Raw genomic sequence first — 45721 nt, 5'->3', positions numbered from 1 at the left:
AGGAAGACGGAAATCCTGTGGATTTTCTTTGGAATACATACGGCAAATGCCGTACTGATGATAGACAAGATCAGGAACAGGACGGTGAAAGCGGCATGATATGATTTTACAGGCAGAGGCAGAAGATGTCTTCAGACTTCTTCCCGAGCGTCATGTCTTGTAGGGTAAGATTGTGTGAGAAATTACAGGAATAGGACTATAAAAATGGCATATGAAGTGAGTATGCTCTATCATCTTCATATGCCATCTTGATTTTTAGGGACATTTACTGAATATCCCTATTTAGACCGTTGCCTGGGCTATTTAACAGCCTTTGTGTATGAAAACCTTGAAAAGAAGCGTTATCGTGCCATCGAGGACATGTGTATAGCATGTGAGGACAGTATCATAGAACGTCAAGCAAATGGTAACGATGAATGGCTGAAGGAGTTTATTCATCTGTACTTCAACTCTAAGTATGCGCGAACCGGCTATGAAGTTAATGGAAAGCCTTATTCCCTGAAGGATGATACAGATATAGAAGGAAAAGATGGATTCGATGTCGTTAAGAAGTATATTGAAATAATTGACCCTGTTAATGATAACTCTGGCAGTGAAGTGGATAATGTCAAACATCTGTATGGCGCGACCTTACTTTGTCTGAGAGCACATCCTGATAATGCTGCTTTGCAGCTTTTGCTCGCTTATTGCATTACTTTTTTAGGCGCAGGGAATAACCAGACACTGAAAAATAATGCTTACAACAATTATATCGAAGGCTTTATGACTTTGTATAATAGGGATAATAAGCAGGTTTGGAGTGACATTGACACTTTTACATCTTATCTAAAAGCCAAAGTTCGTAAAGATGATAAGTTTATCAAGCAGAACTTGGTTGACGATGGTAAGAAAACGATAACACTGTTTGTCCATGAGGATAAGTTAAATGAAATAACAAAGAAATATCTAAAATAATTATATCAAAATGACATACGATATTAACGCTACTTTGGAAAGGTTAGAACAGAACCTAAAGCAACTTGATTCTGCAAGAAAACAAGTTGAAAACACTGTTCAAGCAAGTGAAGGACTGCAAAATGCCGTTGCTGGTTATGTCGCTTCAATCAATTCTCTTGTTAAAGAAATCAAAGAGTGGGAGAAACAATTAGAAGGAGCACAGGTTGGAATTTCAGAAGAAGTGCAGAAGTCAGTGGGTAAAATGACCTCTGCTTGCGAGAATATTACGTCTAGTTTCACATCTTCAGTCGATGCTTCTTTGCAAGAATTTACCGAGCAGAATAACTTGCTATCTGAAAGGGTCGAAGAACTTAGCGCTCTTCGTGAAGAGATAAAATCAACCACAAAAGAGATTCAAACCATTAAAAAGTTTCTTTTTGACATTTCCAAAGATTTGAAAGAATCTCAAAAGGGGCAAGATAATGCCATTGCATCAATCAGTCAAAATGTTGATGACCTTCCCTCAAATATTAAGGAACATGCTGATAGCATTACTACGAAGTTGAATCAATGGAATCAGGAGCTGAAAAAGTTAATAGATGATATTTCTCCAAAGATAAAATCTATTGAAACAAAAGTTGATGCAATTACCAATATAATTAATTGTATACAGACTTCATGCAATACCATTAAAAGTTCAACTGATAATATAATTAACGAGACTAAGAATTTGCAAAATGAATTAGCGACTTCTTCTGAAGCTACGACGAAAGCAATTAACATCAATCGTTGGATTATTATTGCTGGTATCATTATTATTGCTGCTTTGCATTTCATTCGTTAAATAGTAAGCTGTAATTGTATGCACAATCGTCCTATAGCTAAACTCATTAAATGGTTTGTCAAACGTGAGAAAGGCAAATTAGTTGATGCACGTATCCGAAATACAACGACGTTTTGCTTATCTTGATATGAATGACCAAAAGAAAATCCTTTTATTGTTCCTATTTTCCGGTAAATTAAAAAGAACCAAAACAACTAAAATCTAAAATATTTATGAACTCACGTAAAAAATCAATTTTAATCTATTTAGGTGGTATCATAACGGGTATCATTCTTACTTTTGCATTCTTTTTCTTCGTAGCATTAGGAAATACAAACGGAACATCATCTGACAATAATATCGTGATGTTTGAAAAGCCACAGCAAGAAATTAATGTCCATTCCTTTGAGATTATGCAAGTACTTCCAGATGGGAGTGCATTGGCAACGGTAGAAGATATTTCTAATATAGGAATGATTGTTTTATTCCTTGCTGATAAAGAAATTTCATATTATGATAATCAAAAAATAGATGTTCCATCAGACAAACGTGTAATGCAAGTAGGTACTTACAAATACATCTCGCGTAGTGAAATGGAGAAAACTGTTCCGATTGTAGAAATTATGGATAAGTAAAAACTCTTACCATATAAGGTGATATTTAGTAAAAGAACTACCTGTTTCCATAGAGAATACGTGCTGGTGAAATCACCTATATACAAATTTATCCACTTGTTTTAGAACTTCGAATAACGAAGCCTAATACAAGTGGATTTTTTGAAAATACGAGAGGGAAAGATAAGAGAATATTCCATTATCTTCCTCGATGAAAGTGAGTCTCTTCTTGTGCGACAGTTTCCATTTTCTGTTCCTGTTTTTCAGCAATGGACTTGACATCAGCAGTGGCGTTATCAGGCAATCCGTAACGGGTGATGTTCTGTCTGACTTCTTCAGCAGTGACTTTACGCATCACATCATAGGTTCCTCCAACAGACGGGTTATATACCACGGCATAGTGTTCGTTCTCCACCAACAGGTCATCTCCACGGTATTTTGTAGGAGACAGGTAAGTGTTGGACAGGTCTATGGCATCACCGGCATCGTACTCAATGGCTTCCTTCAATAGTGCCTCATAATCGCCCTTTTCTTGTAGCTTGTCAAGTCTGTCTGTGTCTTCACCCATTTGAAGGTAGGCTACAGAAGCATAGTACACAGGCTCTTGGCTATTACTTTGGACTACTTCTATGTTTTGTTCCTGGTCAATTTTCTGTTGCATGGCATCAATACATTTTGTAATCATACTTGATGCCTTTTTCACATCTGTCAGTGTAGTTTTGATGAATTCCGGAGATTCATTCAAGCTGTCAAGCCAGCTTTTGAGGTAACTGGCACTGTCTTCTTTCAGATGCTTGGTCATACCATAGCGTTGTGCAACGAGGGCTGCACTTAGCTCGGCCACAAGCTCTTCCCGGGCATACTCCTTACTACCAAAGGATGTCGGCTGTAGTCTTCCCAACTGATTTTCTGCTCCTGTGGAATGGGCCATTTCATGACCCAGGTTGGTATAGAATGATTCACCATCCTTGAACTGCTTTTTCTCAGGAACGACAATCTCATTCTTCGAAATGCTGTAGTAGGCACTGTCTCCGTAAGTTGGCTTGATGGGGCAGATCCATCCGTTATCCTTTATTATCCGGTCGATAGGAGCAAAGGAAAATTCTTCACCTTCAGATTGTGGACTTATCTGTTTTCCTGCATCAGCAAGTTTCTTATATAAATCAGGACGAGCTTCCTGAAGATTGGTCTGGGCCACATTGAACACGTTATATACCTGAAGCTTCGGATAGACGTTGTAACCTTTCTTTTCCTCCTCACTCAGCTGTTTATAGTCATCGTATTTAATTTTCTCTTTTGTCTCTTTATCGACAACAGTGAATGTCGTGATGAACAGTAGGCTCGGCAAGAGGCGCCTTGCCATCTTACGATGGTAGGTTTCCACAAGCCTGCCCCCGAACCGTACGTACATGTCTCCATGTATACGGCTCTCCATTAGTAACATCAATCTATTTACCATAGCTTTGTATAAGTTTGTTACAATTTTCACATACGGCTAATGTCTTACGATTTTTCGCAAGCATTATTTTGTTCCATTTCGTGTCAGCTTTAATCTTTCTTAAGTTTCTGACATGATGCATAACTAGTTTACCTTGACATCCGCATAGTTCACATGTGTTACTCATAAGTCTATCAATAAGACTTGGTTGAGGAACCCATAACGTCTCTACTTCATTGTCAATGTCGGCGTATGTACTTGCCACTTTTCTCTTATAGCCTTCATTGTATAGAACTATGAACTTCTCTTTGCCTTTAGCATCTTTATAGGGAACTACAAAATCTTTTCCTCTGCGGAATTGTTTGCAGACTTTTCTAATAGAGCTATTAAGCTTTTGAGCCATTGTTTTATAGAAACTATACTTCATGACATAGCCAAAAGAACCTATCATTTGCGATGCATTATGTGCAAACGCATAATAGTTGTAGAAACCTCTTATCTCGGAGTTGAATTGGGCAATAATCACTTCTTTATTCTTACCAATCAAATGTCCTCTGGAAATTGGCCACCATATTTCTCTGCCATCTATGTTTTTAAATTCAACGGCTTTGTAGAGTTGTAGTCTTTTTTTGACCGCTTCTACTGGGACTTTGAATACAACTGAACCAGTGTGTAATCTTGCTTTGTCTCCATTTCCATTGGTTTTTAGGAGGTCGGATTTTTGCACATGAATTTCATACCCAAGGAATTTAGCATTTTTGCTAGAATGGGTAATGAGCGTTTTCTCTTGAGACATTTCAAGTTTAAGTTTTGATGCCATAAACTCTGTAATGTCTGCTTTGATACGTTCGCATTCTGCTTTGCTACCGATTACACCAATTAGGAAATCATCGGCATACCTTACGTATTTCATTCTTTTGTACTTTTCATCCATTCCCAAACCAAATGGGATTTTGAGCATTTCGGCTCTTGTGGCTTTTAGTTCTGCAATAAGTTCGTCTCTTTTTGCTTCACTTATGTCTGCTTTGAGATAGCGTTGTAACAAACTCATGTGATTTCTATACTTGTTATAGGCTGGATTTGTACGTCTTTTGACTCCCTTGTCAAAGCTTTCTATGTACTTCTTTATGTACTTGTCAAACTTATCGAGGTATATATTTGCAAGAATAGGACTAATAATGCCGCCTTGTGGAGTACCCGACAAGGTTTTATTGAATCTCCATTCTTCCATATATCCCGCGTTCAGAAACTTTCTAATCAGCCTTAAAAAACGCTCATCTGATATTCTTTCTTTAAGAATGCCTATCAAGATGTTATGGTCTATATTGTCAAAGAAGCCTTTTATATCTCCTTCGATGAACCATTTAGCACCTTTGAAGTTGATTTGAATGTCCTTTAGTGCGGTATGGCAACTCTTGAATGGCCGGAAGCCATGAGAAGTGCGCTCGAAAGAACCTTCATATATGGCTTCAAGTAGCATACGTACCACCTCTTGAACCAATTTGTCTTCAAACGAAGGAATGCCCAATGGTCTTTTACCACCGTTTTTCTTCGGGATGTAAACTCTTTTGGCTGGAAATGGTTTGTATGTTTCATCCTTGATTTTGTCAATAAGACTGCTTATTCTTTGAATGCTCATTTGGTCTATGGTCTGACCATCAGTGCCCGGTGTCATATTGCCTTGCTTAGCATAAATGCGCTGATAGGCAACATAAAACATCTGTTCATTGAATAAGTTACGATACAGCCGTTCAAACTTGTAGCTTGAAATCTTGCTGTGTTGTGATAGATTGTTTAATACTTGCTCTGGACTTCTCATAATGTCTCTCACATTTTCCTTTGTTTGTATTAAGTTACTAACTGCCTCCCTTCCCCATGTGCAAGTCATTATCTTGCTCGGAGTACTACGGAGGCTCCGTTGCCATATTGAATATTCAGAGCCTATAGCTCATAGCCATAATGGCGTTTCAACTTAGGCAATCCCCATTTGTTTACATGTTAACTATTAGCGCGATAGATTATCGGATACGACTTACGTTCTTTTATCCGCTTACTGCGGTTGTGCTGAGATAAATTCCTTGCTCTTGTCCCTCCCAGTTTAGGAAAGAGTATCTCAGTATGACGCTTATAACTGCCTTGCGTCACCACCAGAATCTTATGTCACTGAACTATCGTTCAACCAATCAGGCTTTATCCTTATATCTATCTTTCTTCCTTGCGGTACTAATACAACATGGCAGTTAGTTGCTTTGCCGCGTCTCCGACATGCTACAGTCTCCCTTGAGTTTCCTCTTAGGTTAAGTCGGCTGGAAGTAGGTCATCGGAATCAGACCTAATCTCTTGCCAAAGAGATATTTAACATGCAACCTTTATGGGCGCACCCGGGAAACTCTTTTCTCCTTTCAGAATGGAAACCTTTGGCAATTCCTGCCCATTGTTATCCTTTATCTGCTGACGGACTCCCTGCTTGTCTTTGGTATAGTTCAGACCGGCTACACGGTCAAAAGTACAAAATACAGGTAGTTTATATCCCTGTTTCTCACAGTGCATCATGAGTAAGAGTGCATTCATTCCGTTGTATTCGCGGCCAGAAAGATTTCTCGGCCAGGAGATGGATTTATCTGTAAACCAAGGCTTCTTCCAGTCATTCTGCAATCTCTTGATTTTCTCAATCATCATCTCTGCGAATTTGTTCAAGGCCTTATCTTCACTGCTACGGCCATCTGAATTATAAATCTTTTTACCTGTCATAATCATTAGTGTTGGTAAGAGTTAGAGCTTTTCTCCCAAAGAGAGCATTCGCTTATGCGGCATGTAAGGTCAAGTCTGTTATTGTACACACCTAATTCCAAATCCCCCTTAGTATTGATTCCGGCTTTGGGTTGCATCCATGCTTCTTTTCTTTTGTTGAATTGCATAAAGCGTACCCAAGTATAGGTGTAATTATCTCCATCCTTTTCGCTACTATAAGCGGAAAACACCGTAAAGGACTTACCACTTTTAGTTGTCTTGTCCTCAATTTGTTTGCCTAAAGTACCTCTGAACTCCATTGTACCGTTAATGCCGTCGTTATTGCCTGCATTGAATGTGTTAATGCCAGTTGCAGACAGGTTAAGGTATAATGTTTCTCCCTTTTTGTGAAACATTAGAATGCCGGCTACTTCAATGCGAGTCCCAACTTGAATTGTTGGTAACTCAGATAGGTTGTTGCAGGTCTTGGCCACACTGATTTCAACTGTCTTGTTAATTCCTGATTTTGCCGGAATAACGATATTGATACCGAATGATACGAACTGCGTACCTTCTTTGTTAGCACGCATTTGTGCCTGGCGAGAAACGGTGCCGCACACGGTTACATTACATTTAATCATAATAAAACGAATTGATTGTTATAATTAAAAAGCAAATTATTTCAATTGTACAGACTCCTGTCTGCTTTGTTGGTTCTCCAGATTATTTTGGTAGTTTTGTGACATCTGCAGCGTGACCACGGCAGAGTTGATAACAGAGGCGATGCTTCGTCGTTTCTCGTCATCGTTCATCATGGTACTGCCAAGCGTCTGTTGGATCTTGGTAATTTCTGCATTATTCAGTTCTCTGTTGAGCTGTACAACTCCATTGTCTGCGTACAGATTGGGTTTACCATCCTGCAGGCTTATGGTGCAGGTCTTATAGGATGGGAGGATAGGAGTAAGGTCTATGCTTTTACTGACAGCTGCATCAGTGGCCTTCTGCATCTTTTCCTCCTCACTTGACTTGTCTATCTGGAGGGCAAGAGCCATGAGTGAGGTGAACATAGTCATGGCTATCTCTATTACAGGATCTGCTATAGGCATATTTACCCCACTGTCTTCAGAGGACAGAATTTTCTTCATCCACTCATCCGGACTCATGGCTGTATCTGGCTGCACATTGGCATCGGATTTACTCGCACTCTTGTATTGCGCAGTCAGATCTTTTCCGTTACTGAGAACCTGTAATGAGATGTTCCCTTTTTGTGCGATCTCAGCAAGATATGCAGCCGGGTCAATATCTCTTTTTGTTCCATCTGTGGATATAGATTTTACTCCAAAATGAAGATGTTCGCCGGTAGTCCGATACCCGGTGTTTCCTGAAATGCCAAGCTTCTGTCCGGCAGCAACTTCATCACCGACCTTGACGGATATACTGTCCAGATGCATGTAGGTACATTGATATATGCTGCCATCGTTTCTGTTGTACTCAACAGTCACAGATCGTCCTCCGTTTGTATTGGCATTGCTGTTCACATTGACAACTTTTCCCTTATCTTCAGTAGCAAGAACGGCCTCATGATTTGTCTGGATGTCAATCCCTTTATGCAACTGGGACTTACTTGCGTCCAAAGGATCCTTTCTTGTACCAAAGGGAGAAGTAACCAGTATAAATTCATCTCTTTTTAACGGGAAGGAATATTTCTTTTCTTCAGTATCCTGCACGGAAACATCATCTGATGTGGCTTGACGGGGATTATCAGTTGTTCCAAAGGATTTACCCTCTGCCTTCATCTCCTGCATTACCATCTGGTCATATTTTTGCAATCCGTTCTTCTCGATAATATTCTGAAGGGTTGCTGCGTATTGTTTGCTTGACGCATATCCTGCATCCTGTAATCCGTTTGTCCATCCTTTGTAGTCATCAGGAGAGAGTTGGAACAGCTCTGCGTATCTTCCGTTCCTTTTCAGGAACTGAGAATGATGCTCATAGGAATCTCCAACATTCGCATACTGGCAAAACTTTTCGTTTGGACGGTCATCGGTATATACAAGATATTTGCCTCCATTCTCAATCCAGCTGGAGGTGGCTTTGATCCCAAAATGGTTGTTTCCCTTACGGGACAGTTCACTCTGGCCACTGGCACTTTCGCAGATACCCTGTGCAAGCGTGACAGAGGCAGGTATGCCATATCTGCGCATCTGTTCCATGGCATACTCTGCATATTGTTGGATATATTCTTGATTCTTTGACATTGCGGTTACATGTTATCTGTGCATTCTTGAAACCTTGCTCTCTTCCTGATTGTCGGGTTCATTTTTCTGTTTTTCAGTAACGTCTTTTTCTTGCCTGGGAGTTTCCAATTGGTCACAGATGGCAATTCGTTCACCGGCACGGATCAGTTTAGGTAGGTAAACATCGAGCGCATGGTGAGGAAACCCTGCTATCATAAGAGGTTTTCCTTCAGCATCTTTTGTGTGATTGCTTTTGCTGAGCGTGATTCCAAGTATTTTGGCTGCTTTCTCTGCATCGTTGCTGTAAGTTTCATAGAAGTCTCCACATCTGAAGAGCAAAATTGCATCAGGATGCTTCGATTTTAATTCATAGAATTGCTTCAGCATCGGAGAGAGTTCGGTGGTTACCTTTGTTTCTGTCTTGTGACTTTCATCCTTGCTCTTATTGCCCTTAGATTCGGATGGCCCATGAGATTCACTCTGTCTGCTCTTCTCTTCGGTCTGTTCCTCATATACTTCCGTTTGCTGATTGGGACTCTTTGACTGAGCCTCCTGTTCTGATTTATCCGTACCTACTGCAACAGCATCTGTACGGTCCTTACGGAGCACATCGGCAAAAAGACTTGCTGCAAGATGTTTCTTGTAATCTTGCATATCTTCTGCCAGCCACATACGTTGCCATTGTTGTGGACTAATTTCACGAGCCTTCAATTTTTCACCGTTGACTGTGGGCATACACAATATCACACTGGGTTGGCTCTCCGAACCCTTAGTTTTAAAGATGTTCACACGTTCTATCCTTGCGAGTTCTTCTGCTGTCGCATCGCTTTTGAAGAGGTCAACTTTAATGTCCGGATTGTTTTGGGCAGCCATATAGTATTTCTGGGCCATATCCTGACGTACTTTTTCTGAAGCTTCTTCGTCACCTTGCTTTATAGTGGTAAAGAAAAGGTTCAGATCTGCCTTCTCGGGGTAAACGCTGAAGCTCTTTTCATTTTCGGGCTTCAGATAGAATGCCCATTTCCCTTCGTCATTACGCAACATGAGTATCTTTTCAAAGTCTATTGCGCCAGAACGTCTGATGGCATCAGACACATCAAGTAGTGTAAGGGTCTCCAGATTCCACTTATTCATGCGGTTTACGGACACCTCCTTACCGTCAAAAAAACTGTCATCGGGACGATACCTCATAGAACCATCTATGTTGTAGAATGTAACCGTTTCATATCCCTCTTTTTGAAGTGCATGTTCGATACGGCCTTTGTTCATTCCAGGAATCTCATTCTCGACTCCTAATGAAGCTCCAGAAGGGAGAACCACATCAGCCATCTTCTGTTCCGGCTCTTTTACAACCACGAACTCTTTTGTATCTATGTTGGGCAATGTCTTGATTTCATCGGCTACATAATAGTGTTTGGGAAGAATGTGCTTAATATCTGCTATCTGATTCTGTAGGACTCTGTTGTTGAGCTCTACTTTCTCACCACGTTCAGCCTTGTGAATCATATCTATAGCGTTGTTTACATCCCTTTCCAGAATATCCGGTAAATGCGGGTCTTCTTTCAGCTCTCTGATCCAATAATCGGTCATCTTCATGCTGTCAGGAGACAGTTTAGCAGAGATACCCAATTCCTGCAGCTTAACAGCTGAAGCGACTTCAACTACCAGTCTTTCCTGTTTCATGGCATCCTCTGAAATCTTTCCGTTCTTGACTACCATGCCTTCACGTGCCAGTCTCTGTTGGTGTCCTGTTGCAGATATAAGCATGGATACTGCATCTCGGGCATAGTCTTCATAATATTCATAAGATGAAGCAGGTGGCAGGAAGACAATATCCTTCTTGCTGTCGTAATGCGCTACACCTGTAGTATCAGTGCGTATATCAACCAGATTTTTTCGTGACTGTTCCAGAAGATTTTCGACACCCTGACGGATTTCATTCGAAGCTGACTCTATATCTGTACGGTCTTTCAGAGGACCGGTCTCTTTTACTACTGTATCAAATGTAGTTTTATCAACCATAGGGAGTGTGGTCTGCTCGATATTGAAAAGTGAGCGGACTTCACGGTTCCTGATTCCTTTATAATCCTCCTGCTTGTCAGCTGGCAGTGCTTGATAGTCTGAGCGGCTGATTTTCTCTTCAGGATTATGTTTGTTTACATACTCATTCCAATTATACCAGAGAAAAGGTACTCCCTTTTCTTTGGTCTGGACAGATTCACCGCGTTTCTTTGCTTCAGAAAAAAGCGTATATTGATTTGTTTTGTATCCATTCTGGTCGCTGTGCATTCCCAATATGATAGCATTGAAAGCAGAAATCTGCAAAGGCTTCAGATATAGTTTCGGTGCTTTGCGACCATCGTTGTCAAGCCACATTCCTCCATTTTCTTTGGCTTTATTGAAAGCATTCTCAAACAGCTCAACCTGACGTACTATTGCCATTTTCTCTTGTTGGTTCTTCTCTTCCATAAGTCTGATTATTATATTGTTATCCTTTTATCTTTGTGCAAGTGGTCTTGCTACTGTTTGCAGTTCGCTTGCTTCGTAGTTTTCAGAAGCAATCTTACGCATCTGGTCATTCTTGGCCAGTATTGCATTTGCAAGTGTGTTGAGAGGTAAAGCTCCCTGCTGATAAGCATCCACAACTTTATCCGGCAAAGTGATGCTGCAAGGAACCTTGTCTATTGTAGTAATCAGACAGTTGGACCTAATCTGAGGATTGACAATCCGTGGATTGAGCGGTTCATCAGGATAAACCCGATAATTCACTGGGCTGTTTCCTGCTTCAGGGTGCTGATGTGCTTTGAAATCATCCAAAGTCTCATGCCCGGCCTTGTTCAGCAGATTGAGTCCTCCCATACCGATAAGTATCATTTTCAGGATTGGATTCTTGACGAACATGCCTGTAACGATACTGGCAATAGGCATCATATTGTCCTTCAGATTGATTGACTTTGTTTTTCCCGTGAAGAGTCCTACAAGCATATCAGGCAGCATAGCCAGTACATATCCGATATTGTGTCCAATGTCGCTAATGCCATTAAGTCCGAAAGAGGTCAGCAACTCTTGCCATCCGTCCATATTGGTCTGTTCCGGCTTCGGGGAGGTCTGTTCTTCTGTTGGTTGTTCCTCTTCGACCGCTTCTTCTTGTTCCGGTGCAGTCTCTGCTGATGAAGTCTTAGTCTGTGGCTTTTCTTCTGACTGCTTTTTCATTTTCTCTTGGTCTTGTCTGTACTGTTCCTCACATCCCAGTCGCACTATTGAAGGTATGTCTGAACGGTCTTCCTGTTTGTCAGAGAATTTAGATAACAGAAAGTCACCGCCGACCCATGTGGCCGCTGTTTTCCAACCGCTACCTGCTCCACCCATACATGCGAGATCGGTTACGGATCCGAGAATTATACCTGTGTTCTTTTCCCATTCAGATGGGTTGTATCTCTTTTCGGCTTCTGTATCCATATGATGTTCTAATGGTGATTTTGCAACTTCCTGGGGGAGATAAAAGATGGTGTTAGTTGCTGCCTTCTTTAAGATATATTCAATGGATGAGCGTGGAATCTTATCCTGAATCATCTTGTCTATCATCTTTTTCTCCATGGCGGAATCAACGGTGATGTGCTGGCGTTGAAGTTCTTTCTTGACCATTTTAATATAATCTTCTGCTGTTTTCGAATTCCATTCACCTGTGTAACGCAAAGACTGCATCTGTGCCTGTCTGGCAGACATTCCACCATCAGGACCAATGGTACTGGCCATCAATCCTGCAAATGATGAGGTGTGCTCTTTAAGCTCTGCTGCCATCTTATCTTGCAGTTCATTCCGGACCTTGTTCATGATTGGAATGACCTTTGTCTTGAATATTCTATCTTGTTCTGACTCTGCCATGAGTTGCTGTTTTATATGATTGATAATTTATATGCCCTTTATAGATTTATCTGGTTGAGTAATTGTTCGCGTGTCTGTTCTATGGCATTGTGGTATACTTCCATCTGTTTCGGGAAATATTCTTCCAGCCATTCATCCTTTTCAATGTTTTCATTGATAAACTTGATTGCCAGCTCACGTTCAATCTCTATCGCAGCTTCTCCTTTCTCACTACCATTGAACCATGCTTTTGTCCACCATCTGATACCGGACTTATCCGGATACACGCTCACCATACGGGGAATATCGAAGCTTTGAACATCAATATCGAGCTCTGCCAATGGATCAATAAGTCCACTGGTTGCTATGGCCAGTTCATGTGCTTTTTTTTTTCGTGATCACTTAAACTGGAAAGGAATATCTGATGACGCAGGGCAAGATAGTTCAGGAAATCACCGATAAGCAGATTCTGTACCCGTTCTGCAATCGGTATACTTCGTGCGCTCATACCCAATGGATTGGCCATACTAGGGATGGTTTCATAGAAGTAATTTTTTGTAGCCGACAGTGAGAGAATATTTCTCAAAGTGAACTGTGTATGTTCCGGCAACGTGTAGGCTCCAAGACTGATGTCTTTCATGTAGTCCGGAAAAAAACGCATCATCAGATTCTCTATCTCCTTGCTGTCTTTGTCATACATGGTTCTGACATCCATATCCAGTGTCACAAATTGTGGTACCGCACCTGGTTGCCCATTTTGTTCCATGACTTTCAAGTTACTGTATATCATGGTCAGGAACTCCAGAGGATTGAGCTCTTCTCCTTTATACTTGACCTCCATGTGGAGTATTTCCCCACTTACGGCAATAACCTGACCGGCCTTGACTTCACTTCCGTAGTTGCTAAAAACGTTCGAGAGGTGTGCGTATTTTACCTCGTAGTCTCCATAGCGTGTCACCTGATAGATACCATGTACGGCATCATTCCCAAGTCCAGTGATCTTTCCTGTTGCAACTGCTGAAAGAAGATAATGGTTGGCCTTGAAATCCACACCATGATGAAAAAAAGGTTCCCCTGTATGCGGATGTTTCTGTTTACCGTAGCCAAGACTCATCTGTACGTCACGGCCTTTTTCTTCGTAGGGCATACAGTATCCACTGTCCGAATGAAGAATCATTTCCTGTGTATATTGCATATTATATCTGTTTATAAATTTTACTATTATCTTCGTCTGCCGCCACCAGTGCCTTGAGCAACCTCCGACTGTTGACTTTCGTCTTGACTTTGTGCAGCAGGTCGTTTCTTCTCACTGGCTAGTGCCTCGTTCATATTTACATTGTTTCCTATCATCATCATGGCAAGCACAGCTCCAGCTATCTTACCCATCCATCCGAATCTTCCGAAAACAAGTAGTGCAGCCACTACAAGTCCGATGAGACTCAGACCGGAGACATTCCCTTTGCCTACATTGCTGAAAAAGTTCCCCATCATGTTTCCACCGTTCCCGGAGAAAATACCTTGTAGGAACTTGCTCATACCGCTCCATTTGCTGTCTGCACTGGTGATGGCATCATTGAAATTTTCAGTGAGACCAGTTACAGAGTCTTTCACCTCTTTCATACCTTCACCTATATTCGAAACTGTATCTCCAATCTTTTGTGTCGTTTCTTCGCCAATGACAGCATCGCTGACAATACCCACTACGCTTTTGTCTGTAGTCAGTTTTTCCCAACCGATGTAGCCCAGGCTTCCACCTATGGCCGCAGACTTGGTGGCACTTCCTAATCCTTTTAGCGTTTGCTGTGGATGTACTACTGCACCCCCTGCCGATTTAGCTATAGCTTTTATAGCTCTTCCTCCTAAGCTGACTGCTGCTTTCAATAATGCTCCCCAACCCATACTTAAAGTTTGATTGTTAAATTGTTATCCTGAATTATCTTTATACCTGAATACTTACTTTGGCTTTGCGTTCCTCTTCCATCTTTCCTTGCATTTCTGTACAATATTGGGCTTGTCCACCTCACTTCTGCCATTGTAATCTATCTCAGTCCATATATCTGATAGTGAAGTGTATTTGACTGCTCTCGTAAGCCTTTTGAGCTTTTGATTCATGAATTTAAGTTTCGGACGGATGGAAAAGAGAATCTCCAGTCGTTCCTTCTCTGTCATCTTGGTATCGGAGAGGCACAGTTGCCGGATGTCATTGACTATATCAACACTATTCATGATAAGTTCTCTATAGATTTTATTTCTGTTCGAAGACAATGCTACTGCCAAGGCATTTCCGGCCTGGTGCTGGAGCTGGTCATTAAAAGTTCCCAAGTGTTTCACGAGTCGGTCTATTTCATGATAGAATCCATATATCTGTGCCGCATAACTGATGATGCTATGAAAGTTATCCAAATAATAGTTGAACTCCTTTTGCAGGTCAGTTACTCCTTTTGCTTCTTCCTTTATCCACAGATGACCTGTAGATTCCAGAAGCATCATTTGTTCCTGCTGCTTCAGTTCTTTTTCTGCCTTATTTGTGTATGCCAGAATCATTCCAGCCAAAACAGGGTCGTTGCCCTGAGCCCGGAGAAAACTCCCACCCAGCCTTTCAAAAGGGAGGGTGAGAGAAATAAGCATGGCAAAAAACAGCAATAAGCGTTTCATTGTGTTATCCTGATAATCTTTTATGGTGTTACTATTCGTGCGCATCTATGCCACCTGTCCAAAGCTTGACCGGCAATCTCAGCGGTGTTCCTGTCTATCATTCCTGCAGTGGCTCTGTTCCATACATCGGCCATTGTGTAATAACGGATGCTGATGGAGAGCTGTGAAAGTCTTTTGTTGAATTGTGCCAGACGGTCATTCAACTCCCAAAGAATCTTACTGCGTTCCGCACCCGTAAGCATATTGCTTGCTCCACCTTTGGCTACGGCATCTTTCAGGATGCTGTATACAGTGATGAGTTCAATCGCTGTTTCGATATAAAGGTTATTCATACTCATTGTGGCCATTATCCCTTGCGGGTTTTGTGATATGGCTTTCTTCAAATCACAAAGACTGATGAATATCCTTACACCGTCGTCATAGAGATGACTGCATGCTTTAAGTGTGGAGGCATAGCCAGACACGGTTTTCAGGTAGCTGTTGTACTTTCTCTCCCATTGCCTTATCTGAGTAAATTCTGCTGCTATGGTATTTTGTAGTAGTGCCGTCTTCTGCTGATCTTCAATCTGATTCTTGATCTGACTGTTGATAAGCTCATTACCTTCGGCTAAGGCCACATATTCCATCGGATTGCTGGAAACCAATTGGGCACGACCTTCAAGACAGAATAGAAACAAGGTCAGAGCAATGACCGAGATAATCATCCATCTGCTGTCGTAAGCAATACCTTTGGAAGTCTTGGCTTCTGATGATATATTATCTGTTCGTGATTTCATAGATACCTTTCCTTTGTTTGTTATACTCAACCCGTTCACGGATAATTCCTACAACATCAATCCGCTCCCTGATTCCAAATATGTCAAGTTTGGGATTGGAACGATCTCCGCTGAAAATCGAGACAGTCTTCAATCCGAACAGCTGTTCCACGATACCACGGTTTTCACTGAAGTCAACCACCCTGTAGAGTTCAATGTAGTCACTCTTTCTGATGAGTACACCATGTTGGATAATCAGTTGTTCGGATGTGATGATATAGCTCAGTTTGTGTAGATAAAGACAACCGTAGAGCATGATGCACGTCATAATTGCCCCCAGTACCACAAAAGGCATCTTATAGGTGATGCTTTCGTGACCGGCTGCCAAGAACAGGGCACAACTGATAAGAAATGCCATGCCTTGTGAGATAATGTATTGCGCCCAGTGAGGGTGCAATGTGATTATGCTGAACCGTCTGTTTGAGTCTGTCATATCATTTATCGTTTTAGTCCGCTCTTTTTGGTTTCTTCATTTTCTTCTTCTCTCTCTTCAGTGAGAGAAACACCATTTTCGTCAAAGGCTGTCTCAACGACATCGGTCATTGAGTATTGTTTCTTTTCCAACAGTTCATCATTAAAATCCTTATAGCCTTCAGACGGCAGTTCACGTACTATTCCTATTGGATTCAGGTCTTGTCCGTCCTGAACATGGAGCTTTTGAAACAGGGCCTCTTTAAACTCCTGATAGGTTTTGTTCATTCTGTCAGCCGCTTCCTGCTTGTCTTCCTTGCACAGAAAGGGAGAATAATGGTATTCCCATGCCTCATTTCTTGCTGTGTCATAAGCGAGGTAAAGCTTCTGCAGTCCTTCAGGGAGTTCTGCATATCTGTCATCGTCAATGTCAAGCAGCTCTTTGGTAGATGTGATACCTTCCTTGAAACTTTCAATGAAGCCTTTCATGTCCGATGAGACTGATTCAGGGTGCAACGGATTCATCTTTTGTACGATTGATTCAAAGTTGAAGACGAACTGTTTTCCCGCCAGGTCATTGTCAAAGCCAAGATGGAACGTCGCACCGGGGGCAGCCTTGACCACTCCCAGTATCTGTCCGTAGCTGGGATTTCCTCCGGTAGAGACAAATACGGCTGACTTCAGATTCTGTCTTGCATTGTAATCCAGTCCGGAGTCTTTCTTCATTCTCAACTGGTAGAATGCCATGGCATCGTAAGCACTCTCAAACACATATACATCTTTCGCGTCCTTCAGTTCTGTGTCTTTCGGACTTGCCATCCACAGGCCTTCACTTGCATTTGTCCCGGCTGCCATACCTTTTCGTGCAGAGCCGTCCTTACGTGGATAGCCTCTTTCTTCCAAACCGACACATTTCTCAGGATGCCCCGGTATATACATGGGAAAAGAGAGGTTCTTATAACTTGCTCCATTGTCTGCGGCCTTGGAAGCAAGAAAGAAGTTGCGGTGAAAAGCACAACGTGTAGCAAAATCGATTCCTCTTGACTTGAAGAAAGCGTAAAAAGGTTTCTGAGAGTCAGCTTCATCAGGATGAAAACGCTCAACCTTATAATCTTTGATATTGAAAAGCTTTGCATCACGGGTAGGAGCAAGCACATTCTGGTTACGTCGCTCCACAGGAATATTCAATAGCCGCTGACAGACTTTGTGAACAAGAGCAGACTCTTTCATTCCTTGATTGTATTCAGGAAAGAGATTTGGATGTTCCCAAATGAAGGATGTGACAGAATACAGTTTTATCGTTGGAGGTTGGAAACAACAGTTCTTATTGGGCATGACAATAAATTTGTCACCCCTGATTCTGCGTCCATCATTATCCAGACGCACATAGGCAGGATAGCGCAAGCCGTCCCGCTTGTGAAGCGTATAACCTGCATCCGTCAATACGTCTCTGATATTAAGACGGTTTCGATAGTCTTCAAATTTCTGCTCTTCGTTCATTGTGTAGATGGTTATTTAATATTATCTGCCATGTCCTAAGCCGACTCCATGCTCAGCTGCATTGAGTCCGGCATCAAATGCTCTTGAAGCAAGATCCTGTGGTGAATCAACACCTCCTTTGAAATAGACGTGCGGGCCAGGTGCATGATGGTGCTCAACGAACACAGCCGGAGCATAACGGTCTCTTCCGAGTTCTCGCATGACAGTAAAGCCTGCAAGTAAGGCACCTCCAATCATGGCACCTATATTTTTCCCATGACCTGGTGCATTCTTCATGTCCACTTCGTCAAAGATTTTAGAGAAGAGTTTCATGCGATGATAGTCATCTACGGCCATGAACTTGTCATATTGCTTTTGGGTTATCTCGTGACTGATGCTTTCACCATTGATGACAGCGGTCATACGGAACATAGCATTGCCTTTTTCGTCTTGCTGGATTTCTCCTTGCTCGTTTCGTACAGGCTCAACTCTGATGTCGTCCACCTGTACCTCACGTCCGTTTCTTCCTTCCCGAAACCAACCTTTATCTTGGTTTATGTCATAAAGGCTGTTGCCATCCACATGGGCTACGCTTCGGTCTTCCTGCTCCGCAATGACATATTCATTTCCCTGAGTAAGAGGAAACGCATGTTCTGCCACTACTTCTTGTCTGGCATTCAGTTCTGCTTCCACTTCAGGAGTAAGATTCAGGGCTATCTGCTCTCTTGAATTGAGCATGTCTATCGTCAATCTATCTGATAAATCATTTTTGATGACGTTGTTGATGATGTCCAGACGGTTCTGTACAGGCACATTCTTGATAGAATTGTCTGTAAGCCGGGTAACTTCTTCATCCGTCAGGTCGTAAACAAGATCATGCTGGGTAGTAGCCGACTGAATGGTCAGGGTCTTGCTGTTGGCATCAATAATGACTCCATGAGAAGACAGACATTTCTGCCACTTTTCGTTGCTGAAGTATACGTCTGAGGTGATAAGTTCCTTGTATGTTTTTGCTGGTTCCTGTGGACGGGTAGGTATTTCAACAGGTGGAATCACTGCTTCCAATCCTGCGAGCACATCCTCTGAAGGTTGTTGTACCATGTTTTGCTGTCCTCCTTTATAATAGAAACCATAGCCTCCATTGAGTAATTCACCTGGTTTGATTCTGCAATCAGGACGTTCCGGAACCATAGGGACTCCCTGCAGGAACATGGCACCACCGACACGGCGCATGTGGAAGCCTTCCTGATTGCGCAGTGTCCATCCTAAGAATCGTCCATGAAACGGGTCCATCATCATAAAGGCACGTTGTCTGTCCCACGGCAGTCTGCCGTATTCGCCAACACCAATCCGGTAGCCGTGAAGTCCCATCGCCACACGACCGTTGGCATTACGGGCATGGACAAAGTCTCTTGGCATATAGAAGTCTTTCTTCACTAAATCAGCAAAGGTGTTATAGGCTTTTTTGTTAGCCGAGTTTGTACCCCAATCTGCCAAGTCTCTTATCTGTCTGGCACTGATATGATAGGTTAGGAGAGGTGAGTCATGCCCTTGAACCGCCAGAAGATAGTTTTCACCTTGTCGGATGATATGTGCTTGCATACCATTGCGACGGAGGATATCCTGTAGTTCAGGTGATAAATCTCTACCTACTGGTAGTGCATTGGATCTGATTGACATATTGTGATTGATTTTAAATGTTTATTATTCGCCTGTTTCAATCAATTCGCCTTTCCATTCGATAAAATCTTCGGCAGATTCTTCATTGACTACAAGGTTCCTTTCATTACAGAATTCGGTGTACTCTTCCTGCCATTCAGGTGAGTGGTGATTGATGTAATCGAGCCAACCGTATTCTCCACTCTGTACTTTCTGCACAAGCTCGTCTTCTGGATAGTATTTGATATTTGCCATATTGAATTTGTTATTGATGGTTGTTATTTTGGTTTATCGCTGCATCATACGCATACCTTGTTTCTTCTGCTCATTCCAGATTTCTTCAGAGTAGTCCTCCTCATGGATATAGTCAAGATTACCATTTTCGTCCATGGTCCAACAACCGAAAATGCCGAAGTTGTATTTGTCCCATTCCCGTTTGGCTTCTCTGCGCCAGACCTGTTCATTACCTGCAGCGAGACGGATACCCGTATTTGAATTCAAATCGATACCGATGGAAATCTCTTCATCGTCTTCAATGATTGAGAGAATTTCTCCGTTCTGTAGTTTCTGCATCTCAGTACTCGTAAGATGATAGCGGTCGGTAAGGTATTGAATGTTCCTGCCTATGACTGGTGTCGGCACGCTCAGTACCTGTTTGCTATCCTGGTCAAGTTGGAAGAAACATTTGGTGCCGAGTTCGTGGCCTGTTTCGTTACTTTCCAAATGTCCGATGATGGGTTTGCCAGCAAGAAGACTTTGCTTCTGCTGCTCATTGAAGACTTTGAAATCATACTCGTCAAGCTTCGGAAAGAAGAGAACATCTACATTGCCTTCTGGCGTTCTCACAAGGCAGAATCGAGTTCGTGCCTTTACTTCTTCACCATCATCTGCAATGATGTGTACAGGTAAGACTGGAGAATGCCGGCCATTGAGAATATTCTGCAAAACATCAGTCGGCAGATCCTCAATCATCTCCTGTGTGAGTCCAAAACGTTCGAGAGTGCCGTAGGGTATTTCTTTCTCATCAAAGTTGTAAATCATTTGTTACCTTTTTTAATGCGTTATTATTTTTGCTATAACAGTATTTCATTTTCTTATGAAGTACTTTATTAATAGTTAATTCAGAAACAAAAATAAAAGGTGTGATTAGAGAATCAGAAGAATGGGTATATCATACCTTAAGTTTTATATATCATTATGAAAGAAGTATGATTTATCGATTAAAATCATACTATTAGCATAAATAAAGTTAGAAAAATTACTTGCAGTATATGAGTTTCAACTCATGGTAATGGAGATATGTAATTTTGCCTCATGAATATTAGAAATATACTCATGATGGTGCTTCTGTCGTTGATGTCAGGTACCACAATAAAAGCTCAGTTTAATACGGTTGGACGTTTGTATAATCACCCAGCAAACAAAACAAAAAATCCGCAAGAGATAAATCCTTCTCTTGTGGACAGTTTGATATTGAATGATTCTTTGAAGAATGATTCTATAAAAGAACTGAAAGCACGTTTTATGAGCGTTAGCTATCCGTTGTCGAACATAAAAATCAATTCATCATACGGCTACCGGAAAGACCCTTTTTCTGGGAAACGTAAATTCCATAATGGCTTGGATCTTCATGCAAGGAGGTCAAGAGTTTTTGCAATGTTGGCCGGTGAAGTGGTGAAGGTCGGGCTGGATAGGGTCTCAGGTAAATATGTAACACTCAAGCACGGTAGCTTTACAGTAAGCTACTGCCACCTTTCACGCACCTTTGCTTATCAAGGCCAGACAGTCAAGGCAGGGGATACAGTTGGAATTACAGGAAGTACTGGTCGCAGTACAGGAGAACATCTTCATATAACCTGTAAACTCTATGGAAATAGCATAGATCCAATGATAGTTTTCAAGTATATAGAAGTCACTCAACAAAATTGTGTTGCAGCTTTGAATGAATTATAAGCAAGTGGAGTACTGGTATCAAAAGCAATAGATATCTTTATACCATTGTACCCATTTTTGTAAGTCATATTCTTGCGTAGTTACAGCGTTCAACACGTCATAGTTGGTGAAAGAACTGAACATTTGGTCTCCGCAGGTCAATGCCTTATATCTATTGATTGACTTGTCCAACATCGTGTTTTTTGCATGATGGCATACCGAGAAAGTTACTGCGTGATATGCCCCAGTTCCCTGCAACGCAAATGCAAGCATCTGATTACGCCATAGTTGGTTTAGACCATCTTTGAATGGACAACCTGTAAAATCTATTGAGCCTTGGAATCTATTCAGATTCATTTTTAAGATATTCCAGTATTTATATCCGATTATGTGGTAATGGCATTTCTTAGGACTATTGGCAATGTCTACGAGTGTACATTGAGTGCAATTCTCCTTGTATGAGTTTGCTTCACTTGTGTACGCTCCGCATTTTGTAAATTCTTTTTCGCTAAGTTTGTGTTCGATAAGCCATAAGCATAATTTGTCTTCCATGTTATAGTAAGCAATGGCCACATCTGCGTCAGTTCCGGCACCTCTGGAATGGTCATTCAATACCCCACTACCTGATTTTATGTCTTGGCCCCAATATTCAAAACAGAACCCGTGGAACAACTTGTTCCTTGCTATTTTATTGAAATCTGAAGGACATCCAGGAATCTTCTGTAGTATACGATTAGCATCTTCGGATAGTAGTAATGGCATGAAGAGGTTGATACATGCAGTTTGAGAACTTATGGCATGGTAGGCAAACTTATGGAGCTTGTAAGCGAAGTCACTCTGTTGCATTTTCTCTAACAATGGTATTATCGGTTTATACATCATTGCTGGAAAAGCGGTTTCAACAGGAAGAATTGCATCGTATTCATGCCCTCTGTATAAACCTCTTTGTGTGGTTATGTTTTTACGTTTCCAGTCTATGATGTGGATATAAATATCTGTTTGTTCCAAATTTAGATTGCTGGGGAGATAGTACTTTACTCCGTTGATTGTCTTTTCCATTTGCAAATTATCCGATTACTTTTGTTAATTCTATAGTCATACAAGTACGCCCATTAAGTCCAAGCAGACCCTTTGACACCAAATCCATTACAAGTTCTTTTGCATCATCAATACTTACAGCAGTTAGGTTAAGAGTCTCACGTTCGCCAAGTTCTGTGATTACTACAGCATGGTAGTGATGTATAGTATAAATATTCTTATATTCTAAGGCTTTTTCAATCATTCTTGAACTCCAGTTAATTGTAGAGGCAGGTGCTTTACGAACGTTTTTAAGCATCTTTACTTTAATTATTGCATCTGTTCCATCCTCATTTATTTTTCTGAAACGTTTACAACCGCACGCACAGCACCAAATAGGTGGGCGACGAGGAATATTGTCGCCGCCCATAATTGCGCTTTTACGATATTTGAGCATGAATTCGCTTTCTGTCATTTCTCCTGTGCCATATATAATATCTATAATCTCACTGCCACACACAGGACATTTTGAGGGCTTACGTGTCACATTTATAATACGTGGTCTGAAATCTTCGAGCATACTCATATCGTTGCTTTTAAATAGTTTAATTTATATTTTCAAGCAAACCGCATGGTTCACCATAACCAACCATATAGACGAGTTGTCTTGCTCTCGTTATTGCTACATATAATAATGAACGTTTAGATGAAAGAAACTCTTTTTTCTCAAGTACATCCATTCCATTAAAAGGATAGCTGTCTGTCGCCTTTGATGGAATATTCCGTTCATTTACTCCCATTAAAATAACAACTTTAAACTCAAGTCCTTTAAGTGAATGGAATGTACAAAGTGAAATGCCATTGTTAGATCCAACTTTCGATGTCCCTTTTAAGACCTTATATGCAATACCATTAACATGCAAGTGTGATTGTAAGTCCTTCATCAATCCCATGCTTGGAGAAGCGATACATATGTCTTTTAAAAGAATATCATTCTGAGTACATTGGTTCACCCATTCTACAATTTGCATGACTTCATCGTTTGCATTGTCAACAATTTTATATAATGGTGTTTCTCCTCCATGGATGAGAGAGACATATCCTTTTATTGACTCTGTTCCGCCGTCCATATCATCATATACTTGGCCTTTTATCACTCCTACAGCGACACGTTTTATAGGTTCTGTAGTTCTATAATTAATCTTAAGTCTTCGGCTTCTGACACCTCTCACGTTAATACCGGCTGCACTGAAATTGATCTTTCGTCCACTGTATATTCGTTGCATAGGATCACCTGTAAGGAAAAGGTCATTTTTTCCTTCTGCTACCAATGAACGTAAGAATTTAAGTTCTGGATTTGAGAAATCCTGGAACTCATCTGCAATAATATTCGTATAAGGACGAATATTATTGTCGTTAAGATATTTCGTAGTTTCATTAAACAACTCAAGTCTGTCAACTACTTTTCTTTCATTTTTTAGTGCCACATACTTTTCAACCAATTTCCAAATATCAATTCTTTGTTTACGACTTAATGCTTTAGTACGTCCTACACGCTGTTGCATCATATACGACTTAGCATCAGTATTTCCAAAATAGATAATAACGTCTATATACTCATCATACAAGAATTGTTCATCAAATTCTGTCACTTCTGTTTCAAGAACCTCACGCCATAATTTTATGGATTCTTCATTACCGGAATAATCCAGAACCTTATATCCGTCCTTTATTTTGTATTGTTTGGCTATTTCAATTAATACCTGGTCAATATTACTCAATGTACATCTGTTTTGATTGATGTCCATCTTTTTTATCAGGTCCTCAAGGTTTTCTTTAAGTGTTCTTGTATAAGTAGTAAAAAGGATTTTTGCATTAGGATTGGCACTCAAAAATTTAAGTCGATGCAATGCAGCAACGGTTTTTCCTGTTCCTGCACCACCGCTAACTTTTATAGTTCCTTTATAATCAGCATTCACCAACTTCTGTTGACTTGGGTGTAGGAAAATTTGCCATTTTTCCATATCATTATCAAGAATACGTTGAAGGGCTTCATCATCAGTGAGTTCAACAAATCTACGTTTGTTATTATTGCTGAGGAGTTGGTCTTCGTTCTCTTTGACCTGGCCTTCCTCTATTTCAGCTATTATGTCATTAATGGATACCCCATCCAGCAAATTAAAGATATTCTCGTATGCATCAGATGGTAAACAATCCTCCAATGGGTCCAAATCATCAAGAGAGGTAATCTTCATTACCGTAGGAATTAAATCCTCTGGAACTCCAATTTTTAATATTTGTTCTTTCGAAATATCTTTAAATACAGAATCTGAAGACGTCATAGATTCTGTCTCAGTCTTTTCTGCAATAGGTTCAGTTGTTTGCTGAACTGAAACCAATTGACAGGCTTGAGTATGATCATTCCATACCAGACGTTTTCTAATGCCCCAATTGTAGGCAACTTCATGCGTACCAACAAACAATAGATATGCATTATTATCAATAATTCCAATCACAGCACGGTAATTGTCATCAATACGAGCTGTTCGCATCGAGCTGTCATTAAACTGTGCTATTGGCTCTAAGTGCATACCATTGGAAGTTGTGCATTCACGGAATTTTTTCTGGAAATTGACCACCTTTGTCTGTATTCTTTTAGGCAAATCAAAAAGTGATTCATAACAAGTGTCTGATAAAAACAGTCTCATAATTTTATATGTTTTTTATTTCATTAATATCAAAATTCTCTGCTGTAAATATTTTAAAACCAGCAGCTTCAAAGATCGATTCAGAGTTGTCATCAACGGGGTCAATTACAACCTTTAAATCACGGATAATCATTCCGGCCGAAGCTAAAACAATTCCGTCAGAATCGGTTAAATCCACATCACCGTCTGATCCGAATGGAATATTATGGTCTAATAGAACATCTACTATATGTTCCAGTCCAGGATAGTACATCTTTATCTCATCCCGGTCGACAGCAACCATATCCGTGTCTGTAATAGATTCAGCCTTTGTTGTATTAGAGAAGAATTGCAGTAAATTATATCGTCTCCAAAATCCGATCCATTCATCTTTATCAATATCCGGATAAATCTGTTGCAGATTCCAGTTATATGATATACCCTTATCAATTTCTTCAGCAACTTCCTCGTCTGTTGAGAAATCGGTAAGTTCGTCATAGCAACTTTCATCTATCGTTATTTCACCTTGATAAAGTGCACCTCCATGTCCCATAAAGTTTTCTGCATCGGCGATACATCCAAAAGCGGTTTCTCTGATATATCCCATCTGAGGATTTTTTAAGAACTCAATTAAACGGGTAATTGAATTAAGTCCCAAAGAATCCTCCTTGTCATTTTCAAATAGCTGAATATCTTCCCATGTCATCGTCCATGAAAATATCCTATGCGTTTTAGAATCACGTATTCCATCGCGTTTTTCTTTATCGCCATAGAATCTCATGTTCGGAGCCTGAGCATGATAGGTGTAACCATCAAGAAATATAGCCCACATAGGCAATTTATCAATCTCCTTAAAATCATTACCGTTAATTCTTGCAGACATGCAAATAATCTGAAAATCTGCAACGGTATAATGTTTTACTCCATAGTGACCACCAAGTGCAAACTGAGGAATGATATAATATCGAATATCATTTTCTCCATCCATAATTCTTAATTCATAGCGATAAGAGTCAGCGTCTGGTACTTTCTCAAAATTCCATTTATTGGTGCGGGCTACAGTCTTAATGGAATCAATAAATTTCAATTCCAATTCACTGTCTTCCGCCACGCCTGTCTGTGATATGGTTCCTACATAACCCGGCAGCGTTTCCCATGATTTTGTATGTTCTATGAGTTTTTCAAACAAAGCTTCAGCCTGTTCTCTGCTGAACAACTCTCTATTGTATTGGTTTCCGTATGTAAGAATACAATGATAGCAACCGTCTTTGCCTTCATATTGGCATTGACAATCGTGAATTTTATCGTATGCATACTGCAACAATTTGGAAAATTCTTCTGTATTATAAAGTGTTGAAAGGTAACCGGTACCACCGGGTATTGTGTCATACATTACCAGATAGTAATCCTTCTTCATGGTAGCCAGATTCATTTCTGAATATGAATCTATCCTGATATGTTCAGGCGACGATTTATAATAAGCTTTCAACCCTAATTGAATACCTGACTTAAACATCTCTACAGCCGATGATGCATCCATTATCTGGATAGGTAGCAGAATCTTGATGGCCTCAGTTTGCATGTGACGATAAAGATAAAGAGTTTCAAAAACCTCGTTTTTTGTATCATCGGCAAAAGAAATGTCTTTATGCGTACAGAATCTATAATGTTGCTCATCATTTGACGTCCCACTAATCAATGGCGTAGATTTACCACAGTACCGGCAAGTTATAAAGCCATTTTGAGAGACATTGGCATCATTATTGACTTCCACTTTACTTCCCGATTGCATCTTCATTCCATAATTCACTTCATAGAGTTCCATATTATTGCAGAACTCAATACCAAATCCAACTCCTTTAATAGCGTAGGAGGTGGTAGCTCCCAAATGATGGAATATATAATGACGCTTTATAATGTAGTTTTCACTTTCTCTTTCTTCCTTCGAATCATCCAATGCCGCATCATTGCTATACATTACACTTCGTGCGCCGGTAAATTTCAATATATTATGTTTGTTTATACCCCACGAAGGATCACCGCACTTAGGACAGGTGGCCTGATTAAATCCGTCTTCTCCTTTCAGTGAAATACAGTCACACTTGGAACAGAATTTTATTTCAGTCAAAGAATCCTTCCAATCAAATGTATTGAGGCCACTGACATTCAAATTAAATCTTTGAGTATAAAAATGATTACCAGGCGCTAATTCTTTAATTCCTTGAGATGCAGACCGGGTCAGTTCAAAAGTCCTTGGCTCAGTTATATTTCCTTCTTTATCACATTTCTCCCTTGAAGCATATACGCTTGCATGTAACTTAACCCCAGTTTCAGGAAAAGCATAATTGGGCAGAAGGCCGATATTTGTCATGAATTCAATGACACTATCACTCATTATCTGGCGATATTGTATTCTTGAAGCCTTAATTAATTCCTCTATCTGCTTTGATGCAGGATCATTTGTAGCTATATGTTTTTTCTGTTCATTGTATTGTTCAAGTTCTTTTCCAAGGAAATGAAGCTTGTTTGACAACATAGCAAAATCCGAAATGATACGATTATAGAAAGTACCATCATCCAATGTCTCAAACAAATTCTTAAGTGCGTCCTGAGTTTTATCTTCATATTGAATATTGAATTCAGAACGTAATGTGGTCTTATGGTTTTTAATAAATTCTATGATTCTATTGATAACAAATGTAGGGTCATTGAATATGTTATCATTCAGTAAATGAAGTTCACGAATCTTTTCTGGCAATGTATTGTTCACATCTGCTGAAGTCCACGTATCAATGCAGTATGCTAAGAAATGTCTTCTAAGAATATCTTTTGCTTCGAGGAAACATCCAGGCGTACTAATTTCTCCTTGCATCATCTCCAATGGATAGGTATAATAATACATATCATGTGGTTCGGATGCATGACAATAATTCAATACTAATGCAGCTCCTTCCTTACGTCCGGCTCGGCCGATACGTTGTAAAAAATTACTTGGTTTAGGTGGCACGTTCGTATTGCCCACTACATTCAAATCACCAATATCTATACCCATCTCAAGTGTGGATGTTGCAGAAAGGACATTTACCGAATTACTGTGCGGATGTTCTTTGAAATCCTTTTCTAAAGCCTCTCTGTCATGTCGGTCAAGCAATCCCGTATGTTCGTGTGCATGAACACGTGGTGAAATATTTCTATTATAGACCTGCTGATAATAGTTCAATTCAGGTTTGATCTCCTCAGAATATGTTCCCTTGCATTTATAATCCAGACAATGTGTCCCTTCTGCCCATTCATCCTCAGCAGCGACGCATAGTCTGGACTGACACAGGTCGCATTGTATATGTTTCACATTTTTACTGACCCATATATGCTCCGGATTTATAGCATAATTACCTCCACCTTGTTCCTCTTTGTTAAGCAAACCAACTTCAGTCATGACATCAAACAATCTGCGCATAAAATCATTGAATAGAGAGGAGTTTTTTGCTATCCATGGATCATTAAAGACTTCGAAAGAATAATTGCTGTACCAGGTATTTTTGTTGTCAGAACGCATTACTGCCATGTCAAGCATCTCGTGGTTCTTGCCTGTATGCACAACTCCAACGAGTTTCGGAAATTGCATACTTCCACCGAGAGTCTTGTTCAGGAAATGACGGTTATCCCGATTCCAGTTCAAGGCCCATTGTGTAAGGTTTTCCTTGCGGTATTTTTCAAGGAAAGGATGGTCAACTGCACCATGAGTCCTCATTCTCTGCAATATGCCATATACAAAATGGATGAATCCGGATTCATTGCTCCAGATATTTTCCATGTTATTATCCTTTAACCAATGCTCCATAGCCTGATAGACATGTCGCAAAATCTCAGTTTTGAAATAGGTAGCAGAAGCTCCTGTTTTTTCAAGCGTTCTACCCAATTGAGCAGTCAATCCAAACTCACTAAGAATCTCCCAGTCCACACGCAAATCAAACTCTTTTTTGAAGCTATCCATAAAATAGCTACCTTCTCCTCCAGTTCTATAATTCTTCCGAAGGTCTATATGTTTAGCCAAATCAGCCGGTAAGAAACGATTGTAATACTCGTCATCTGTTAATCGGGCATGCCAATACGATTTAAAACCTTTTTGTAACTCAATCAAATTTACAGGCTTTTCGAGCGTATTAATATATTTCTGCATAGACTGCCGGAACAGAAAACGGTAAGTACGTGCTTCATAGAAACCAGCCTGGTATGCTGCATCCTGTACACTATTGGTAAATACCAATATTTTACGTTCTTGGGCATTTGCATTATCAAAATCACTTGACAAAACTTGACTTATTGCCACACTGGACAGGGTTGATGTTCTACCACCTATTTGACAGATCGTATCACTGCCATTACATTCGGGGCAATTTCGGGTGAATTTTTGATTCCCGTTTTTGTTGGATGTGGTCTTGCTGCATACTCTTAACCGTATGGTGTCACTGTCGCTGAGACTTACTTCAGTAAGATCTTTTAGTTTAACATATTTTGTAATATTAACTGCATTCTCACTAATATAGTCATCCACAGCCTCATGTCTTTTCATCTCAGTATTGAGCAGATAAACCTCTTTTTCCCGTTCTGCAAAAGCCGTATTGACGGTTTTTACATCAGAGCAATATCTGTCATCGGTAGCAAGCCTGCGACTTATCCAGCCACTTGCACCACAATCTCTGCAAAAATACATTGGAAGAGCAATCCTCTCATCATCTTTATTCAAATTTCCCCTCCAGACGAACTCCGGTTCTTTTTGTACATAGCGCAGTATTCCACTTAATTCACGTTGCCATAACTGGACTTGAAGATACATTAAGGGTATAGTTTTCCCATTAGCCAACAGACGTTTAGAATAGGCAATTAAAGCCAAAAGATTTTCTATCGCTATTTTACAGGTCTTTTCATTATGTTGCTGTCTAAGTCTGCGAAACTCAGTATTATCTTCAAGTTTATTTTGAATTTCATCAATAGACAGAATTCCATCTTTAAGAACAAAAAGAAGATCCCTTACTATACCCATTCTGCGAAGAGATATACCAGCCTCAATAGGAGAGGCTTCACTATTCTTCAACCAGTATTTACATATACGCCTGATATAAGTGTCGACCGTATCATCGTTTTGGAATACGCATTCTTTTATCAGTTTTCCGTCTGGAATGCCATTTGAAACAACATCTACATAATCATCCACGGCAATACGATGTTCCTCAATTACATTTTCTTCAAGGAATGTTTCTCCAAACACATTCATAGCGTACTCGCATAAACATGCCTTGCTGTCGGAACCACTGCCGATTGTTGCAGATGTACCGATGGGGCATAATAAGCCTTTAGGAATATGGAGCTTTAATTTCAATCTTCTTATCAGATTCGCCACATCAGTACCTTGTGCTCCATCATATGTATGTAGTTCATCGAGCACAATGAATCGGAGAGCCTTCTGTTCCGTTTCGATATTCCCTTTCCATAACGACATGAATTTTTGTCGCATAAGTCCGTAATCCAACATTTTGAAGTTAGTGAGAAGAATATCCGGAACCGTATCGAGGATAGCATCCCGATTTTCAATAATATGGTCAGAACCCATTGTGCGTGGATATTCTTTCGCATCAATTCCTTCACCCACAAAAAGACCGGCAGTTACTTTATCCTTGAGGCGAGGGTCATTCCATATTGTCTCGGCCAAACGTTTGGCCTGATCGCTGGCAAGTGCATTCATCGGATACATGATAATAACCTTTACACCTATTTGGCGTTCATACTGATTACAATGGTAACAGTAATCCAGAATAGGATACAAGAAGCACTCTGTCTTACCAGAGCCCGTACCTGTTGTAAGAAGTGTGGGTTCCGGCCTATGACCGTTCTTCATGCTAAGTTGCCGAAAAGCCTGTAACTGATGCTTATAAGGAGGGAATGAAGGAGTTATATCTAATGGAATATTGGCACATTCCTCTTCTGTAGCCGACACAAAAGGAGGTTTCAAAGAGACGAAAGGCCCTTTGAACAATCCATCATTCTTATCCTCTATAAAGCGATAGAACGCATCGCTTACATCCTTTTCTTTGAATTGGTATGTAGCTTTTATATATTCGATGACTGAGTCACGTACTTCGCGTGCTTGTTGTAGTGGTAACATATTTTATAACTCTAATGTAGATTCTTTTTTATAGCTCATTGCAAAATTGAAACACTTCTGCATTGTCGTAAATCCAATCCCTTGATACTCTATTAAAGCAATCATGGATTTTATATTGTCCTCATGGATTGCTTTATCTATGATTTCAATCTGCTTTGAAGAACGACTACCTAATATCTTGATTTTCTCTGAATGCGAAATATCAATCCATTTAAGCATAAAATCCTCAAACATATCATCCGGTGCTAACGGGTCATATTCATATATTTCAATAGGAATATCACATTGTTCGAGATATTTATGCATAAGGTCAAGGACTTCAATTTTATCAAGTCCGCCATTGTGGGTTCCGAGAAGGGGAAAGGCAATCGAAGTGATACCTTTCTCCTTGTAAGAATCTACGAACTTTTGCAATCCTGCTTCAAGATATTCCATTTTGCTGGGATATTTCCAATGGAATTTTGTAGGGAAATTCAATACCCATTGTGGCGTATTTTCTGACTTATACAGCCACAATTTTCCTATGCCAATCATCTTTGATTGACAAAACTCCTTATATTTTTCAAACATTTCAGGGTATCTGAGTTTGAAAACGAGCGCGATACCCTTGCCCATAACACCAACGCAGTTTATTGTATTTACAATCGTCTGCGTCTTGCTGTTAAAGATATTACCTTTATGAAATGTTATATTATTCATTAATAGACTCTTTAAGATTTACATACCTATCTGCATATTCCTCTGACATGGCTATGATGCCGTTTTCCTCATCAAATGCTTTTTCTCCGTTTTCATACACAAACATGTGTTCCAGATATTTTAATCCACCTGCATCTTTTGTATAAGAAGCTATGTCACATTGATATAATATCATTTTATATTGGAGAAGAATTGATGGAGACATTTTTAGCTCTGTCGCATTAGCAACAATTTCTTCCTTCAAATCTGACAATTCATATTTGTTTTGGAAGTACGAGCCTAAATGATCATCTCTCAGCAGTACTTCTACAAGATTGAATTCATGCTCGGTAAAAGGAGTGTTTTCCCATAGTTCACGAACCAATGAAAGAGTATGTTCATGCTGAGTTGAACGGTCTATAGCCTTGCCTATATCGTGTATTGCCAGTACAAGACGCATAAGATCCATGTTCATACATTTATTGTCAAAGGCGAAGGCGTACTTCTCAAATTGTTCGCATACTAATAGGGTATGCTTCTTGACCACATAATGCCTAACACGAGTATTATAGAGCTCTTCCAGTTTTGGCATTATAAGTTCAAGTGCAGTAATCATTTCCTTTGGTGAATAGTCATCATCAAGGCTAATACCCAAAAAGTTTTCGATAACAGTTGAGTCTGTGTTTTTGATTTCAGCTTTATTTGGAGAATATTTGTAAACCAGCCATCGCGGTGAACGAGCACGCGGACTCATATTAACATAGTAAACCTCAAATTCAGTATCGCCACATTCTACAGATACGTTGTCTCGTATCTGCATCACATGGCTTTTTACCGCTTTTATTTGAGACGCAGGATTGAACACCCTGATTTTGTTAATCTGAGCGCTTTCAATCTGGAACATATAGTCACCGTTGTAGCTTGTTGTTATCTTAAGACGTTCATCTGACTTTTCAAATTTCAATGGCGGGTTCTCATGCTCGAATACATCTTCAGAGTCATAGATGCTATATATATGTTCACAGATTGGGTCGTCGCAGAATAAAGACTTTAGTATTTCCGTTTCTTCATGGTCATAGCAGATAATTTGATAATCCTTAAGTTCAGAAAAATCAAACTCATTTTTTATAAGAAATTCTTGTTGCTTCTTTTCTTGGACTTCTCTACTCCATTGACTACTGTACAGGTGGACGGCATCTATATTATGAGGGTCATCTATCACCTTATATATTCGAGCCCAATTAGTCTGCAAGTTTCCAGTACTGTAATAACATAAATTAGAATGTTTTGCCAATACTTCCTGAAGGTCGAACTTAAAGAATACTGGCATCGGACACATAGGCAAACCATTATCCTCTGCACGTCCGTAGTACTTGGAACCTTTCTGTTTTCCCAAACATTCATTGTAGAACTGTGTTTGAGTTCCAGTTCTAAAATAGAATCGAGCATATGGATGTGCTTTAGCAGACCTATGAACAACTGAGCCTGCAGCATCATATTTTAGTAGACCAAGTTCTGTTGCTCTGTTACGACTGAGTATTTTTCGAGATCTAATCACTTCTATCGCATTGAACATGTGCGTAAAGTGATATATGAATGGCCTTCTATAACCCGTCGATTTAAGAGTATTATAGAACTCCATCAAATTCAATTCACTCTTATATGATTTATCAACGCCAGAGGTTCTGAATGCAGGATTCTCAGCCAAAGCAACCCAGTCCCAACGACCTTTGAATCTATCAATCAGACTTTGAGTAAAGGCGATGGTACTACTTTGAGAGATTCTCTTCCAATCGATTTTATCCTCAAATAAAGATAATGTCATTTCGTCAACAACAAAATCTGACCTTTTGCATATAATGGTCCAATTAACATTATCTTTGAATTTTTGCAAATTCTCGTTTGTTGGATTAAAATCAGGAGAGTGCGATATTACATCCCAGTCAAGATATTCTTTGAATGTTTCAAGGGTTTTGGGATTGGATTTATCAATATGAGTACTATTGGTGAGAATTGACCAGTTTAATTTATGCTTGTAGAACAGAATTACATTATACTGTAATTCCATTCTTCGTGAAATGTCAGTCCAATCGAGATCTTTATCCTTTAGGATGTTCAAAGTGTTCATAGTCGGGAAGAAGTCTTTTCTACGGCTGAACTCTTTCCAGTCTAAATCAATATGGGCCAACTTAGAAATATGCTCTTCCGTAAATTCAATGTCTTTTCTGCGTAAGATTTCCTTCCAGTCCCATTCTTTATCTATCAGAGAAATTACAATATCGGCATTAAGATTGAGGTCGTTCCTTCTTGAAAGAGCAGACCAGTCCCAGTTTCTGTTTTTATGTTCTTTGATATATTCTATGGTAAATTGGCAGTCTCTTCTTGATGTCAATTTATACCAATCCCACGAAAGGTTATCATGTTCGGTGACGAACTCAGCAGATAATTCAAATCCTCTATTAGAAGATATTTCTTTCCAATCCCATTTCTCCTCAATCAATGATGTAAGCATTCGTAGTGTCAGCTTGACATCATGTCGTTTTGAGAGAATGGCAAAATCAAGATATGCAGAGAATTTCTCAATGTGCTTTAGTATCTCATTTGGCTTCTTACTATTATAACTAAAACATTTGCTGTTTTCTGAAAGATAATTCCAGTCCCATTCTTCACTGCGTACTCTAAGAATATTATCGCACCAGTTAATTGATGAGAGGGTAGATAGATACTGGAAATTCCAATGGAAATCCTCGTTACCTAGGATTTCAAGTACCACATTCTCCCATACGAAAAAATCTTTGATAACTTTCTTGTTCCAAAAAAGAATTTTATTCAAAGATTTGGAGGCAGAAAGAGCATCCCAGTCTACAGGAATACCAAATTCTTGATATGACTTTAAATATCCATCAATATCAAAATCACTTCTGTTATATAAATCAGAATAATCCCATTCATAAGAAACTTGTTTATTTATCAGCAGGGAATTATTTCTGTTTATTTCCAGAATATCATTTGTTGAATATCGAGCTGTAAGCTTGCTCCAAATAGAAGCTCTAACTTCTTTTTCGAGCATTGACAGAATGATTGCAATCTGTATTCTTAATTCAGATTTTGCAAGGTCTTCTTCAGTAAGAACAGATTCTATTATATATTCCCAATCCCAAAGTAGGTAGTATTCAGGAAGGTTCTCTACAATAAAATCATGATCAAGACGAGTGGTTAATGTAGCCCATTTCCATTTGTCTTCGTAATTATCAAGATTCTTCTTGATTTTATCAATATCTGCATTCTTTGAGATGTAATCCCAATCAAGACGATCTAAAACATTCAGTTTAGAGAGAGCCGCAAAATTAAGCGTATCACAGAAATTCTGAGTTATAATACTCCAGTCCCAATTTGAGTCGCTTATATTTTGCAGAATGGTTTTCTTCTCAATATGAGCTGTTAATTTATTCCAAGCACCCTGTTCTGTAACTAACTGTTTGAATTCATCTATTGCATACAGCTGAGATAGGTTTTCTGCTGCTATTAACGGAATAGCCTTAGAGTAAGTGATGAAAGCTAAATGCTGCTTGATAAATTCAATGTCAGAAACAACGATGTCACGCGCAGAGAGAATAGACCAGACCCATTTGAAATCAGGATAAATGTCAATTATCCTTACCTCTGTAATAGATGATGTGATATGGTTTAAACCTTTTACAGAGAACTCCTTATCGTGATATTTTTCAAATATCGTACTATTCCAAACGACTCCTTTATTGCATTCAAATCCATCAGAATTGTTAACCGACTTCCATGAAATAAAGCCTAGTTTCTCATGCCAATCAATAACTTTAATTGTCCAAATGTAATCAGCAGAATTTGCATTATACCTATTCTGCAACCATTCTTTTTTTTCAATTACAGCAAAAGCAAATTCGCTTGAGTTGCAATATGCTTCTGCCCATTCCACAGAGGTAAATGCCCTTGACATAATTACGTCCAGATGAATATCTTTTGCAAACGCATTGATATTCTGTAATACATAGTCAAGACCAGCATTTGTGGAAATATATTCCCAGTTCCATTTTCTCTCAGGGAATTTTGCTATTATCGAATTATACTTAGATATGTATTTCTCTGTTACAGAGTACATATCGTATGGAATAAAATTTATGGTTTCAAGTACAAACTCATCATCAAGTCTTTCCAAAATAGATTCCCAATCCCAGTCTACACCTTCATGGAGCTTAGGGATGACAATGAGACGCTTGACGAAATCAATACTTCTGTTTGCCGACAGACTTTCAAAATCCCAAGGATATCTAGTAGCAGTCTCAACGATGAAATCATCATCATAGCGTGATGACAGAGCTATCCAGTCCAAGGAATCTTTATAATTCTCCAGATACAGTTTAAGGGCATCTGTTGGGGAAACAACAGATATGGTATTCCAATGGGAACCATTTGCCAGTTTCGCAATTTCAGCAAATAGTTCTTGGTCTTTCCAGTTCAGATGCTCGCATTCAAGGAAGTCATTAAGATTCCATACGTCTATGTATGGCATCATTGAAACATAGTTCAATTCTTTATGACTTTCTCTAACAAGATGCAAATATTCACCGATATGGATTTTCTGGTTAATGTAATCATTATTGCATTCTTGATGCATAAGAAGATTAGTCGCTTCAGAAAATTCATTGTTGTAGAAAACAAACGGATATTTAGCATTCTCATATTCATACAGTCTAAAATCAACATGAATCTCACTCATTCGAGACTCTATTAATTCTTCTGCACGGCAGATATTTACGTCGGCACTGCATTGAAGTGAAAGACGTGCTATGAGCTCAGAGGAGGTATCATAGAGTTCTTCCTCAATACCATCATGGTTAAAATCGTCGTATGGGAGGTCAGATTTTCCCTGTATGGAGGATGTTACTCCAAGTGCATCACGGAATGGGAACATCTTGTATTCTGAGGACTCTTTCTGTGCGATGTCAAAACATTGCATCAAAGCCATAACACCACGATGGAAAGAGTGTTTAACACCTTTCTTTAGTGCCAATTTACCAAGAGGTGACAACGATACCTCTTTTTCAGATATATTTATCAGCCCGAAAGTTGTCAGTTGGGAGAGGATGCCATTAAATATGTCCTTTTCTCCCTGGTCTGCATATCTTTTAGGAGTAGAATCAAAATCGTCTTCTACATTGAATCCTAAGATGCGTGCAAGCTGATTTTCATACAACTTTCCATTGTATTGCAATGTAAGCAGTATAACTTTATCCAGTTTTGACAGTTCGTATGTTATATAGTAGACCACACTGCATATGGTCTTACTTAATCTCCACTCTCTGAACTTGTTGTCAGATGGGCATGAAGAGTATATGAGATTTCCTTCTTGCAGAATCTTATTATAGTCCATATTCACTTGCGGTTATTATTTTTCCATATTTGTTGTTAGGGTCAGCAATAGTCTGATATACATTTTCATATATATCCTTGGTTCTGAATAATTTGCTATCTCCAACAATTATAAGCAATCTTTTCGCACGTGAAAGTGCGACATTCAAACGGTTAGGGGATTGAGCAAAACCTAAGTCTTCCTGTTTGGGGAATCCATCTACTGGATAACGTTCAAAATTAGGTTTCTGATTTTTTCCATTCTGTATGCAATGGCTTCTCACCATTGATACAATAATAATGTTCCTCTCCATACCTTGGAATCTATCCACCGTACTAACTCTGACAGGAATTTGCGAGCTGTCAAATTCTCTTGTCATATCTTTTAACAGGCGTAGCTGTTTGCCGTAGAAAGAAATGAGACCAATCTGTTTATCTTCAACACTATCCCAACTATCTACGTAGTTATGAAATGATTCAGATTCGTTGAAATCTGTCAGCAACTTCTTTATGATTGCAACTTCTCCATAATTCACACGAGATGTACCATCAAGCATCTCTGGACTTGACGAATCAATCCATAAAACGTGGGTCTCAGGATTGATTGGACCAGCAGTGATGCCATGGTATCTTGATGCGCCATTATTAATATAGTCAGGGTCATCGACACCTAAATCAATAGGGGTAGTAAGACCACATTCCAAGCCACCTTCATCTTTGTAGAATTGTTTAATAACGTCATTGATAGCCGGATGCATACGAAATTGATAGTTGAAAACACCCTTCAGGTTGTCGTCAATCTGGGTGAACAAACGTTCGAAGTGGCTGATTTCAAGAGTTTTGAAATTCTTAAGAACGTAGCTCCTTAGTTCTTTCATCTTCTGACGTTCATCATCGTTCTTCTCTCTCTTGATAAGAAAATCAAATGAGTTGATGAACGATTCTCTTGAAAGCATAGGAGGTAACTGCCTATGGTCGCCAATTATCACATTCTTCTTACCGTATATTAACGGCAGAGACAATTCAGCAGGAGTTGCTTTACTTGACTCATCCTGAATTACCATATCAAAATATATTTTGGGGTTATATACACCCTCCTTGTCGGCGAAGATCTGTCTATATATGCGATAAAATTTGGTAGGGACAAAGCTGTTTCTCTTACCAGTATTCTCGATAGATTCAGACATGATAATGTTTTTTTGACCAATAGAACTACATGTAGCACCGATAACGTTGCAGTTCTTAATATAGTTGTCAAAAAACAAGTTCTTCAGCTCTGAAGTTGGATTTTCCAGCAAATCCTTCCAAAGCTCTTGAGCTACAGAAGGCATTTTATCGGAATCCAATCGACGACCGATATTTTCCATCCAGTTTAGAAGTATCAGTTTTTCTGGAGCTTCATAAATGGAATCCATATCAGTGTAAACGTCATTTTCCTCATCGTCATCATCATCGTTGATTGAAGCATTTTTCTTCTTTGCATTCCAATCTTCGCCTTTTGCCCAACGGTACATAGCAGAATATGAGAATTGCAGACCTTCTGTTTCAAGACGGGACTCATCACCAATACGAATAGGTTTAATGAGATTATGATATGGATTTACCACACGGTCAATCGCGTTATCCACGGCAAGGTTTGTTTCTGATGTAAGAAGTATTCTTTTATCAGGATATTTTCTTGTATGCTGCCAAATCAATTCTGCGATGGCAGTAGATTTTCCAGTTCCCGGAGGTCCTTGGATAAGGGCGAGGTCAGGAGCCAGCAATGCTTTTGCTATTGCTGTCTTCTGCGGTTGATTTTTGTCTATCTTGCCATTTAGGATATGCTTGCTTATTTCCTGTTCTTCCAGTCTTATTGATTCTTCAAAATCTTTGATTCCTCCTGCTTTTGAGGCATCAAAGATAAAATCACCTAAAGAAACATTTTCAACATCTCGTCCTTGGACGATTCTATTCAATGATTCTTTAAGACGGGCAAGCTTTTCAAGATCACCAGACAAATCAGGTGTAATAGAAGACACCTGGGTTTCTTCTATCAACTGTTTTGTGACCTCATAATTATCACCCGATATATCAATAACGATTTCAGGATAGTTGGAAATTCGAATCAGCTTACCGATTGGTAAATCACCAATAGAGAAATCTGCGCCTTTCAATTCCCTTATAGCATCGACTCTTTCCTCATCATGGCTCTTCTTGTCGTAATAGTATAATAACTTGACGTAGCCTGCAGGTATGTCGTTGATTATACACTTGTAGCGGTTTGCGTCAAATGAATTGAGCTTATTTTGAAGTTGTGGTCTGAATGCTATAAGTTCTTCAAGATTGTCAAATTCCCTAAAGAACGAAAGTTCGGTACCTTTCTTTACTAGTTCCACATTAAGCTTATCAAATGAATCATGCAGTTCTTCCATGATGTTTGTAAGCTCCGCTTTTTTGTACTTAATATCAAAGTTGCATTTATGACCCTTCTTGAATAGACCAAAGTCTATGAATCCGTATTCTCTACTGAGTTGGGTAAGAATCTCTGGCAAGCTATTTTCTTTCCACTTGAAGTCAATACCAATTGAAGAGCCATTCTTCTCAATACCGACTTTCCCTTTAAGTTCGGTATGTATCTGATCATTGAAACGGTCTAATTCCTCTGTAGTTGCCCAGTTTCTGTTTTCTTTGTACTTATAGAAGAAACGAGGGATAACTCTATAATTCCCCTTTCCAAATATCCGGTTTATGATTTGGCAGTCCAAAGTGTACTCGAAGTGTATATCTGTAGTATCTTGACTGTTAAAAGCTAAGGAGTCGGTATATATTGGGGGCTCCTCCTGACTTTCATCTAAAACGTCGATATCATCATCTTCAAAGATGTCGGTAACCGAAAGCTTCACATTCTTCCGGAATAGAATCGTACCTTGTTCAGATATAGGAAGTCCAAACTTGTTCTTCTTCCAGTCATATTGACCAATGGCGGATTTGTCTATCTTAAACTCATATTCCAGTTTGCACATTCTAAGCTCGAACAATTCTTCCAACTGAGTGAGCGTATCCTTGTTAAAGAAGCCTCCTTCGACAACAAGCTGCTTGTTTATTGAAACTCCGCCTAATAGTTGAGAGGTATCTTTAAATACTTCGATATTCTTGAAATTATGATTTGGACACACTCTTTCCAAGTAGTACAATATACTTGGATATGTCTGTATAATAGCAGATGCTTCATCAGGAAGTGAAACCTGTAAATTCTGGAAATCTTCATTGTCTTTAAGACGTTGAAGTTCGTTGATTGAAATTTGCAAACGTCGCTTCTTATCAAAATCGTATTCGATTTCCAGTTTATCAAGTAATTCTCTGACACCGGTAAACTGAGCTTTGCTATCAGTTATCTTGCCGTCAATTACTGGATAATAAGAGAAAGAAATATATTCCTTGTTTGCCTGTGTGCTGATTCTGGATTTCTCGCGCTCATCTAATTTGCTCCAGTTTTTATACGGAGCAAAAACATAGCCATCATCAAAATGGCAATCCTGATCAGAGATGCCAAGAGAATCCATAATTCTCGACTTCAGGAAATCTGTATTGTCCGAAGTGTCTATTCTGACATGAAGTTTTTCGTTGACGATGGTTGTCAATGAAGGGACAATACTGATAGGTTCAGTTCTTTGACGTAATATGTGTTCTTGAACTTCTGTGTGCTTCTGCCAAATATCTTTTAGCAAAGTCTTGTCCGTTGACCTTTTCTGCAGATTCTCAGAAACAACCTCTTTATGACTGACAACTACGTTCTTGTATTCAGTATTGATTTTGATAACTTTTACATCGAGAGTCTTCCCGATATAGCTATCATAGTCAAACACCTTAACGATATCTATCTGGGAACCGGGAAGGAATGCCTCCATACCCAATGCTTCCACAATCAGACCGCCTTTAGTGCGGCTTTTTACATAGACTTTAATGGTCTCGTTGCTATTAAATACTTCATTTATCTTATCCCATGCTTTGCTTAATCTCGCCTTTCTATGTGAGACCACAAACTGTCCATGGTTATTTCCATTTTCCTCAATATAGACATCAATTTGATCACCAACCTTTAGGTCTGGATTATATCTTAACTCACTTGCAGGAATAATTGCGTCTATCTTATAACCTAGATTTACGACAATCTCCCTTCTATTAAGAGCAATAACTATCGCACTAACTATATCATGTTTTTGAAAAAAAGAAGAGGATGAAGTGTCTTCTGATGATTCCTCTGTCAAAGACACTTCATATTGCTCCCAATCAAAATCTTCAAGTGGGGATATTTTAGTGATATCTGAAGATGAACCGTTGTTTATTGGTAAAATTGGTTTAGGACGAGGTATATATTCCTTGTCGCTAAAATGCCTGTAAACAAGAGATGCTTGTTCGTCAGTAAGTTTGAAGTTAGGGTTAAGCTCTATTTCAAAGCCCTTGCTTGATAAGAATTCACTTATTGTTTGGAATCCTATATTAAGCTCTCTACATACTTTATTTAATCTAACAGACATATTATGACTTAAAATTTAGAAGTGAGGTATTCGTTAACAGACATTATTGTATAACCCGCTGCAACTAAAGCCTTTTCACTATTTTGATCGTTAGGGTAAAATACAATCTTTTCTGATTCGATGCACAATTCTGCTTCTGCTATGACATTGTCATTCTCATCTACAAGTGAGAATCCACCGTCTTTTGAGAATGGAATTGAGTGTGCTTCGAGATATTTTAGTACAGGATGTACCGATTCGTCATAGAGGAGATAGTAATCTACCTCTTGATTATTGTTAGCACTGTTGGTTTCTTTGATGTGTAACTTTTCAATACATTCTTTTCTGAAGAAACAAAGGAATTGCTCAGGCAACATGACATTTTTCAACGCAATACATCCTTTAAAGAAAGGAGCGACATCTTCTACATTGAAACCAGCATGGCCACATCCAATAGGTGTAACAAGAAATGTTTTATCTCTATTATTACGTGCGAATTGTTCAAATTGTAATATAGCTTTTCCAAGTATGTGAATATCGACCCCCATTGTTGGTAGCGCATAACACATTCCTGTTGGACCATTTGTAATGCCAACCTGAGCTCCAAAACTTTTTGCAGCTAGTCCTGCAGCGCCATGTTTTTGCGAACCATATTTATTCGTCCCAAAAACAAATATTTGGTTGTTTCTAAGACTAACAATTTTACTAGGGGTGCAATGGTCGTATCCTTTTAAAACGTCGTATAATAGATTATAGTATGCTGCTTCCATTACTAACTTATTTTTTCAAATTGCTAAACTCCTCAAATTCAGTTAATGCTCGGTTCGTATATTTTATAAATACATATTCTGATAGAATCTTGAATGTAATTTGTCTCACCTTGCCATTTTCTTTTTGAATCTCAAGTATTTGGCATTGTGGTATTATGGTGTTTTTATTCTTTATATTGAATTTTTGACCATTAAAAACTATTTGTTCCAATGAGGATTGAGTTAAAGCAAGGCTATATTTCGTTTCTCCAACTTTAATTTCATCCCATACGCCTTCTTGTTCTTGTCCCACTTCCACTGTACATTCTTGACCAAGCATATTCTCTCTAAGGTTATGCTCATGATGTGAATGAATTAACAATTCACTTATTTGAAAATTATCCTCAGAGTAAGTTTCGATGGTTTCAAATTCAACGTTATACAAGTCCTCTATGTCACTTGTGTTTTCGTAGTATTTCTTTATTTTTTTGAACTGTTTTAGTTCATGAAGACTCGTTTTCGGAAATCGGATAGGAACCTTGTCAAATGCTTTTATGATAAATTCCTCCTGGCTCCATAGAGCAATGACGAAATCCATCCATTTAATAGCTTCTTGGAGGTTTTTACAATTCTCCTTTAAATTGACATTGCAAGTGCAATTCAGAACCTTATTCGGCAAGAAGGAGAAAACTAACTTGAAGGTATATGGTTCAGTTTCCAGTAAAAGACATACTTGCTCCTTGTTAGGATTATATCTTTGTAATTTTATCTTCTCCTTGAACTTTATGCTAGGTATTGTAATGATTGTCTTTATTGTCTCCACGGTAGGAGAGATGAATAGATTTTTACAATCATCATAATCAGCAATAGTAAGGCCGTTAATGCTTATATTTAACTCCTTCATCATATCCTGAGTTATCATATATGCAGGGATATGTGTTCTTGGTAAAAATGAATTGTATAATGTGGTATCTTGACTCATTATGGTTTCTGCTACTTCCTTTGATAGTCCGGAAACATTAATCTTCACATCTGTTTTTCCAGTAGAGTCAAATCTAATAATCTTATTTTCTTTTTGACCTTCTTCTACTATTGGCTGCAAAAAGTGCTGATTACTATATCGTCTAAAAGTATCCAAGCATATATACTTTCTTTGATAATCCGATTTTATCTTCTTGTTTAATGTTTCAAATAAGACAGAAAATAAGTCCTCTGCTTTAGCATTAAAGTATTTAATTTTCGTTTTTGCTAGTCTTTCAATCTTATGATGGTAAAGTCCTGGAGCAATGAGAAAATATTTTCTTGTATCAACTTTAACCTGCTTGCGTATCTCTTGAATTAGCGTAAAGATATTACTATCTTCAAGGCTATAACCTATAAACAACATATCATTTGTTAGTATATGACTCTGTATATACTTCCAAAGAAGAGGTTCGTTGTTACTGCTAAAGAAGTTAGTGTAATCTTGTTTAGTTAGTATTATATTGTCTTTTTTCGTAAAATCACCATGTATCTTATATATGATTGTCTTGTCTTTTGGCAAATTAACACAATCATCAGTTGTCCTAACCACATAACAATTATCTGGGCCAAAAGCGTCTTCAATTAATGTGTCATAGTTTGTGGTTATAATATGTCGTATATGTGGTATTTTAGTTAAACATGTGTGATCCGAAGTATCAGTCGGCATAAATTTGAAGATTTCCTCTAACTTGTTTATCAATGATTCTCGACCATAAATCTGTTCATACTCTTCAGAAATCAAGTCTAAATGGGTCTCATCTCGAAAATCATCTTTTATGTCAACAGGCATAGACTCTTTCAAGGATGTCACAATAGCATTAGCCATTGGGGCTCCAGCTTTACGAGAAAAGCCAGACCCCAAAAACAATGTTACTTGTTCTTTTCTTATACTATCTATCAGTTCTTTAAAATCTGCCATATTTTACTTGTTAAATATCTTTTCAAAATGTGCCCATGCTGTACGATAGTCAGCAATACGATCGCACTTGGTATATGGTGCAACGAAAGTTTGTTTCTGTCCACCGTAGAGTTCGCTTTTGTCAGAATCGATAGTATGAGTATAAGTTGGAGTTGTGCCTTGATAGCCGATGAAATTACCATGTTCATCGGAAATAGCTTCTCCTCGAATATCTTCCCAGCCTAAAATACCTGATCTTGGCGTTCCTTTACGATCAAGACCTACACCAGTCAGTCCTTTTGAGCATGTAAAAACAATTTGTCCGTTAACATCATACCATGTGTCCTGTTCATTTTGTTGCAATACTGGGAACTGAATTTTGTACATCATGATTAGTTCATCAAGAGTAAGCCCAAGAGCCATTGCTGCAACCACGTCAATCTCTACAAGTGCCTGACGACGCGCGAAGTAATTACGCAATGGAATGTCGTGATTCCATTGCTCTGTAAGAGTATCCCATGGTGCGAGACGTGGGTCATTTATACTCCAGGTCTCTTCTCTATATGCGGGATTCCATACTTCCTGCCAAAGCTCGGCATAATGGTTGGTAACGCAATTTAGACGGAGGCATCTTGAACGAAGTGCAGAATTGTATTTCTTATCAACTCCAAGAGGAAATCCCTGCATACGAACTGAAGTCAGATTTTGTGCGGCAATAGTTTTCATAAAGAAATCTAGTGGTAATGATGCACAAAGCGCAGCCATATCCACGGTGTTATCTCTGCTACTGAAAGTAGCAGAGATAACACCGTGGATATGTGCTGTCCTGCGTGGCAGGACAGCACATATCAACGACCTTTCACCCGAAAGGTTAATCATTTTACGAAATCCTACTTTATAATAATCAATCCAGTTATCATACGTTGCATTACCCATACTATCTTGGCCAATATAAAACCCTTGTACTTGCTTCTTGTATTCAGCTAACGGCATAATAGGTCTATAATTGGATCTAGCTATATATTCCGC

Annotated in this window: 30 protein-coding genes and 1 pseudogene (1 of these 31 running past the window's edge); 4 read left to right on the top strand and 27 right to left on the bottom strand. The window is 39.2% G+C overall.

All coding sequences use genetic code 11. The features are described 5' to 3' along the window. Positions 1–315 precede the first annotated feature (315 nt). The 3 genes from C233_RS0111655 to C233_RS0111645 all read left to right on the top strand — a co-directional run bounded on the left by C233_RS0111655 (position 316) and on the right by C233_RS0111645 (position 2394). The gene (locus tag C233_RS0111655) at positions 316–954 is read left to right on the top strand and encodes a hypothetical protein (protein ID WP_018667766.1); all 639 of its coding nucleotides are present in this window, start codon (positions 316–318) and stop codon (positions 952–954) included. Positions 955–964: 10 nt separating this feature from the next. Beyond that, positions 965–1780: a coiled-coil domain-containing protein gene (locus C233_RS0111650; RefSeq protein ID WP_005939472.1), complete on the top strand. Its 816-nt coding sequence runs from the start codon at positions 965–967 to the stop codon at positions 1778–1780. Between the two features lie 212 nt (positions 1781–1992). Continuing rightward, positions 1993–2394, top strand: coding sequence for a hypothetical protein (locus C233_RS0111645; protein ID WP_005939468.1), 402 nt, complete (start codon positions 1993–1995; stop codon positions 2392–2394). 178 nt (positions 2395–2572) lie between these two features. Here C233_RS0111645 and C233_RS0111640 read toward each other — a convergent pair whose 3' ends face one another. The 17 genes and pseudogenes from C233_RS0111640 to C233_RS0111560 form a co-directional block, all read right to left on the bottom strand. Then, positions 2573–3736 (bottom strand): zincin-like metallopeptidase domain-containing protein, encoded by a 1164-nt coding sequence (locus tag C233_RS0111640; protein WP_244149071.1) that lies wholly within the window; start codon positions 3734–3736, stop codon positions 2573–2575. 85 nt (positions 3737–3821) lie between these two features. Then, on the bottom strand, positions 3822–5630 hold the full coding sequence (locus C233_RS0111635) for a reverse transcriptase/maturase family protein (RefSeq protein WP_026314841.1): 1809 nt from the start codon (positions 5628–5630) through the stop codon (positions 3822–3824). Positions 5631–6193: 563 nt separating this feature from the next. Continuing rightward, a pseudogene (locus C233_RS0111630) lies at positions 6194–6568 on the bottom strand (ArdC family protein); the annotation flags it as partial. Continuing rightward, a complete protein-coding gene (locus tag C233_RS0111625; RefSeq protein WP_025068757.1) occupies positions 6568–7182 on the bottom strand; it encodes a hypothetical protein in 615 nt (204 codons plus the stop codon). The gene C233_RS0111625 and the pseudogene C233_RS0111630, both read right to left, overlap by 1 nt. A 36-nt stretch (positions 7183–7218) precedes the next feature. Then, complete coding sequence (locus tag C233_RS0111620) at positions 7219–8799, bottom strand: glucosaminidase domain-containing protein (protein WP_018667761.1); 1581 nt, start codon at positions 8797–8799, stop codon at positions 7219–7221. A gap of 12 nt (positions 8800–8811) precedes the next feature. Beyond that, positions 8812–11247, bottom strand: coding sequence for a MutS N-terminal domain-containing protein (locus C233_RS0111615; RefSeq protein WP_018667760.1), 2436 nt, complete (start codon positions 11245–11247; stop codon positions 8812–8814). A gap of 27 nt (positions 11248–11274) precedes the next feature. Continuing rightward, on the bottom strand, positions 11275–12663 hold the full coding sequence (locus tag C233_RS0111610; protein ID WP_018667759.1) for a hypothetical protein: 1389 nt from the start codon (positions 12661–12663) through the stop codon (positions 11275–11277). Positions 12664–12701: 38 nt separating this feature from the next. Continuing rightward, positions 12702–12983, bottom strand: a complete 282-nt coding sequence (locus C233_RS0111605) for a hypothetical protein (protein ID WP_018452583.1) — start codon at positions 12981–12983, stop codon at positions 12702–12704. 23 nt (positions 12984–13006) lie between these two features. After that, a complete protein-coding gene (locus C233_RS0111600) occupies positions 13007–13837 on the bottom strand; it encodes a M23 family metallopeptidase (RefSeq protein ID WP_025068756.1) in 831 nt (276 codons plus the stop codon). A gap of 26 nt (positions 13838–13863) precedes the next feature. Further along, on the bottom strand, positions 13864–14541 hold the full coding sequence (locus tag C233_RS0111595) for a hypothetical protein (protein ID WP_018667757.1): 678 nt from the start codon (positions 14539–14541) through the stop codon (positions 13864–13866). Between the two features lie 54 nt (positions 14542–14595). Continuing rightward, positions 14596–15297: a hypothetical protein gene (locus C233_RS0111590; RefSeq protein ID WP_018667756.1), complete on the bottom strand. Its 702-nt coding sequence runs from the start codon at positions 15295–15297 to the stop codon at positions 14596–14598. A 20-nt stretch (positions 15298–15317) separates the two neighbouring features. After that, positions 15318–16073: a hypothetical protein gene (locus C233_RS0111585; RefSeq protein ID WP_018667755.1), complete on the bottom strand. Its 756-nt coding sequence runs from the start codon at positions 16071–16073 to the stop codon at positions 15318–15320. Then, on the bottom strand, positions 16054–16545 hold the full coding sequence (locus tag C233_RS0111580) for a PH domain-containing protein (RefSeq protein ID WP_018667754.1): 492 nt from the start codon (positions 16543–16545) through the stop codon (positions 16054–16056). The genes C233_RS0111585 and C233_RS0111580 overlap by 20 nt, the downstream gene beginning before the upstream one ends. 5 nt (positions 16546–16550) lie before the next feature. Beyond that, positions 16551–18023, bottom strand: coding sequence for a toprim domain-containing protein (locus C233_RS0111575; RefSeq protein ID WP_018667753.1), 1473 nt, complete (start codon positions 18021–18023; stop codon positions 16551–16553). Between the two features lie 21 nt (positions 18024–18044). Then, entirely contained in the window at positions 18045–19682 is a 1638-nt protein-coding gene (locus tag C233_RS0111570) for a hypothetical protein (RefSeq protein ID WP_025068755.1), read from the bottom strand. Positions 19683–19706: 24 nt separating this feature from the next. Next, a complete protein-coding gene (locus tag C233_RS0111565; protein ID WP_018667751.1) occupies positions 19707–19916 on the bottom strand; it encodes a hypothetical protein in 210 nt (69 codons plus the stop codon). A gap of 33 nt (positions 19917–19949) precedes the next feature. After that, the gene (locus C233_RS0111560; RefSeq protein WP_018667750.1) at positions 19950–20702 is read right to left on the bottom strand and encodes a DUF4099 domain-containing protein; all 753 of its coding nucleotides are present in this window, start codon (positions 20700–20702) and stop codon (positions 19950–19952) included. Positions 20703–20981: 279 nt separating this feature from the next. Here C233_RS0111560 and C233_RS0111555 point away from each other — a divergent pair, with 279 nt between their 5' ends. Then, the gene (locus C233_RS0111555; RefSeq protein WP_025068754.1) at positions 20982–21614 is read left to right on the top strand and encodes a M23 family metallopeptidase; all 633 of its coding nucleotides are present in this window, start codon (positions 20982–20984) and stop codon (positions 21612–21614) included. A gap of 18 nt (positions 21615–21632) precedes the next feature. Here C233_RS0111555 and C233_RS22670 read toward each other — a convergent pair whose 3' ends face one another. The 10 genes in view from C233_RS22670 to C233_RS24840 are tightly spaced (at most 19 nt apart) and all read right to left on the bottom strand, a layout consistent with a single transcriptional unit that may run on beyond the window. Then, on the bottom strand, positions 21633–22652 hold the full coding sequence (locus C233_RS22670; RefSeq protein ID WP_018667748.1) for a PGN_0703 family putative restriction endonuclease: 1020 nt from the start codon (positions 22650–22652) through the stop codon (positions 21633–21635). 7 nt (positions 22653–22659) lie between these two features. After that, positions 22660–23196, bottom strand: coding sequence for a hypothetical protein (locus tag C233_RS0111545; RefSeq protein WP_128081908.1), 537 nt, complete (start codon positions 23194–23196; stop codon positions 22660–22662). Positions 23197–23215: 19 nt separating this feature from the next. Further along, entirely contained in the window at positions 23216–25318 is a 2103-nt protein-coding gene (locus tag C233_RS0111540) for a 3'-5' exonuclease (protein WP_025068753.1), read from the bottom strand. 4 nt (positions 25319–25322) lie between these two features. Then, complete coding sequence (locus C233_RS0111535) at positions 25323–31460, bottom strand: DEAD/DEAH box helicase (RefSeq protein WP_018667745.1); 6138 nt, start codon at positions 31458–31460, stop codon at positions 25323–25325. 3 nt (positions 31461–31463) lie between these two features. Further along, a complete protein-coding gene (locus C233_RS0111530) occupies positions 31464–32159 on the bottom strand; it encodes a macro domain-containing protein (RefSeq protein ID WP_018667744.1) in 696 nt (231 codons plus the stop codon). After that, positions 32152–37545, bottom strand: a complete 5394-nt coding sequence (locus C233_RS0111525; protein ID WP_018667743.1) for a DarT ssDNA thymidine ADP-ribosyltransferase family protein — start codon at positions 37543–37545, stop codon at positions 32152–32154. The genes C233_RS0111530 and C233_RS0111525 overlap by 8 nt, the downstream gene beginning before the upstream one ends. Continuing rightward, complete coding sequence (locus tag C233_RS0111520) at positions 37535–42043, bottom strand: AAA domain-containing protein (protein WP_018667742.1); 4509 nt, start codon at positions 42041–42043, stop codon at positions 37535–37537. Before C233_RS0111520 ends, C233_RS0111525 begins: the two co-directional genes overlap by 11 nt. A gap of 8 nt (positions 42044–42051) precedes the next feature. Next, complete coding sequence (locus C233_RS0111515; protein WP_018667741.1) at positions 42052–42792, bottom strand: A1S_2505 family phage non-structural protein; 741 nt, start codon at positions 42790–42792, stop codon at positions 42052–42054. A 7-nt stretch (positions 42793–42799) separates the two neighbouring features. Then, positions 42800–44713 carry an SIR2 family NAD-dependent protein deacylase gene (locus tag C233_RS0111510; protein WP_018667740.1) on the bottom strand — a complete coding sequence of 638 codons (1914 nt, stop codon included), beginning with the start codon at positions 44711–44713 and terminating at the stop codon, positions 42800–42802. A gap of 3 nt (positions 44714–44716) precedes the next feature. Continuing rightward, positions 44717–45721, bottom strand: partial view of a hypothetical protein gene (locus C233_RS24840; protein WP_241217481.1) — the 3' end only. It continues 1356 nt past the right edge of the window; 1005 of the gene's 2361 nt are visible here — the last part of the coding sequence; the start codon falls outside the window, past its right edge; it ends in the stop codon at positions 44717–44719.

Source organism: Bacteroides gallinarum DSM 18171 = JCM 13658 (genome assembly GCF_000374365.1).
GTDB lineage: Bacteria > Bacteroidota > Bacteroidia > Bacteroidales > Bacteroidaceae > Bacteroides > Bacteroides gallinarum.
This window is presented reverse-complemented; position numbering and strand designations above follow the sequence as displayed.

What these genes read in the sequence shown, in the direction of transcription:
- C233_RS0111650 (WP_005939472.1), top strand. Translation starts at nt 965, where the DNA reads ATGACATACGATATTAACGCTACTTTGGAAAGGTTAGAACAGAACCTA.
- C233_RS0111645 (WP_005939468.1), top strand. Translation starts at nt 1,993, where the DNA reads ATGAACTCACGTAAAAAATCAATTTTAATCTATTTAGGTGGTATCATA.
- C233_RS0111640 (WP_244149071.1), bottom strand. Translation starts at nt 3,736, where the DNA reads ATGGCAAGGCGCCTCTTGCCGAGCCTACTGTTCATCACGACATTCACT.
- C233_RS0111635 (WP_026314841.1), bottom strand. Translation starts at nt 5,630, where the DNA reads ATGAGAAGTCCAGAGCAAGTATTAAACAATCTATCACAACACAGCAAG.
- C233_RS0111625 (WP_025068757.1), bottom strand. Translation starts at nt 7,182, where the DNA reads ATGATTAAATGTAATGTAACCGTGTGCGGCACCGTTTCTCGCCAGGCA.
- C233_RS0111620 (WP_018667761.1), bottom strand. Translation starts at nt 8,799, where the DNA reads ATGTCAAAGAATCAAGAATATATCCAACAATATGCAGAGTATGCCATG.
- C233_RS0111615 (WP_018667760.1), bottom strand. Translation starts at nt 11,247, where the DNA reads ATGGAAGAGAAGAACCAACAAGAGAAAATGGCAATAGTACGTCAGGTT.
- C233_RS0111610 (WP_018667759.1), bottom strand. Translation starts at nt 12,663, where the DNA reads ATGGCAGAGTCAGAACAAGATAGAATATTCAAGACAAAGGTCATTCCA.
- C233_RS0111600 (WP_025068756.1), bottom strand. Translation starts at nt 13,837, where the DNA reads ATGCAATATACACAGGAAATGATTCTTCATTCGGACAGTGGATACTGT.
- C233_RS0111595 (WP_018667757.1), bottom strand. Translation starts at nt 14,541, where the DNA reads ATGGGTTGGGGAGCATTATTGAAAGCAGCAGTCAGCTTAGGAGGAAGA.
- C233_RS0111590 (WP_018667756.1), bottom strand. Translation starts at nt 15,297, where the DNA reads ATGAAACGCTTATTGCTGTTTTTTGCCATGCTTATTTCTCTCACCCTC.
- C233_RS0111585 (WP_018667755.1), bottom strand. Translation starts at nt 16,073, where the DNA reads ATGAAATCACGAACAGATAATATATCATCAGAAGCCAAGACTTCCAAA.
- C233_RS0111580 (WP_018667754.1), bottom strand. Translation starts at nt 16,545, where the DNA reads ATGACAGACTCAAACAGACGGTTCAGCATAATCACATTGCACCCTCAC.
- C233_RS0111575 (WP_018667753.1), bottom strand. Translation starts at nt 18,023, where the DNA reads ATGAACGAAGAGCAGAAATTTGAAGACTATCGAAACCGTCTTAATATC.
- C233_RS0111570 (WP_025068755.1), bottom strand. Translation starts at nt 19,682, where the DNA reads ATGTCAATCAGATCCAATGCACTACCAGTAGGTAGAGATTTATCACCT.
- C233_RS0111565 (WP_018667751.1), bottom strand. Translation starts at nt 19,916, where the DNA reads ATGGCAAATATCAAATACTATCCAGAAGACGAGCTTGTGCAGAAAGTA.
- C233_RS0111560 (WP_018667750.1), bottom strand. Translation starts at nt 20,702, where the DNA reads ATGATTTACAACTTTGATGAGAAAGAAATACCCTACGGCACTCTCGAA.
- C233_RS22670 (WP_018667748.1), bottom strand. Translation starts at nt 22,652, where the DNA reads ATGGAAAAGACAATCAACGGAGTAAAGTACTATCTCCCCAGCAATCTA.
- C233_RS0111545 (WP_128081908.1), bottom strand. Translation starts at nt 23,196, where the DNA reads ATGAGTATGCTCGAAGATTTCAGACCACGTATTATAAATGTGACACGT.
- C233_RS0111540 (WP_025068753.1), bottom strand. Translation starts at nt 25,318, where the DNA reads ATGAGACTGTTTTTATCAGACACTTGTTATGAATCACTTTTTGATTTG.
- C233_RS0111535 (WP_018667745.1), bottom strand. Translation starts at nt 31,460, where the DNA reads ATGTTACCACTACAACAAGCACGCGAAGTACGTGACTCAGTCATCGAA.
- C233_RS0111530 (WP_018667744.1), bottom strand. Translation starts at nt 32,159, where the DNA reads ATGAATAATATAACATTTCATAAAGGTAATATCTTTAACAGCAAGACG.
- C233_RS0111525 (WP_018667743.1), bottom strand. Translation starts at nt 37,545, where the DNA reads ATGGACTATAATAAGATTCTGCAAGAAGGAAATCTCATATACTCTTCA.
- C233_RS0111520 (WP_018667742.1), bottom strand. Translation starts at nt 42,043, where the DNA reads ATGTCTGTTAGATTAAATAAAGTATGTAGAGAGCTTAATATAGGATTC.
- C233_RS0111515 (WP_018667741.1), bottom strand. Translation starts at nt 42,792, where the DNA reads ATGGAAGCAGCATACTATAATCTATTATACGACGTTTTAAAAGGATAC.
- C233_RS0111510 (WP_018667740.1), bottom strand. Translation starts at nt 44,713, where the DNA reads ATGGCAGATTTTAAAGAACTGATAGATAGTATAAGAAAAGAACAAGTA.